The following is a 57,671-nucleotide window of genomic DNA, read 5'->3' as shown; positions in this document are numbered from 1 at the left end:
AGCAGGCAACGTATGCCCGTACAAGCCAGCAATTATTGGCAAAAAACGCTGACATTGACGGACTTTTTGTACTTGTCGCAAGCCTTGTTAGTGCCGTTGGGGCAATTTGCCGTTGGTATTTCAGCGTCATCCAATGACTTGGATTTTGGCAAGCTGCAGCCACCACCAACATTAAAACAAATTAGCCAGTTACAACAGGTTATCGATCAAATCTGGCAAGATAGACAACAACATATCCAAGATAAGTTATGCTATGATAAAATTTTTAGCACCATGCTGGATTGCTAATCTATTCAATTATCTATATTACCCAATTATCTATATTAACTATCATTCACCATGCGTTGGTAACCCCATGCGTTAGTAAAAGGAACAATGATTATGGCAATGCCATCTCGTGGCGGTATCACCACCATTAACTATGATACGATCGAAAAATTGTATGCTAGCTATCTGCCTTTTATTGAAAACGGTGCATTATTTATTCCTACTAACCAGCAGCAACAACTAGGCAGTCAAACCTTCGTGGCAATTACTTTGCCAAATTCGAGTGAGAGAATGCCGCTGCATGGTAAAGTAGTGTGGGTCAACCACCGCGCACAAGCACAGCGCCCCGCAGGCTATGCGTTACAGCTTGGCAAAGATGAAGCAGGTTTACGCATCAAAAACGAAGTCGACCGCCTGTTAGCGGGTCATATCAGCTCCGATAAACCCACCTTTACGCTATAAATTATTGAAACTCCGGAAACTCTGGCAGTTTTAGCACGTGATTGTTAAAAGCCAGCGATTGTTAAAGGTGAGCTTATGCTTAATCCGGTAAGTCGCTAGCTTTTTTTCTTCTATCTCGCAATGGTTAATCATCCCTCTGCGTATCGGTGTATTTCTCATTTTTTGCGCCTTTTTTATGCATTTTTCTATTGGTAAAAAATGAGACGCAATTTAGTCAATCCTTGTGTCAAATTACTTGTATAAAATAGCTTTCAGGCGTAAAATATACGACTATTTTTGCTTTGTTCATAAGAATGGCATGTCACAAACGTTAACGCAACCGTCTTTTGATATAACCGCAAGCCTGCCCGTCATCACCATTGATGGCTCAAGTGGTGCAGGTAAAGGTACATTGACGGCAAGACTGGCAAAGCTGCTGGATTATCAAATTTTAGATTCAGGGGCGCTGTATCGGATTGTGGGGCTTGCAGCCCACCAAGCGGGTTTGTTAACCGATAGCATTGATGAAACTGCGCTAGATGATTTAACCCAATCGTTGAAAATTGATTTTGCAGCCGCAAAAGCGGATTCTGAGCATGTGACAGTGCTCGTGAATGCCAACGATGTGAGCGAAGTGATTCGCACCGAAGAAGTGGGTAACTTTGCGTCAAAAGTCGCGGTATTCCCGAAGGTGCGTCAAGCCCTATTAGAGTTACAAAAAAATATGGCAACGTCGCAAGGCAACCCAAAAAAGGGCTTGATTGCAGACGGGCGTGATATGGGCACAGTGGTTTTTCCCGATGCACCGCTGAAAGTTTATTTGGTCGCATCCTCTGAGGCACGAGCCGCGCGCCGAGTCAGTCAGTTAACCAACGCTGGCAAACAGGCAGATTTTGACGAAATTTTGGCACAAATTATTGCCCGTGATGAGCGTGATAGTACACGCAGTGCCTCACCGGCTAAGCCTGCCGATGATGCGATAGTGATTGATAGCTCAGCCATCGATGCTGAGCAAGTGTTTAACCAAGTTTGGCAACTATGTGTTGAACGTGGTTTGACAATTAACTAACTATTTTTTAACTAACAGTTTTTAAAAATTTTATCGATTTTTTATAGGCACTAAAACCAGCCTTATGTTTATGAAAAATCTTAATTTGAACCGTACTGTGCTGGACAGGCTACGGCTATACAAAGGTAAATTTTATGATGGAATCATTTGCTGAACTGTTTGAAGCAAGCCAAGTACTTGACGTAGAACGCGGTGCAGTTATCTCTGGTCAAGTAGTTGCGATTGATAGCGACTGGATTACCGTAGATACGGGTCTAAAATCAGAAGGTATCGTTGCGCGTTCAGAATTTTTGAATGAACAAGGCGAGCTTGAAGTAGCAGTTGGCGACCAAGTTCAAGTCGTTGTAGATGCGGTTGACAATGGTATGGGTCAAACCCTATTGTCACGTGAAAAAGCAAAACGTGCTGAAACTTGGAACGTACTTGAAAAACTTTATGAGAACAATGAGATCGTAACCGGTCTTATCTCTGGTAAAGTTAAAGGTGGTTTCACGGTTGATATCGGTTCAGTACGTGCGTTCTTACCAGGTTCATTGGTGGATACTCGCCCAGTACGCGACACTGCGCACTTAGAAGGCAAAGAGCTAGAATTTAAAGTCATCAAGCTGGATCAAAAACGCAACAACGTCGTTGTTAGCCGCCGCGCTGTGATGGAATCTGAAAATTCAGCAGAGCGTGAAGCACTACTATCTAACCTTGAAGAAGGTCAAGAAGTGGTCGGCGTGGTGAAAAACTTGACTGATTACGGTGCATTCGTAGACCTAGGTGGTATCGATGGTCTATTACACATCACAGATATGGCATGGCGCCGTATCAAGCACCCATCAGAAGTGGTTGAAGTGGGTCAAGAATTAAAAGTTAAAGTATTAAAATTTGACCGCGAACGTAACCGTGTCAGCTTAGGTCTAAAACAACTAGGCACTGACCCATGGCAAGACGTTCTTAACAACTATCCAAAAGGTACTAACGTTAAAGCACGTGTAACCAACCTGACTGATTATGGTTGTTTTGCTGAAATCGCTGATGGTATCGAAGGCTTGGTACACGTTTCTGAAATGGATCATACCAACAAAAACATCCATCCTTCAAAAGTAGTACAAATCGGTGACGAGATCATGGTTCAAATCCTTGATATCGATGAAGACCGTCGTCGTATCAGCCTAGGTATCAAACAAACCATGCCAAACCCATGGGAAGAGTTTGATAAGAACCACCAAAAAGGCGATAAAGTATCTGGTACTATCAAATCAATCACTGACTTCGGTATCTTTATCGGTCTAGAAGGTGGTATTGATGGTCTAGTTCACTTATCAGACCTTTCTTGGACTGAAAGTGGTGAAGAAGCGATTCGTAACTACAATAAAGGTGATACCGTTGAAGCGGTCATCTTGTCTGTAGATGCAGAAGCTAACCGTATCAGCTTGGGTATCAAACAACTTAACAGTGACCCATTCAACGAATACCTAGTATCAAATGATCGTGGTGCAGTAGTGAAAGGGGTAGTAACTGACGTTGATGCCAAAGGCGCTAAAGTAAAACTAGCTGATGATGTAGAAGGCTACTTACGTGCTTCAGAAATCCAACAAGACAAAGTAGATGATGCGACCACTGTACTGAATGTCGGTGATGAAGTTGAAGCGAAAATTGTTAGCGTGGATCGCAAAACTCGCGGTATCAACCTATCAGTTCGTGCAAAAGACGAAGCAGAGCAACGTGATGCTATCAAAGCATTAAGTTCAAATGCAGCAGCTGATACCCAACCAAAAACCATTGGTGACTTAATCAAAGAGCAACAACAAAACCAATAATCGGTTTTGTGAGTGATAAAAAAAGCGACTAACTTAGTCGCTTTTTTTATTCTTGCCTTTTAGGTAACAAAATGAAAGATTTAGTCTAAAAAAAGCCGCCGAATTTAAGGTGGTTTTGTTATAATATGCGAAGAAAAGTAATGAAATGTAATTTTTCATTATTAGAATTGTTAATAGATTGCTGGATAAACTTGAACTGTAACGAAGTTTTTAAAACCATCATTCTGTAATTTAGACTACGACAGTTACGTTTAGCGTGTTAGGGGTAGTATGGAAAAAGTGTTAAACAAATCTGATTTGATCACTAGATTATCAAGTGAATGTGAGAATATACCAGAAAAAACCATTGAGGATGCCACCAAGCAAATCATTGATTTGATGGTCGATACCTTATCTCAAAACGGACGTGTCGAGGTACGCGGTTTTGGTAGTTTTAGTTTGCATCATCGTGAGCCACGTGTGGCGCGCAACCCTAAAACAGGCGAGAAAGTTACCGTGAAAGCAACGGCGATACCGCATTTTAAACCTGGCAAAGCATTGCGAGAGGCAGTCAATCATCATCGTTAGTTGCGGTTTTTGAGCCATTTAACGTTGTTGAACTTACGCTATGGTTTAATATATGATTGATCAAAAAGAGTGGACAAAAAATCCACTCTTTTTTTTGAATTATCTGTAATAATAGTGGCATTCAAAAATGTAGATTGATTAAAATAACCAAGGAGGAAACTATGCGTTACCTGTTAGCGATTTTGTTGTTCGTGGTCGTTGGTTATTCATTGATGTTGGTATTGGTGAATAACAACCAAGTCGAAGTAAATTTACTGTTTAGCCAAGTGCCACAAATGAGTTTGGGGTTACTGCTGATTATTAGCATTGTTTTAGGGGTCATCGCGGGACTATTGATGGGGTTGATTTTATTTCGTGTGTTACAGATGAAACTGGAAAATCAGCGCTTATCTAAAGAGTTAAAGCAAACCCAAGAAAAATTGATGCAAACGCAGCATAATTATGAACAGCATTTAGCGCAAACCAGCAATGCAACGATTGCACCTACAGTAGCCAACCCTAATTTACCACCCGTACGATAATCAATGCATACTATCGAGTTAAAAAAAGAGTCAGTTTGTTATGAATCAAGTGGCAGCACCGCAAGCAACATCACTCATCAAGTCACCCATTATCGTGGCATTGGATAACATGGATGACCGTCAGGCATTAAGCTTGGCAGATAAGTTAGACCCTACCTTGTGCCGGGTGAAAGTTGGTAAAGAGCTGTTTACCAAATATGGTAATAGCTTAGTGGCATCCTTACATCGGCGTGATTTTGAAGTGTTTTTGGATTTAAAATTTCATGATATCCCCAATACCACCGCGCAGGCGGTATTAGCGGCGGCTGATTTGGGGGTGTGGATGGTGAATGTCCATGCCAGTGCGGGGCGTACCGCCATGCAAACGGTGAAAGCGCGTTTATCAGCGCAAAACTACCAAACCTTAGTGATTGCGGTGACGGTGCTGACCTCTATGTCACAGCAAGATTTGGCTGAGGTGGGCATCACCGACTCAGTAGAAAATCATGTCAAGCGATTAGCATTATTGACGCAGCAGTCAGGGCTTGATGGGGTAGTTTGCTCTGCGCAAGAAGCCAATATGCTTAAACAGCTTTGCGGCAAGGATTTTCTGTTAGTCACGCCAGGTATCAGGCTGCCAGAAGATGCCAGTAATGACCAAACCCGCATTTGCACGCCCAAAGATGCCATAGCAAATGGGTCTGATTATTTGGTCATTGGGCGGTCAATTACGGCAGCAGCGGATCCCACCGCCAAACTGCAATATATCTTGGATACGTTAAAATAACCCATTTCGAGTCATGTATGCCAGTACGTTTTCAAGTGTTAAGTGATTTACATATTGATAGCTATGCAAGAAGGGATTTGCCCATTGGTGAAATCCCTTACACAAACGCCGATGCTATTTTAGTAGCGGGCGACACATCCAATGGGCTTTTGGGCATCGAATGGCTCATCGGCGAATCAAAGCGACTTGAGAAACCAATTTTTGTGATTGTGGGCAATCATGAGTATTTTGGTCATAATATTCTTACTCTCGATGAGCAGATAAAAGCATTGACGCAAAATACGCAAGTGCATTTTTTACAATGCGCGAGCTTTGAATTTATGGGTGTCAGAATTATTGGTACAACGCTTTGGACGGATTATCAATATCAACCACAAGATAATACGTTGGAGATTGCTCAGCAGTTTATGCGCGATTATCGCGAGATTTATTATGATAACCGACTGTTAACGCCCCAAGATACTGTATCTATTCATCAGCGGCAGCGGGCATGGTTGCAAAACGCCTTAAAACAAAGCGAAAAAGATGGTATGCCTACCGTGGTTATGACACATCATAGTATTAGCCCATTATCTATCGCGCCAAAATATGCCAATTTTCCCAGTAATGCGGGATTTGTCGTTGATTTGGGCGAATGGCTACAGAGCGATTTTGCGCCTGATATTTGGCTGCATGGACATACCCATGAAGCGTTTGATTATCAGCAAGGTCATACACGTGTTATTGTCAATCCCAGAGCCTACCCCAATGAAATCAGTAGTACGGGTGTAGTTTTTGACTGGCATAAAGTTGTTGAAGTCATGGTATGATTGGCACGTTTGCCCCAGTAATATCCCATTTAATCGCTTAAATGTTTTGACCTCATCAATTTATAGTATCAATTTATGGTGCAAAGATAAAAAGATATAAGGAATGCGTAGTTAAATGTCTAATTCAATCAACACCATGCCTGCTCATTTACCGCCCAGTATGATTGACTCGGTTAAGCTACTGCCAAAAAATGAGCGATTAATCTTATTTACCCGTCATTCATTGCGCGAAATGTCAGATAAAAATGGCTTTGCCAGTTATGCATTACCACTGACACCAAAAGGCAGAGTGTTGGCGGAGTCTTGGGGGCGTTGGTTGGCTGCCAACTTAGATTACTCGATGGATGTAGATAGCATCAGTAGCCCGATACAACGTTGTATTGATACCGCAGTTTTAATGCAAGCAGGTGCTGGCATCTCTAGAAATGTGTCGCACCAATCGCTGTTGGTAGAGCCGGGTAGTTTGGTCGTGGACCATGAAGAAGTGAGTAAGGTATTCAAACAAATTGGTGCGCTAAACTTTATCAATCGTTTTTTGGCGGGCGACATGGCAGGGATTAAAGCGCCACATAAAGGCGGTTTGGATTTATTAGCGCTTTTATTTCAGCATCAGCCAAAGCACGGGCATTTATTACTGGCGGTTAGTCATGATACGCTATTGTCAGCGTTTTTAGCGGTGATGATGGGCGTGGGTGAAATTAGCTGGGATGATTGGCCAAAAATGATGGAAGGGGTGTTTTTGTGGTTTGATGATAAACCCTTTAGTGATGCAAAAGTACATTTTATTTGGCGTGGACAGTGCTATGAACGCCGATTGATTGAATTGTTAGACCCATTTTCACCCTCTTATCCGTTACAAGACTAATCGGTACCCAACAAAACCATAAAAATAATAAAGGTAGGACTTTATCCTACCTTTTTTGACACAGTCAACCTTTAAACATTTTCATGTTTTAATCAAACATGTTTGCCTTTTAAATGATTAACCAAATTTTCAATTTGTTGAGCATGATTGCGAAGTTTATCCTCGATGCCACTAAACTGGTCTTTTAGCTTATCATCAACTTCATGAATACGCTGGGCGAACTCATTTTTTTTCATCTCAATGGCTTGCGTTTTTAACGCTTGCCATTCTGCAATCGTTTGTTTAAAGGCTTGTTGTTCACTGTTTAAACGATCTTTTATCACTTGAAAGTCGCTGGTTAAATTCCCTGAAAAAGTCGCAACTTTTTTCTCAGCACGTTTGAATGCCATTTCTGTTTGTGCATGCTGAATGGTAACGTCAGGGACACGTTTTAAATCCCAAGTCAAACCGATTTTTGACAAGCCATAAATAATCCATTTGCTAGGATCATATTGCCACCATTTTACCCCATTGCGATAGTCATATTGGAAAAAGTGGTGGTAGTTATGGTAGCCTTCGCCCCAAGTGAAAATCGCCAGAATCGGATTATCACGCGCGGTATTGGTATCGGTATAAGGACGGGTACCAAACATATGGCAAAGCGAGTTGATAAAGAAAGTAAAATGATGGCTTAACACCAAACGCAGTAGTCCTGCGAGTACTAAGGTACCTGCAACATCACCCACCATCCAACCAAACAGCGCTGGCAAGCCAATATTGGCTAATAAAATCCACAGGGCATAATATTTATCTTGCGCCACTAACACAGGATCAGCTTTTAAATCCGGGATATTTTTGTAGTCATAATGGCCGCTTGGGTAGTTTTTGAGCATCCACCCGATATGTGAAAACCAAAATCCACGCTTGGCAGAGTAGGGGTCTTGATAGATATCATCGACGTGGCGGTGGTGCAAACGGTGTCCTGCACACCAGTCAAATACTGAGCCCTGAACAGCTAAGGTGCCGCCAATCAGAAAGAACCATTTGACAATCGGATGCGCTTGGTAAGTACGATGTGACCATAAACGGTGATAACCGACGGTAATACTTAACCCATTCCAAGCCATAAAGAATGCGAAAATTGCCCAAACTTGCCAACTGACGCTATGTGTCCACAAGTAATAAGGTACAATCAATAAAGCCGCCAAAGGCGTGCTAATTAAGACAAACGCAGGGATCCAATTGATGGGCGCGTTTTCAAAAGATTGAGGTTGTGCCATAGAGATAAATGTCCTGAGGATGATCAAAATACGACATGTATTTTTTTAATCATTGACGCTATATTGTACTGAAAAAATGGAAAAAAGTGAACACATATACACTCAAGTTGCCAACAATTTTTGCTAAAGTGATATCGATAAACTTACTGTAATATGAATGCTTTAGCCAAAAAATTCAATTAAAAATTTTAGCTACAAAGATATTTTAGACGGATGGTAAAGTTTTGGTTTGACAAATCATCCGAAAGCAAGTTTGCCCCTCACTTCGTACATATTCTAGATTGGCATAATTTGCCTGGCAGAAGGCCTGCGACAAATAAAGCCCCAGACCCGTGCCCTGACTATCGGTGGTAAAAAACGGATTAAATAAATACTGAATATTTTCTTTGGCAACGCCGTGACCCGTGTCTATCACATCGATATGGATAGATTTGCCAAATTCATATACTTCAAGGGTGACAAAGCCGTGGGGCTCGGTTTTGCTACTAAAACGCAGCCCGTTATTGATGAGGTTGACCAAAATCTGTGCTAGCTGATAGTTATCAAACATAAAGCCTTCATCCGTACGGCAGTGCAGAAAAATATCATGGCCGCTAAAGTTTTCTTGTATAAAATCGTTTAGCCAAGTTTTGGGTTCAATATAAACAAAATTAGGGCGCTGCTGACGAGATAATTTCAGCACATCTTCGATGATTTTATTGACCCGAATGGTTTGGTGATAAATCATCTCATATAGCAAGATATTATCATCGGATAAGCCGCTGTCAGCCTCATTAACTTCCTCCATTAATAATTGACTGGCTTGGCTAATAGTTGCCAGTGGGTTACGAATCTCATGGGCAATACTGGCGGATAATTGCCCTAGTGACGCAAGTTTTAGCTGCTGTGCACGGCTAAACTCATGGCGTAAATCTTCAATAAAAATAATGGCATATTGCTGTCTTAATTGGGTGATACGAAGTCGCAAGTCATTAAAACTTTGGTTATTAGGCTCAATGCCAACGGCTAAAGGTGTACTAGCGGTCGGTACATCGAGCCGCACTATTAAAGTTGCTTCAGGCTCCTCGATGATGGGTGCAAGTCTTGCAGCTAATAGGGGGGAAATATCTGGCAAATTAAAATTATCAAGTGTCTTTGGCAGATGTAGTTGGTCGATTGCGGTATCATTGGCGATAAAAATTTCTAAATCGTGGGATAATACCACCACGCCTTGGTCAATGATTTGCACGATTTTATTATTGATGGCATTTAGCGCATTGACTTCATTGACTTGGCGCTCAGAGAGCCGCTCAATTTGTTTAAGCCGTTTGGATAACGTATAACTTAAATAAGCCACCCCGATAAAGCTAATCGCCATTGAAGCCACGTTATTGACTAGCGCGTAGTTCACATCGCTTTTTAGGGTTTGATAAAACTGCTGATAAATAACCAGCGTGATGGCAAAAATAGTGAGCAAAATAGCTTGGTTGGAGCGCACCAACATAAAGGCCGCCGCGACTTGCACCAAAAACAACAAAATGACTTGTAAGTCATTACCACCGCTAAAATACAACAAAGTAGTGAGTACTAGCGCATCAACAGTTAGTCCGACCATCAACAGCGGATTTTTAGGATAAAAGTAATACAAAGTAAATAAAGCAATACTAAAGAAAAAATAGAAAAAGGTAGGAAAAAGATTAATCAATACCCAATAGTCATGCTGGGCATTTTTTAGTGCCAACATAAAACTAAAGGAAAAAAAGATAGCAATAATAATACGGTAACCATTGTAGACGTTACCGATTTTTTTGGTTTTATCGTGGGTACTTGGCTTGTCAAATAGCGATGAAAACGCAGGATTGGTAATCATGGTTTAGGGTTGAATCAAACCGTGACGCATAGCCAAATGGGTAAGTTTGACATCACTGTCGATATTAAGCTTTTCAAAAATACGATAACGGTAGGTATTGACTGTTTTGACACTCACAAACAACTGATCGGCGATTTGCTGTGGACTTTTGCAATTGACCACCATCATCGCCACCTGCATTTCTCGCTCACTTAGCGCATCAAATGGCGACTCTGAATTGTCAGTGAATAAAATATCAGCAAGCTGCTCGGCAACATCGGCGCTAAAATAACGCCCGCCTTGGTGGACTTTTTTGATGCCTTTAATCATCTCATCAAGCGGTGTCCCTTTGGTGATATAGCCACTCACCCCTGCTTTGATGAGCATGGATGGGTAGGGCTGCTGAACCAAAGAGCTGACCGCCAAAATTTTGGTATTTTTATCGGTTTGCAGCAAGCGCTTGGTGACTTCTAATCCGTCAATGGTAGGCATATTGACATCAAGTAACACCACATCGGGTTTTAATTGTTTGGTTTTAATAATCGCGGTTTCACCATCAGCAGCTTCACCAATTACATCAATATCCGGGCTATCTGACAGCATCCGTACGATACCCATTCGGACTAAATCATGATCGTCAACGACCAATACTCTAATCATCATTTTTTATCTCCACCGTGCTTATCTTTATGCCAACAAAATTTTGTATCAATAACACTTTATATTAACAAGACTTTATATCAACAAAAATTTATATAAAAAAGAGTCAGCTAAAAAAACTCATTTTTCAACAATAACTGTCTATCCCCAAGTTTTTATATTAGCACAGTTAGCGATTTAAGACGTGAGTTACTGTCTTAAATATGACGAGATTTTTTGTTCATGTTACGGGTAAATTTAGGTAGGCAAATTTGGGCACATGACGAAAATTCGCTTAACTTGCCCAATAGCTTTATAATAGTCAGCATTCACCCCCTTATTACTGCTAAAAAAATGCGAATCCCATTATGAGAATTAGAAAGCTGTTTAAATTTGAAAATGCCCATATCGTGCGCAATTGTAGCTCCGATCGCTGTAAGTACTCGATTCATGGGCATAGTTACCAAATCGAGCTGATTTTAGAAGCGCACCGCCTCGATCACGGGCAAATGGTGTATGATTTTGGGCTGTTAAAATCATCGATCAAAGACATCATTGATAGTTTCGATCATGCTATTTGTTTTTGGGATAAAGATGACCCCGACTATATTAACGCCTGTAAAAAATTTAGCGCGCGCTGGATTAGTTTGCCTGTTTCGCCCTCGGCAGAGCAGTTTAGCCGCGTGGTGTTTTTTTGGGCAAGAGAAATCTTAAAACAAACCCAAATGCAAAACGGCGAAACCGATGTCAAAGTGTATTCCGTCATCGCCCACGAAACAGCGACAGGCTATGCCCAATGCTTTGAAGACGATGTCGATAATGCCCAAATGGGCGCGTTGACGCTGGGTGATTTTGAATTTAGTGAACAAGTAAAAGCTGAATGGCATGACCCAAACATGTATGACAAATTAAAAAAAGGCGAAAAATTTGTCAATCCGACAGTGGTTTTACAAGTTGACTAAGCTGTTGGTATCTGACGGGGTTGTTGTAACGATTTTTGATTCAGGACAAACATGGGGCAAGCTGGGAAAATCGACATGAATAAAACTATCCTCTTAAAATCCGAAACCGACACCCAAGCCTTAGCTAAAGAGCTTGCCGAAATGAATTTGACCGGTAGCGTCTGGCTGTCGGGTGATTTGGGTGCGGGCAAGACCACGCTTACCCGCTATTGGCTACAGGCAATGGGTCATACAGGGGCGGTAAAAAGCCCGACTTTTACCCTGGTTGAACCTTATCGTATTACGCAGGACGATGGTACAATTAAGCCGGTTTACCATGCCGATTTATACCGTCTCAATGATCCTGAAGAATTGGAATTTATCGGCTTTTATGAATACCAAGATGAGCCAAATAGTTTGGTGATTATTGAATGGGCGAGTCGTGCAGTAGGCTATTTGACGCCGCCCAATGCCACCCTTGATATCAAACGCCTGGATGACGAACAACGAGAAGTGACGATTAGTTTTGCCTGACAACCGTATTCATAAATTATCCCCACTGCTTATCAACCAAATCGCCGCTGGCGAGGTAGTCACGCGTCCTGCTTCTGTGGTCAAAGAACTGATTGAAAATGCTATCGATGCCAACGCTACTCATATTCGCATCGATATCGAACAAGGCGGGCTTGGGTTGATTCAAATTAGTGACAACGGCATGGGGATTCATCCTGATGACATGACGCTTGCGGTCACTCGCCATGCCACCAGTAAACTTGCTAATGTCAGCGAGTTGGTTGGTATTCATAGTTTAGGCTTTCGCGGTGAGGCACTAGCGAGCATTGCAGCAATATCGCATCTGACATTAACCAGTAGTCACAATGATAGCGGTATAGGGCAACAGCTGAGCGTGAGCGGTAGTGAGGTAAGCCAAGCTACTATTCGTCCTATCGTAAAACATCGCGGCACGTGTGTCAGCGTTCGCGATTTGTACTTCAATGTGCCAGGCAGACGCTCGCACCTAAAAAGTATCGCCACAGAATTTGCCCATATTGAACAAGTCGTGCAGCGATTAGCGATTAGTTTTGCCGATGTGCAGATTGAATTATATCATCAAGACAAATTGCGTTTTAGCTTAACGCAGTCAGCCCAAGCCCCTCACCAAAATTTAGAGGGTGCTGCATTGCCTTTTTTGCCCGCGTTTAGTTTGGCGCGGCTTGAACAAGCGTTAAATTTGCCATTGGCTGACATTGCACAGCCATTTTATTTATCGCTGCAAGGTTTACAAGCACAGGCAGAGGATTTAAGTGCCAAAGTCACCGGCTGGTTTTTTATCGCCCATAAAAATAATCTGCCAAAACTGATTTATATCAATCATCGTTTGGTCAGTGATTTGGCGATTAGTCAGGCCATACAAAAAGTGGGTCGCAAGCTAGGGATTGGCATCGATAATTCGCTACAAATGGGCTATGCGTTGTCTTTTGAGCTGCCTGCCGAGTGGATAAATGTTAATATTCACCCGAGTAAACAACAAGTCAAAATCCAACCATTGACCAATATATTAGCTTGGTTGTCTCAGCATATGCTAGAGCAATTGCCGCCTAAAATGATGGAGCTAAACACCCTGCAACGAAAAGCTTGCATGACAAATACTGATGACAGTAACGTCGATAAATTTCAAAACTTGCCTGCGGGTAAAGCTACGTCCATTCAGTATATAAAGCCTAATGACAAACCCACCAATCACATAACTCACGTTGCCGAAAATCAGTCGCTTTATCAGCTGGGAATCCAGATGGGAAATCAGCTAGCAATAAAGGGTGCTGTCGATAGGGTAACGGATAGCGACTCGATACAGCTAGTAACCTTATTTGAAAACAAGCATGAATTTGAAAACAAGCATGAATTTGAAAGACAGCATCAATGTGAAAACCAGCATCAAACTTTTGCTTTAATTTTTTGGCAAGGATATTTTTATCTGATTGATTTACAATATCATCATATAGACAGTGATGATAAAGCCTATGTTCAATCTTATTTGAATCAAGCTGATTTTACCCACATTGCTGATAATGCCATTCGAGTCAGTGAAACTGACATGCTACAATGGCTGCTGTCGCATTCGCATTTACCTAATCGCTAGCAACCTTAACAATCCCCAGAATAAGCTATGATAACAGCCGATAAACAAGACGTGATTTGCCTTATAGCACCTACTGCCAGTGGTAAAACAGCGTTGGCGTATGAACTTTACGAAACAGGCAAATATCGTCTTATTTCGGTAGATTCTGCCTTGATTTATCGGGATATGAATATCGGTACCGCCAAACCGACACGTGAAGAATTGGTACACTATCCACATGCCCTCGTTGACATCATCAGTCCTGAGCAAAGCTACAGCGTTGCCCAGTTTGTAAGCGATGTGGACTATCATATCAATCTTGCTCATCAGCAAAATAAAACAGCTGTGCTGGTGGGTGGAACCATGATGTACTATATGGCACTGATTCAAGGTATTAATGATATCCCAGCAACCTTGCCTGAGATTCGCCAACAAGTCACCCAATTGATTGCCGAGCAGGGGATTGAACAGCTACACGCTTATTTAACCCAGGTAGATCCTATCCTTGCTAAGCAACTTAAAACCACAGACACCCAAAGAATTGGCAGAGCGGTCGAAATCTATCTGCAAACAGGTAAGCCATTAAGCGCTTGGCAAAACCAGCCAGCTAGGGCATTGGCCGACAATCCACATCAGCATTGGCAGATTTTAGCCGTGATGCCAGATCGTGATTGGTTACACAAGCGCATCGCACTTCGGTTAGATATCATGTGGCAACAAGGCTTTTTGCAGGAAGTGATTGCCCTGCGACAACAATATCACCTCACGGCTGATCTGCCATCCATGCGCTGCGTTGGCTACCGGCAAGCTTGGGATTTTTTAGAAAAAATACAAAATACAACAGTGTTTACATATGATAATAATGAAGAAAATTTTCATGATGATGTGGCGCGTTTTTTACTAAACACGCACAGCTCCCCAATTCAAGATTATAGACAAACTATGCAAAATGAGGCATTATATGCTACAAGACAGTTAGCAAAACGCCAATATACATGGATGCGTAAGCTGGTTAGCACACAACAATTGGTTGAGCGTTTTGATATCAGACCCTTGGCAACTATTGATCAAGCAAGAAATTTGCTAATAAAAACAAGTTAACAGCAGTGACATGCTTGGGTGATACTATTTGAGTGCTTATCTAATATGGTGATTCGACAATCCATATTAAGCTAATAAGGTATAATTAAAAATTCGTTTAAAAATATAATAATTTAACCAACTTTCTGTTTATTTCTGGGAGAAACCTATGTCAAAAGGTCAAACACTACAAGACCCTTTCTTAAACTCTTTACGCAAAGACCGTATTCCAGTGTCTATTTTTTTAGTCAATGGCATCAAACTTCAAGGTCAAATCGAATCTTTCGATCAATATGTGGTATTACTCAAAAACACCGTCAGTCAAATGGTCTACAAACACGCCATTTCAACGGTGGTACCTGCCCGTAATCCCCGTTCAGCTACGCCAATGCCAGGGGCAAGTGGATACGGCCAATCTAGCCAACTGGGCTTTGGTCAAACAGGCGGTTTTGAGCCACAAGGCTATGGCGCAAATCGCACAGGGTTTGCTAATCGTGGTGGTTTTGGTGACCGCGGTTTTGATGGCGGCGGTTATGACAATGACCCACGTGGCTACCCGCAGGAGCGTACAGGATTTGCGCAAGCACCGTATGATCGCAGTGGTTTTGCTGATCGTGGTTTTGATAGCGGCTACGACAATATGAATTTTGAGCCTACCAAAGACGATGCCAATTTTGACGATGATGCAAACGGCAATGGTGAAGACAAGTATTAATTTTTAAATTCCAAACATGATATTACGTGGCGAACCCTATCAGTGTTCGCCATTTTTTATAGCTTTTATAGCTTATCATTTATAGTGTATTTGGAACTGATTTAGCAATGCGTAGATTGTTAATATAAATTCGATGAAATGTTGTCAAAATATGTATTTTCGGACTTATCCCGTGAATATTGGCTGAAATTACGCTATGATAATCAGACTTTAAAAAATTTTAAATTTTTAGCTTTAAAGATTGTTTATGCTAACTATTAAACGCCCGAATAAGCGGATAGCGATAACCGCGTAAAGATAAGTGCCCAAAAAAAGCGCACCAACAGCCATTTTGAAAAATTAGTGAGGAATTATCTTGGATGCATCGGTTGATTATGTAAAGCATGCCAAAGACGCTATCAAAACAGAACAACATGCTTTAGATTTGCTGATTGAACAGCTAGATGAACGATTTGTGACCGCTTGCCATTTGATCGAAAACTGTCAGGGGCGTGTGGTGGTGACAGGCATGGGTAAGTCAGGGCTTATTGGTCGCAAAATTGCAGCGACTTTTGCCTCAACGGGAACGCCGTCTTTTTTTATGCATCCTGGTGAAGCAGGTCATGGCGACTTAGGCATGTTGGTCAAAGGCGATGTGTTAATTGGCATCTCAAACTCAGGTGAGTCAGATGAAATCCGCACGTTACTGCCTGTGGTAAAAAAACTGGGCATTCCGCTCATTAGTATCAGCCGTGACAAACGCGGTATTTTGCCAAGATCTGCCGATGTAGCTTTGACTTTAGGGGCATCTGAAGAAGCATGTCCCCTTGGTTTGGCACCGACATCAAGTACCACAGCTACTTTGGCGCTAGGAGATGCGTTAGCGGTGGCATTGGTGCATAGTAAGCATTTTACCTCAGAAGATTTTGCTCTATCGCACCCTGCGGGGGCATTGGGTCGCAAATTATTGACCCAAGTGAAGGACTTAATGCATGTAAATAACCTGCCAACTATTGATGAGCATTCGACGCTTAACGAAGCCTTATTTAGCATGACGGGTGGTAGACTGGGGATGACGGTGATTACCAATGCGAACAATCAAGTCGTGGGCGTATTTACCGATGGTGACTTGCGCCGTAGCTTAGCGCGCCAATTGGGGCTTGATACGCAGATTAGTGAGGTGATGTCAACCAATCCAAAGTCCGTCAATCCTGATGTTCGTGCGTCTGATGCGCTCACATTAATGAACGAACAAAAGATAAATCAGCTATTAATCATTAATGATGATAAGACTTTGGCGGGTATTTTGACCTTGCACGAGTTACTGCATGCGGGTGTGAATTAATAGGCTTAAAATAACTACTTTTAAAGTAACTAGGCTTACAATAATAAGGATAAAGTCATGCAAAGTCTGCTCACTAAAGCAAAAAACGTTAAACTATTGGTTATGGATGTGGATGGTGTATTGTCCGATGGAAAAATTATCTATGATGCCAACACGGTTGAAACCAAAAGCTTTAATGTTCAAGATGGCTTTGGTATTCAGCGTATTCACCAAGCAGGGATTCAAACTGCCATTATAACCGGTCGTACTAGCGACATTGTCACTCATCGTGCCAAAGAATTAAAAATCACCCATCTCGTGCAAGGGCGGGAAGACAAATTGACGGCGCTCAATGAATTGTTAGCTAATATTGGTATCTCGCTAGTAGAATGTGCTTATATCGGTGATGATTGGCCAGATATCAAAGCCTTACAATCCGTCGGGTTTGCTGTAGCCGTGGCAAATGCCAATGGCGAAGTCATCAAACGGGTCGATATGGTTACCACACGCTCAGGCGGACAAGGGGCAGTTCGTGAGTTATGTGATTTGATATTAAAAGCAACGGGTCATTACGATGATATTTTGGCCAGTTATGTGATTTAGGTTATATAACTTGGTTTAAGGGACTTATGCTAAGGGATTTGTTCTAAGTGATTTTTTTGAAAGTGATTTATTTTAAGTGATTTAGTTTAAGCAATTTGTTTTAAGTGATTTGCGTATGCGGTTTAGTGTGGTAACGTCCGTTTTTATCAAATTTTTTGGCAATGTTAGGTGGCAATCGTGTCAACAAAAACGCTATTTATTTTAGGCTTACTATTTATTATCGTATCGGCCTATTTTTATGCGCAAAACGATGCTCGCTTGACCCAAGTGTCACTCAAACCGACCGATATTGATTACCAAGCAGAGCAAATCAAAGCACTACAAACGACCGAAACAGGTAGTGTTGGCTATCAGTTAACAGCGGCGCAGGTGACCCATTACCAAAATGCTAATACTGCCGTGATGTCCAAGCCGCAGATTGTTATCCGTCCAAAAAATGAGCGTGAAGTAACTTTGGTGGCTGACCAAGCACAATTGGATGAAAATAAGCAGATTGCCAAACTGATAGGTAACGTGACCTTAACCAGCGTTCCGTTGCTTACCCAAAATACCAGTATATCGAATTTACCCGTTAAAATGATAGGTAAAAACTTTGTGGGTGATTTGGTCAATAATACAGTGATGACTAATGAACCGCTGACCTTTATCCATGGGAATAATCGGTTTGATGCCAAACAATTTAGTGGTGACTTGGCAACGGGTGATTACGGTTTTGGCCAAGTGAGCGTGATGATTCAACCTGCACAGTAGCTAACCCTATCTCTATGGAGTAGAGTGGCTACTGTTAAGACAGCAACTCAGTTGCGATGTTGACGGGACTTAAGTGAGTATCAAAAATCTTTAACTTCGGTGCTAATTTAATCTATATTGTTGATTTTAAAATTTTTATATAAAAGGTTTAACATGATTGTGGTGAAGACTCGACAATTAATAATGGCTGGCGGTGTGTTAGTTGCTGGCATGCTTGCGGCATCGAACGTGGCAAACGCCCTGCCATCAGACGCCAATGAGCCGATTCGGTTGTTGGCAGATAAAGCGACGTACAGTGAGCGCTCTGGGGTGACAAGCTATACAGGCAACGTTACCATTACCCAAGGCACGCTCAAAATGGCTGCGGATAATTTAACCGTCAATTTGACGCCAACCCGTGCTATTGAAAGTGCAGTCGCAACCGGGCGTCCTGCCACTATCCAACAAATTGTGACACAAGAGAAGGGTTTGGCGAAAGGTCAGGCAAATCGAATTGATTACAACGTCAAAACAGGGCTCGTCACCCTCACGGGTAATGCGCGCTTGACCCAAAATGGCGGTAGTTTTTCTGGCAATGTTATCCATTACAGTCTAAAAGTGGGTGATATTGAGGCAAAAGCAGGGAATAACCAACGTGTTGAGCTGGTATTTCCGCCACAAGCGAGCAACCGTGTTGGCGTTCGCAATCGCTAGTATTGTTTAACTTGCTTTCGCTTTGTTCATTGCCATTGTTTAGTTCTAGGATTTATTATGTCGCAACCGCAATCCAACCAGTCTCTGATCATGCAGCACCTTGCCAAACGCTATGGCAAGCGTTGGGTGGTTAAAGACGTGTCTTTTTCGGTAGAACAAGGGCAAGTGGTTGGGTTACTCGGTCCAAATGGGGCGGGTAAGACTACCAGCTTTTATATGGTCGTCGGTCTAGTCAATATGGACAAAGGGCAAATACAGCTGGGTAATCAAGATTTGTCGGCATTGTCCATGCACGAGCGCGCCGCATCAGGCATTGGCTACTTACCACAAGAAGCGTCAATTTTTCGCAAATTAACCGTTGAAGAAAATATTTTATCGATTTTGCAGACTCGCACAGATTTGGATAAAGCGGGGCAGCAGCAGCAACTTGAGCAGCTGATTGGGGAATTTAATTTGGGTCATGTGCGCCACTCATTAGGAATGAGCGTGTCTGGTGGTGAGCGCAGACGCTGTGAGATTGCCCGCAGCCTTGCCTCAAATCCCAAGTTTATTTTGCTTGACGAGCCTTTTGCAGGGGTTGACCCGATTTCGGTAGGCGATATCAAAGAGGTGATTATTAAGCTCAAACAGCGCGGCATCGGCGTGCTCATCACCGATCACAACGTGCGTGAGACTTTGGCTATCTGTGAACATGCTTATATTGTCAGTGAAGGACAAATTATTGCGGCAGGCACGCCAGAGCATATTTTAGACAATGAGTTGGTACGTAAGGTCTACTTGGGTGAAAACTTCATGGTCTAGCAAGCAGGGTTTAGTAAGATGGTTACAAGCAAAACGTGATGACCACCAAAGCACGCATCTGGCAAGCGATTTTATTTGAGACAATCGCCATACTGCTATCATTAGGCTGGGTAAAATTACTCAGCTTTTTTGGCTTTACGGATAGTGAATCACAGCCTAACTCAAATATATTGGCGCTGCTGATTGGCATTTCATTTATCGCCATGATTTGGACATTTATTTATAACTTATTGTTTGATAAATTTTTTACCGGTGAAAAACTGGCTCGACCGCTATGGCTACGGGTACTGCATATACTGGGATTTGAAGGTGGCTTGTTGGGCTTTACCTTACCACTGGTCATGTGGGTGATGAATATTGGTCTGTGGCAAGCGTTTTTGCTCGATATTTCGTTGACCCTACTTATTTTGGTGTATGGGTTTATTTTTTACTGGATTTATGACCTAGTCGCCCATAAATATAGTCGCAAATAACGGCAATCCTGCGTGTCAAAACTTGTGTGTCAAACATAGCTCGCTATACCTAATTTCATTGCATAGCATAGTTTATCCCTCTCACCACCACTAATACGCTTTAAGTTTCTTTATTCTTTATTTTTAAATTTTTGGTTGCAAATTGGAATCTATGGCAAAATCAAAATCATCCTACGTATGCCAACAGTGTGGCGCAAATTTCGGCAAATGGTCGGGACAGTGTGCCGAATGTGGCGCATGGAATAGCCTTGTCGAAGCGCCGACGGTCAGCATGCCACATCATAAACCTGTCACCAAAAAAGCCAGCAACTACGCGGGCGAACAATCGAGCGTCATGCCACTTAATGCCGTGCCTATGTCGCTCGATACTAGGCTACCAACGGGTGTTGGTGAGTTTGATCGGGTGTTAGGCGGTGGCTTGGTGGCAGGTTCTGTGGTGCTGATTGGGGGTGATCCGGGTATTGGCAAATCAACTATCTTGCTACAGACGGCGATTCACATGGCAGAAAATCAAAGTCTCGCCGGAAGTGCACTGTATATTACGGGTGAAGAATCGTTGTCACAGGTGGCGATGCGGGCTAGTCGTTTGGGGCTACCCAATAACAACTTAAAAGTATTGGCAGAAACCAATGTTGAAATGATTTGCCAGGCCTTGACCCAAGAGCAACCAGCCGTCGCCATCATTGACTCAATTCAGACTTTGTTTACCGAAGCTATCCAATCCGCACCAGGCGGGGTCAGTCAAATTCGTGAATCAGCGGCGATTCTGACGCGCTATGCCAAGCAAACGGGTACAGCGTTATTTTTGGTCGGGCATGTGACCAAAGAAGGGGCGCTGGCAGGCCCTCGCGTGCTAGAACATATGGTGGATGCGGTACTGTATTTTGAAGGGCAATCGGACAGCCGTTTTCGAATGATTCGTGCGGTAAAAAATCGTTTTGGTGCCGTCAACGAGTTGGGCATTTTTGCCATGACGGACGCAGGACTCAAAGAAGTGGCAAATCCATCGGCGATATTTTTAAGTCGTTATGATAAACCGATTGCAGGCTCAGTGGTCATGGTTAGCCGTGAAGGTACCAGACCGCTACTGGTTGAAGTACAAGCGCTAGTGGATGAATCGCAAGGACAACCTAGGCGCATGGCACTAGGTTTAGATTATCAGCGCTTAGCTATGTTGCTGGCAGTCATGCACCGTCATGGCGGTATCCAAACCAATGGGCAAGATGTGTATGTCAATGTGGTAGGCGGGGTTAAGGTGCTTGAAACAGGTTCAGATTTGGCGGTTTTATTGGCCTGTGCGTCTAGCATCAAGGAAAAGCCTTTACCTTATACCCTAGCGGTATTTGGTGAGGTAGGCCTATCGGGTGAAATCAGACCTGTGCCCAATGGTCAAGAGCGTCTAAAAGAAGCGGTAAAACATGGCTTTACCCATGCGATTGTACCCAAAGCCAATGCCCCCAAAACGCAATTAGAGCAATATCAAGGTCTCAAAATCATCGCGGTTGAGCGATTAGATGATGCGATTGATAGCGCCTTTAATTCTCTATAAATAAAGGAATCATCTATAAATAAAAGACATAAAAAAAGCTGAAAAGTAATGTTTCAGCTTTTTTATAATTGACTTTTTTATTCTGCATCAGCCGCAAAATTAAAGTATTTGGATTGACTGCCAATGATTTTTTCAACCGCTTCAATCACTTCATCCACCACATCATCATATACCCCATAGTGAAGTTCATTGCGAAACGAGGTAAACGGACTTTTACGTAGACCTGAACGCACTTCGGTAATACCACTTTTATGGTAAATAAAATCAACTTTACCATTGGTGTTTAGTACACAGCTTAACCGTCCATCTTTTACCATCATATCGACGCGCTCTGGCATAAAGATGTATTCATTGACATTTAACGTTTTGTCTTCGACAGCTTTCGTAACAAGTGATTTTAAATCAAACATAGTGACCTCAAAGGATATTGTTTTTTATAATTAAAATTGAGAAAAATAGCAGTATTGGCACTGCTTGCTTATCCAGTGTTATTATGAAGAATTAATTTATCACTGTGTGTAAAAAAATGGATAACTTATGTTATCCATCTTCATCATGTTAAGTGCTAGGGTTTATTTAACTTATTCTATTTAACCCATCTTATTTAACCCATCTTATTTGATTGGGCCCAGTTAAGTTAGCTCAAAATTAAGCTGTCATCTTCTACCACTTCGCCGCGGGTGCGTTCAAACATATTGAGTAAATCATGGACAGTCATGCCTTTGCGTTCATCGCCTGATACGTCTAGTACCACTTGCCCTTGGTGTAGCATGACGGTGCGCGTGCCATGATTGAGCGCTTGCTGCATGGAGTGAGTGACCATCATGGTAGTGAGATTGTTTTCTTGCACGATTTTATCGGTTAGTTCCAAGACGAAAGCGGCGGTTTTTGGGTCAAGGGCAGCCGTGTGTTCATCAAGTAGTAAAATTTTTGATGGCTGCAGGGATGCCATTAATAGGCTAACCGCTTGGCGTTGCCCGCCTGATAACAAACCCATACGGTCAGTGAGTCGATTTTCTAACCCTAATTTTAAAATTGCCAGTTTTTCACGGAAAATTTCACGGTTTTTGTGATTCAATGCGCCTTTTAAAAAACGCGATTCGCCACGCTTGTAAGCAAGTGCCATGTTTTCTTCAATGGTTAAGGCTTCACAAGTACCTGCCATTGGGTCTTGAAAAACGCGTGCTACCCAGTGTGCCCGTTGGTGGGCGGATTTTTTGGTCACGTCAATATTGTTTAAGGTAATTTTGCCGCTATCGACCCGAATCGTGCCAGCGACGGCATTTAAAAACGTCGACTTACCTGCGCCGTTGGTACCAATGACCGTGACAAATTCACCCGCCTCAATACGCAGGCTGATACCACGTAAGGCAGGGTTTTCAATGGGCGTACCAGGATTGAAGGTCAATCGTAGGTTGTCTGCGTTCATCATAAGGCATTGTCCTTTTGCTTTATAAGTTGTTAAGTGCCAAAGTTAAAATCAACTATTTGATACCAAGTTAAGCGGCATGCTTATGGCGATTGCTTAAAATTTTTGATTTGATTTTTGGTAGGATTAAAGCAATCACCACCAGCAGTGCGGTGACCAAGTTAACATCTTGAGGACCAAAACCAATCGCACGTAAGGTATCATTTGACAACGCAATTTGGATAAAGAATTTATAAAGAATCGCCCCGACAATAGCAGATAGGGTAATCCACAGCATCTTTTTGGCAGGGATGATGGTTTCACCAATGATAACGGCAGCGAGACCAATCACAATGGTACCAACACCAATGGAAATATCGGCACCGCCTTGGGTTTGCACAAAAATCGCACCAGCAAGCGCAATCAGCCCGTTAGAAATCGCCATACCTAACAAAATGCTACGAGAGGTAGCAATCCCTTGAGCTTGTGACATTCTAAGGTTAGAGCCAGTTGCTCGCATCGCCAAGCCCATCTCAGTGCTAAAGAACCAATCCAAGAAAAACTTGGCAGCAATCACCACACCACCAATCACCACACAGCGCATCCAATAGCCGTTACTATCAGTCACCAGTTCGCCAAATATCGTTGGCTCACCGAGCAACGCCAAGTTTGGCGCTTGCATAATACGTAAATTGACGGCATACAGCGCGACCATCACTAAAATACTGGAGAGCAGCTGTAAAATACCAAGTTTGACATGTAGCCAAGCCGTTACTAAACCTGCAACACCCCCAGCAAGCATACCAAAGATACAAGCCAGCCAAGGGTTGACATCCGCGATGATTGCCACGCCTGCGACAGCACCGCCTAAGGGAAAACTACCATCCGCGGTCAAATCTGGAAAATCTAACACCCGAAATGAAATGTATACGCCCAAAGCCACTAACGCATAGATTAGACCACTTTCTAGGGCACCAAATAAAGCAAGTAACGACATAACTGTTCACACAAAAAAGTAAAGACCGCTTGTTAATTCAACAAGCAGTCAGGTGTTAAGGTAAACCAAGTGGCGTTAAGCGTAATGCGACTAAAGTAAAAATACGCGCTTTGAAACTTTAGTTGCCACTGGGAAATCAAATTTGCAATCACATTAAAACAGCTAAAACTAACGAATGATTTATTGTTTAGCTTTTGGCGCAGGTTCTACTTGGGCTGCCTGACTAATTAACTCTTGTGGCAGCGTAATACCGACTTCTTGCGCGTGTTTTGGACTAAGGTATAAGTCAAGCTTATTCATAGTGATAGGCTTGATGGTACCTGGTTTCTCGCCTTTTAGGACGCGTCCAACGATTTTACCTGTTTCGATGCCTAAGTCTTTGTAGTTTATACCCATTGCTGCGACTGCACCACGTGCAACGGAGTCAGTATCGGACGCCACTAGGGGTACTTTGATTTCTTTAGCCGCTTGGTAAAGCGACTCATAAGCGGATACCACGTTGTTGTCAAGTGAGGTATAGATGAGCTGAACTTTACCTTGTAGACCGCGAGTGGCTTGGGGAATATCGGTAGTGCGCTGTGCAGGTGCCGCAACGATGTTGATACCCATCGGTTTAAATTTTGTTTCAAGCTCTTTGAGTACTACCGTTGAGTTGACTTCCCCTGGGCTGTATACATAGCCGACTGATTTGAGATTTGGTACGACTTTTTTCATCAGCTCAATCTGTGGCTCAAGTGGCAACATGTCTGATGCGCCTGTCACGTTGGTGCCAGATGCTTCCCAAGATTTTATCAGTTTCGCTTCGACAGGGTCGGTAACCGCAGAGAAAATAACAGGAATTGAGTTGGTCGCTGCAATGACGGATTGCGCCGATGGGGTAGCAATAGCAACGATGGCATCGGGTTTATCCGCAGCAAATTGTTTGGCAATTTGACCGGCAGTCGCCGTATTGCCTTGGGCTGATTGGAAATTTACTTTTAGGTTTTGACCTTCTTTAAAGCCTTCGTTGCCCAGCTCTTCAATCACACCTTGACGGACGGCATCTAATGCTGGGTGCTCAACGATTGCCGTGATAGCGACAGACTTGGTATCGCCTGACGCAGCTGTCGTTGCGCTTGCTGTGCTTGCGCTACTGGCATCAGCTGTTTTATTGTTAGATTGGCTACAGCCCATCAGGCTTGCCATACAAATTCCACCTAGCATCATTGCTTTGGTCAAACGAGAAACACCAAATGTAGCGTTCAACATATATCACTCCAAAAATCCATCCATAGGGTAACAATTAAAAAGGTAAATCTTAAAAAAGGAAAATCTTACACTTCAATAACAATATCATACAGCATTGTTAAACATTATTTACATTTTATCAGCTAATTTTGCAGTCGCATAGCGTTATATATGTATCAGGCAAGTTTGCCAACCACGTTTAAAGCTTTGGGTCACGGGTTAAAAAGGCATTATCTGATAAATTCCTATAACATAACAATCCGCCTAATTTCGCTAATGTATCATTTTTCAATAATAATTCGCTAAGTCATAAACTAAGTAATAAGCGGTGGCGCATTGTTTTTTAGTAGAAAGAAAATTACCACACCATTGTCATATTAAGTTACATTTTAATTTCATGCTATAGTTTCATACAAAATTACTTATCCAGCGAACATATTATAAAGGTATAGATAAAGGTGTATAACAATGAAAAAATCGACGTTATTAACTAGCTTATTTTTAGCGGGCTCATTCATGGCTTCACCCGCTGTTTTTGCAGATCCTGGTCATGGTAAAGGTCAAGATAAACAAGCTAGAACTTGGACACAGCATCAGAAACAGCAACAAAAACACTATAAAGATGAGCGCAAAGAAAACCAACGCTATAACCCAAACCATGATAGAGAGCACGACAGAGGCGATAATCGATACTACGATAGTCGCAGTGGTCGCTACCTAACCCACGAGCAGTATCGCCAATTGCCCCCAGGTCTGCAAAAAAATGTTGCACATGGTAAAGCGGTACCACCAGGCTGGGCAAAAAAACTAGACAGTCGTTATTACAGCGTCAAGCGATATAATGACCGTAATGTCTATGTGTTAAATAACAATGCTTATCGCCAGGCAAAGATTATCAGTCGCCCGCGCCCAGGTGAAGTTCGCCTACGTGTTGACAACCGCGTACTTGATGTCATTGAAGCGACACGTGTTATTTTAAATGTGCTTTAAATAACGCATCATTTCACTGCCCAGTTTGAAGAACCCGTCTATTTAGTTAGGCGGGTTTTTTCTTATTTACCCATAGCAATTATTTGTCAATTTTTTGCTCGGGTGTGGTATCAACGTTAATCGCACCTTTTAATAGTTCAGGATTTAGTGTTACGCCTTGTGCTTGGGCGTGTTTTGGGCTCACGTATAAAGTTAATTGGTTCATCACTTCGGGTTTAACTTGAGTGACAGGTGTACCATCCAAAATTTTGCCTACCATTTTGCCTGTGGTACGTCCAAAGTCATAATCATTGACACCGAGTGCTGCCGTAGCACCGCGGCGGACGCTAAACTCATCGGAGGCGATGATGGGAAGTTTTAACGCATTGGCTGATTGCACCATCGATTCAAATGCCGACGCCACATTATTGTCCATTGAGGTATAAATCAACTGGGCTTTGCCGCCAAGGCTATTAGTTGCCATGGCAATGTCAGTCGGACGGTTGGCTGGGATATCCACTAAGTTCATGCCACGCTTTGGTAGCGCAATGTTGAGTTTATCTCGCAGCGCTACCGAATTCATCTCACCTGCACTAAACACATAGCCAATGGATTTGGCTGACGGCATGATTTTTTGTATAAAGTCAAGCTGCGGTGCTAACGGTAATTGGCTGGATAAACCTGTGATGTTGGGCTGAGTCGGGGTGTTTTGTTGAGTAATGAGCTTGGCAGCCACAGGATCTGACACTGCTGTATAAACAATCGGTATCTCTTTGCTAGCGGCAGCCAACGACTGGGCAGTAGGGGTGGAGATTGCCACAATGGCATCAGGTTTGTCAGCAACAAATTGTTTGGATATTTGTCCTGCCGTTGCTGTATTGCCTTGTGCTGACTGAAAATTTACGGTTAGATTTTGCCCTTTGATATACCCTTCAGCAGCCAATTCATCAAGGATACCTTGGCGAATGGCATCAAGCGATGGGTGTGCCACAATCGCAGAAATGGCGATAGTTTTATTGGGTTTTTGGTTGGCAGTGGCTGAGGGTTTGCTAGCCGTGTCTGCAGCTTGCGCGGATGGTTTCTGAGGTGAGCAGGCGGCTAAAGATAATCCAACAATGGCGCAAAGAGCGGATAATTTACCGTGTGTGGTTGACAACATAGTATTCCCCAATCATCAAACTTGTTTTGTGAATCGAGTATAGTATTTCAATGTACTAGTTTGCTATAACATAAATGAAAGTTTGCTATCCTCTATACATATTATACATAAGTTTTTTTATTGTTTAGCGGTTTTTATGAACATTAGTCTTTTAAAAAAATGTTGTAAATATTGCTGTCTGAGTAGGTTTAATTACATAAAGCGCTTAATGGAAACAAAAAGACCTTAATTGAAACATAAAGAATCAAAATAATTGGATATTTCATGAAATTGTCATAATAAAATGGTATGAAAATCTTTTGATATCTTTTAGAATACAACTTCTACTCGCAGCATTATTTATCTTTTTTAAACGATTCGTTGCAGCGTTGATTAAGTTAAACATGTCTGTGCTTAGTAAAGGTAAATGATTCACAGATGGAATCATCGTACACTAACTCAACAAGGAGGCTATATGAACTCATCAAACTTGATGGCAGGCGTATTAGTAGTTGGTGCTATTCTACCTTCGGCTGAAGCACCCCATTATTGCCAATATAATAAGGCAGCTAATCCAGTTAGAGCCAATCGAAAATCTATCCCCGTTCGCATCAGCGTAAGCAAAGGCGAACGTTAATCGTACGACAATATAGATTATTTGATATTTAGGATAGCTTAATAAAAAACCGCTGAAGATTATTAGCGGTTTTTTGTTGTGACCAAAAAAATGATTAAGAATGTTTCAAAATGTTTCAATTCATAGCAGTCAATCCCAGTTAAGCGCATTAAGCAAGGGTCGCACCCGCAGGGATATGGTCATCTAGCGTAACCACGGTCAATTGACCCGCTTTTTCAGCCGATAAAATCATACCTTCAGAAATACCAAACTTCATTTTTCGTGGCGCAAGGTTGGTGACGCAGACCACGGTTTTGCCCACCAATTGTTCAGGGTTATAAAATTTAGCGATACCGCTAAACACATTGCGCGTTTTCACATTGCCCTGCGCATCTGTCTCACCCACATCTAGGGTAAATTGCAGCAATTTATCTGCACCTTCCACGTTGTTGCAAGCTAGTACTTTTGCTACGGTCATGGTGACTTTGGCGAAGTCATCGATACCAATCAATGCTGTATCGCCAGTGGGTTGTTCGCTAGCGGCGGCTTTGGCTTTGCTCGTGCCCGCTTGCCCATTTGCTGGTTGATTGGCGATAGCAGGCTGTTTGTTTAAATCTTCTTTTGAGGCGTCCACCATCGCAGCCACTTTATCTTTGTCAACACGCTGCATCAATGGGGTAAAGGCGTTGATGGTATGCCCGACCAATAACGCATGACGGCTATCAAAGTCTAAGCTGTCAACATTGAGAAAAATTCGTGCTTTTTCACACATCAATGGCAATACCGGGGCAAGATAAACCACTAATTGACGGAAGATATTAAGCGCGACGGTACACACCGCTTGTACTTCGGCTTGTTGACCTTCAACTTTGTTGAGTGCCCACGGTTTTTTGTCATCAATGTACTCATTGGCTTTGTCTGCGCACGCCATAATCAGACGCATGGCTTTGCTAAATTCCCGCGATTCATAAGCGGCAGCGATGTCTTCGCCCGCATCAATGATTTGTTGCACCAAAGCAGGCTCGCTGATTGTCAGTGCCAGTTTACTACCATGATTTTTATGGATAAATCCTGCACAGCGGCTGGCGATATTGACGACTTTACCCACCAAGTCTGAATTGACTTTTTGCATGAAGTCTTCAAGATCCAGATTGATATCTTCGACACTGGCTGATAATTTGCTAGCAAAGTAATAACGCAAGTATTCAGGATCAAGGTTTTGTAAGTAGGTATCGGCTTTGATAAAGGTGCCGCGAGATTTACTCATTTTCTCGCCATTGACGGTCAAAAAGCCATGCGCGTTGATAGCAGTGGGTGTTCTAAATCCTGCGCCTTCAAGCATGGCCGGCCAAAACAGGGCATGGAAATACACAATATCTTTACCGATAAAGTGATAAACTTCGGTGTTGTTATGATTTTCTTTTGACCAATAGTCATCAAAATTTAAGCCTAACTGCGCACCTTGTTGATCACACAAGTTTTTGAAACTTGCCATATAACCCACAGGCGCATCGAGCCACACATAAAAATACTTGTCTGGTTCACTGGCTGGGGTGTTTGGGATTTTAAAGCCAAAATACGGCGCATCGCGGCTGATATCCCAGCTGGCAAGCCCTGCATCAAACCATTCTTGTAATTTGTTGGCGATAGAGGTTTGCAGGCGACCTTCTTTACGCGTCCAGTTTTGCAAAAATTCGCTAAAGTTTGGCAGGTTAAAGAAATAATGGATGGATGATTTTAAAACAGGCGTTGCACCTGAAAGCGTTGAGTAAGGGTTCTTGAGTTCGGTGGCATTGTAGGTCGTGCCGCAGACTTCGCAGTTATCGCCGTATTGGTCTTTTGCGCCACATTTTGGGCATTCGCCTTTGACAAAACGGTCTGCCAAAAACAAGCCTTTTTCTGGGTCATACAGCTGTTCAACTGCTTTGTGCGAGATATGACCGTTTTCATACAAGCGATTATAAATCAGCTGAGAGTAATGCTCATTTTCTGGGCTATGGGTTGAGTAGTAGTTGTCAAAATCAACCAAAAATCCCGCAAAATCTTTTTCATGGGAGGCTTTGACATCGGCAATTTGCTCTTCAGGGGTGACACCGTTGGCTTCTGCTTTGAGCATAATCGCTGTGCCATGGGCATCATCGGCACACACATAGGTCGCTTGATGACCCAGTGATTTCATGGCGCGTACCCAAATATCGGTCTGGATGTACTCAACCAAATGCCCCAAATGAATCGGACCATTGGCATAGGGTAGGGCGCTAGTAACTAAAATTTTTCTCACAATACACCTGTTATTGATTTGTTTAAAAAAATGTCATTATTGCTGTATGATAGCTTAAATCGCATCATTTCCCAACCAATGGGCATCAATCAAACAAGAAAAATTACTTTTCACACAGATATGTTCAATCTGTCTCTGTGAAAATTGGCAATAAACCCCACTTAACAGGGGTTAAAATCGTTAAAATTACAACATTGGGGTAAGCAACTATCATGTTTAACTTTATCAAACCAAAAACCGTGGCGACAGTGGATGAATCCACGCTTAATCAGTTATTTGATGACTATCGCGTCAATAACCAGCCAATTCGCCAGTATGTCAAAGGGGTTAAACAGCAAGGTAATAGTCTGACATTGGATTTGCGCTTGCCCGATGACTGCAATCCTGAACAAATCCATCATGATTTGAGCCAAAAGCTACATATTCATGGGGTCAGTGAAGTGAATATGAATATTACCTTGTTTGACAGCACTACTGCGCCAAAACCTACGACCAAAGGTAGTGGCTCAACCCTACCCAAAACCACCAATGCCATGCCACCCGTCACTCAGGCCGCGCCACAAAGTGACAAATTAGTCACAGAAACCCCTGAACCTGCGATTGCCAAAAAAGCCACCACCCAAGCTGAATTAACACCGCATCCACGTATCGAGCATATTATTGTGGTGGCTTCGGGCAAAGGCGGCGTTGGTAAATCGACGACGACAGTGAATATCGCCTTGGCGCTGCAAAAATTGGGCAAACGCGTGGGCGTGCTGGATGCCGATATCTACGGCCCCAGTATTCCAAGTATGCTTGGCGTGGCAGGTCAGCAGCCGCAGCTCGAGCATGAGCAATTCGTACCGATTGCCGCGCAAGGCATACCGATGCTATCTATCGGTAGCTTGTTGAGTGATGACACCACCCCGATTGCTTGGCGCGGTGCCAAAGCCACAGGCGCACTGATGCAACTTTACAACCAAACCAACTGGCCAAATCTTGATTATTTGGTGATTGATATGCCACCTGGGACGGGGGATATTCAGTTGACGCTCGCCCAGCGTATTCCTGTGACCGGTGCGGTGATTGTGACCACCCCGCAGCATATTGCCTTGCTAGATGCGCAAAAAGGCATTGAGATGTTCCGCAAAACCCATATCCCTGTGCTGGGCGTGGTAGAAAATATGGCACTGCATACTTGTAGCAGCTGTGGGCATACCGAAGCGATTTTTGGCGAAGGCGGCGGAGATAAAATGGCAGCACAGTATCAAGTGCCGCTGCTGGGTCAATTACCACTGGCAAAAGGCATCCGCGAGCAAGCCGATAAGGGCGAGCCATCCGTCATTGCCAATCAAGGCGCAGGCGATGAATTTGCCGACTATTATCTCAATATCGCTAAAAATATCGAAGCCAATATCGCCAAATTTGCCAAAACGCATGACAATAACCGGATTTTCTAAATTGAAATCTGATAGTCAATGCGAGCGTATTTGAAAAATTACAAGCCTGTTTGCATGTTAAAATTCAAACAGGTTTTAAAATAATATAAGCCCCAATTAACCATGTCTTCAATTAGATGAGTTATGCAAAAAACGCTATTTAAAATTGCTAAAATGGATTGCCCATCTGAAGAGCAAATGATTCGGATGGCATTAGCGCCCAATACCCGAATTCACTCGCTAGCCTTTGATATTGCCAATCGTCAGATGACAGTAATTCACGAAGGCGATGCTGCCGTGATATTGCAGCAACTACAGCCGCTAAATATTGACAGTTCTATCATTGGCTCGGAACTCACCCAAGTGACTGATGCAGCCAATAGCAAAACTAGCAACGATCACCAACAAAGCAAATTGTTATGGCAAGTGCTTGCTATTAACTTGCTGTTCTTTATCATAGAATCCGTGAGTGGTTGGCTAAGCGGCTCGATGGGATTGGTCGCTGATAGTCTAGATATGCTTGCCGATAGCTTCGTGTATGGGTTAGCGTTGTTTGCCGTGGGTCATTCGCTGCAAACCAAACAGCTGACTGCTAAGGTCGCAGGTGTGTTGCAGTTACTGCTTGCTGTAGCGGGATTGATGGAAGTGGTGCGTCGATTTTTAGGTGCAGAGACGATACCAAATTTTGCGATGATGATAGGTATCTCGATGTTGGCGTTACTCGGTAATGCTTTATGTCTATATCTACTTCAGAAAAGTAGAAGTAAAGACGTACATATGCAAGCCAGTATGATATTCACGTCCAATGATGTGATTGTCAACTTAGGTGTCATCTTGACTGGGGTGTTAACGTGGTTTACCCAGTCGCGCTATCCCGATCTGTTGATTGGGCTCTTGGTCTTTGCCTTGGTCGCCAGTGGCGCGGTTAAAATTTTACGTTTGTCTAACAATTAATCTTGCAAGTAAAAAGGCAAGCAATCTGCCGAAAATACGTTAGACGAATAATTTAGTTAAGTCCAAATTGCCAAAGTTTGCATCGGTTTTAAGATGATAAAACTGGTTGAATGTCGCTTGATAGCCACTACCGACATTGTCAAGTGTGACAGGCACACCGAGCGGAAAATTAATGCGTCTTGCCACATGCCCAAAGGGGAAATCGGTGTAGATGGGTCGCCCTGTGGTTTGTTGGATGGTACGGATGACGGTATCAAAAGTGTAATCACCATTGTAAGCATCACTGATGCCGCTAAAATTAAATTTGCCCAACACAATTGCCTGCTGTTTTGCCACAATACCTGATAACACCAAGGTTTGTAGCATACGCTCGATACGGTAAGGCTGCTCACCGGTATCTTCCAAAAATAAAATCCCATTGTCAACAGTTGGCATATACGGCGTGCCCACCATTGCAGATAACACGCTAAGATTACCGCCCCATAAGGTGCCTTTTATCGGCTTAGCCAAAGGACGCGCAGTGTCACGATAAAGCTGAGCTTCTGGCACTTGGATACGTAGCTGGTTTTGGGTACAAAGATTGATAAAACTTTGGATGGTATCGGTATTCACCTCTGTTTTGCCAAAGTCACTACTGAGCATTGCCCCTGCCACATAGGGGAGATGACCTTTGGCGTACATGGCAAGCTGCAAGGCAGTAAAATCACTAAAACCCATCAGTAGTGTGCCACGCTCTTTGAGTTTTTGCGTCAGCATTCGCCACTGCTGATCACTTAGTTTGTTGAGCAAACGCATCGCGCCATAGCCGCCACGCACGCCGAGTAATATCTTAGGCAGCTCATGTACAGGTCGATTAAGTAAGGCGGTAATATCGTCCAAGCGCTCACTGTCTGAACCTGCAAAGCGCAAATAACGTCGGCTAATCACTTCTGGATTGTCGATATAAAATCCCGCTTGGGTGAGTCGGTGAATCGCCAGTAAGTTACGCTGTTCATCACTACCAAATCCCGATGGCGCTACCAAATGGAGGTGGACACCGCGACCTTTGAGGGCTTCACAATTGGCTTTGATGGTCGCAAAGTCCCATTGGGGCCATTGGGGATTGATGGGCAATGTTTCCATGGGCGTATTGCCATTGGGCATAGCGCTTGGCTCGCCAAAAGCCATGTTATTAGGGTCATTGTTTGACCCATACCGCTGTGAAGGTTGGCTAATCACTTGCCCGCTAATGGTCAAATCCGCTTTTGCACCCGTTACCGTCGCTGCCGATAGCGCTATCCCTGTTTTTAGCAGTCGGCGCCGCGTCAAGCCAGCCAAGTGGGTGGTAGTCATGGGGGCGTGAGTATTCGCCGTTTTTTGAGACATTTTATTATCCAAACAAATTCATCGACTTACAAAAAATCATGGTTCAACTAATCGGGTATGTTTAATCCGGTAGATTCATCTTATTGTTGGTATCTGCCGAAATACCATAGTAAAAGACCCCTGTCGCCACCAAACTCGATACCAACACAAACATCATATCAAGCGCAGCTTTGTGCATAACATATAAATTCAATAGCGCAAAGACCACGAGCGCGACCACAAAAAAAATCGCCGTGTATTGCCATTTTTTATCAGTTGGGATGGCGGCGTCTTTGTAGTGAAAATGACGGATACTAAAGCCACTAGTGTATGCCACTAAGCCTAGCACTAACCATGCAAAAAAATTCATCGCTTATTCTCTATTAATCGTTTGGGTTAAAATTTGGATGAGATATATTAATTCAAGCATAAAATCAAGCATCAAATCAAGCTCATCAAATCAAGCAGCGACTCAGGTGATTAAAGTTTGGTGGTTTGCTCGCATGCCACTTTATAGACCGTATTACTACCTTTGTAGATATAACCCAGATACGGGCTGTCAAATTGCGGGTTTAGGCTTGCAAAACTATCGGTGATTTTGGCGAGCACAAACACGCGGTCGGGACGGGCGATGACTTTTTCTAAGTATTGATGTTCATCGGCTTTGATGTCAAAGTATTTTTGTATATCTGGGCTGTCTGTTGCGATGACTTGCATGGCTTCAGGCTTGTCCCAATTTTTGCTGGGGTCGTTAAACTCGCGCATTTGCATGGCATAGTTGTCACCATTTTTAATGATTTTGATTTGGGCAGGTTCTGTATGGCTGACTGTGTAACAACCCACAAACACATCATCGCTAGCGGCAGGTTGTGATAACGCTGGCGACGGTTTTGCGTCATCGCTGCTAGTCGTTGCAGGGGATTGGGGCTTGTTACAAGCTGCCAAATTTAGGCTTATCGCACAGACCATAGCCATACCCACCTTGGTCAACACAGCTGACACGAGCGCACGAGATTTTTTTTGCATAGACGTCCTTTACAACCAGCAGATAGCAACTATAAGCGGTTATTATAGACGTTTTGGCATGGCTTTTTATGCTTTTTTTTCTTATACTGAGGGCTATTTTTTTTGATTGTTTTGCTGTTTTATATGGGTTGTTATCTATGTCAAATCATGCCTTAACGCCCCTTGTGGGTCGAACCCTTGCTTACACTGATGGCGCCTGCCGTGGCAATCCTGGTAAAGGGGGCTTTGGCGCTGTGGTGATTTTACCGACGGGTGAGCAAATTGATATTTGCGGGGGTGAGGCACATACCACCAACAACCGCATGGAGCTGATGGGGGCGATTGCCGCACTGGAAAATAGCCCAAAAGCGTTACCGATTCAAATCTGGTCAGATTCTAGCTATGTCATCAAAGGTATCAGCGAATGGCTGGCAGGGTGGAAAAAGAAACATTGGAAAAATGTCAAAAATGTGGAATTATGGCAGCGACTTGATGGGCTGTGCCAGCAGCGACAAATTGACTGGCAATGGGTCAAAGGACATGCCGGTCATGATGGCAATGAATATGCCGATAAGCTTGCAAACCAAGGCATAGACCAACTGCCCAAAAGCTTTAACAAAGTGATTAAAAATCCACCCAATCCTACCACTGATTTAGATGTTAAATCGGATTTTAGTGATAAAAACCCTGATTTTGATAGTAAAAAAAAAGACCCGCCCATGAACCCAATGTCAACCGATAACAACCCAGTCCTCACTCACTCAGCGTTAACCCGCGATTTTAGCGATACGTCTTTTGATGACGCGCAAGACATGGCGTTTGCCGACAATGAGATGATGGGTGATATCTTTTTGCAGGCACTTGACGGTGAACCCGCCGCAAGCACTATTCAAACAAGCACTACCCAAACCAGCCATGCTCAAGCTATCCATACTCAAACTAGCATCGATGTATCAACTCAGTCATCGTTAGGGGGAGAGCTGACCCACTCGCCAATAAGTGCTAACCCACATTTTGCGGTGTTCACCAACCCACAAGGGCAATTTGTCGCACAAGATGACAGCTTGATTGCTCAGCGTCCAGCGTTTAATGGTATTACCAGTCAGCCCAACCCGACCTTTATACCTTTATTACCCATCGCCAAACACAAAGGTACTGCCAATCGTCAGCTGATTCTCGATACTGAGACCACAGGGTTTGAAGCACAAAATGGTGACCGTATCATTGAGGTCGGTATCGTTGAGATGATTAATCGACGTTTTACCGGTGAAAAACTGCATGTCTATATCAACCCAAAAATTGAGATGGGTGAGGAAGTCATTCGCGTTCATGGCATTCACAATGTGTTTTTAAATGATATGCCCGTGTTTGAGCAAGTTGGTGAAGCGATTTATGACTTTTTGCAAGGCGCAGAACTCATCGCGCATAATGCAGGGTTTGACATGAGCTTTTTGCAAGCTGAGTTTGCGCGACTTGGCTTGCCAGATATTAACCAAGCCGTCACCGTGACAGACAGCCTTGCCATCGCCAAACGCATGTTCGCAGGGCAGCGCAATACCTTGGATGCGCTAGTTAAACGTCTCAATGTCGGTAAACAAGACCGTACCTTCCACGGGGCGTTACTTGATGCCGAGATTTTAGCGGAAGTGTATCTGGCGATGACAGGTGGACAGGTAGCATTAGCCATCGATGATGATGTCGGCGGCGGTGTCGGCGGCGCAACTGAGCATCAGCGTTTTAGCACGACTATCAAGCGCTTTTTAGCAAGTAGTGACGCTGAGCAGGCGCATCTTGAATGGCTTAACGCCTTAAAAGATAACAACCCACAGCTGGCTGAAAACTGGGCGAGTATTTAACAATAAACAATGCCTCATTAAATTTTGTAAAAGCATTTTTTTGATGGGCAAAATTTCATGATAAAGTGTAATTATTGTGCTGGTATTAACACTTTGACATAGACACTGGCATAGGGACGTCTTACAATAATCAGCAATAAGCGTAGCTGTCATTTTACCTTTATCAACTTAAAGTCATTTTGGATAAAAAAACATGAGTCTGCCAAGTCCTAACTCACAAAAACTAACGGCCACCAATTTTGATTTGCCTTCATTGCATTTATTAAGACCTGAGATTGCCGTGACGCTACACGATGCCGAGATGCATTTAAGTGAGTTTAATGACGACAGTAGTCAAGCGCCTTTGCTACTTGATTCCGTGGATACCTTGGCGCAATTGGCAAAAGTACTGCGGTTGATTCAATTAGAGGAAGGGTATGAACTTGCCAATAGTCTATCGGCAGGACTGCAAAAACTCTATGACGAGCGTGACCAAGCCAACCGTGACAAAGCCAGCAATGATATGATAATGGATGTGTCAGAAGGCATCATGACATTGGCGCGTTATATCGAGTTTGTATTACTTAAAGAGACCATTGAACCTTCGTTGTTGTTGCCGATTATCAATCAACTTCACAGCGATTTGAATCAGCCAGCGCTGCAGCTATCAGCGTTAACTGGCCACAAAAACAGCAGCATCGCGATTGCCAACCCGGAACAAAATTACCAACCGTTAAAATCACTCGGCATTGACCCAAAAAAATTAGTGGAAGCTTATCGCGCAGGTCTGAGCGTGGCGCTCACCGCACAAAGCAATCAATTATCGCCAAAAGAGCGAGGAAAACTCAAAGCCATGCAAGCTGCGTGTGAAATGGTTTCAAAACGTACCGATAGTTTGTTTTGGCATGCCGCTGATGCGGCGGTATCAGATTTGGCAGAGGTATTACCGCTTAGTAACTTGCAAAAGCGCGCGCTGATTTTTGTTGAACAACAATTTAATGACTATCTGCCTGTCAATGATTCTCGTTTTGCTGATTTGGTGCAGTTTGCCAGCTCAAGAGATAGCCAGCTTGCCCTGCAAGTTCAGCGCAAATTCTCGGCCAATACCTTAAACGAAACCCAGTTAACAGCCATGCGTCGCTTCTTATTTGGACCTGACTGTGAAGCGACCAGTACGCTTAACCAGCTCATCCAGCAAGAAATCGATTTGATTAAATCTGCCAGTGACAGTTATGCCCGCCAAGTTAATCTCAATTCAAGTACAGATGAGATTGATAGCATGGCCCAGCGTTTGCATGATTTAAGTAATGTGTTTAAAACCTTAAATTTAAATGAGGTTAGTGCGGCACTGAATCAACAAACTGGCAAAGTAAAAACTTGGACGCAGCCAACGCCTAATGATTTTGATGGCTTGCTTGGCACTTTAATGATGGCGGAAAATGCGGCGATTAACCTGGCAAAATCACATACCCCAGGTGCGGTGACATTGCCCGTGTACAACCAGACTATTTCGCTACATCAAATCGAAACGGCTCACAACACGCTAGTCCAAGAAAGCCGTACCGCGATTGCCACCATTGAAACTGCGCTCAATGATTATCTAAATGACGCCGACAAAGATATTCTACATATCACGCCTGTGCCTGATATGATGCGCGCTATCTCGGGTGCTTGCTTATTTTTAAACTTACCTCGACAAAGCCAACTGCTCAAACACGCTGCTACAGTGCTACAAAACTTAATCGAGCAACACGGTCGCGAGTTGTCAGAGCATGAGCTTGCTAAAATTGCCGATATTGTGATGTCAGCAGATTATTATCTAGAAAGTCTTGAAACGAACAAACCCGCAGGCAACCATGCAATGTATGTCGGCTATCGCAGCTTACAACACATGCTTGTGGCTTAAAGTAATTTGGTAACCAATATGACCGCATTACACCATGATTTACTTATATGTGATAACGATATGTTCGCCTGTATAGGCGGACTTCCTTTTTTTTATCGTTGTGAGGACGTGCCCGCTCAGGCCGTTAAAGTGGACACAGATGAGGCAGGCAACAGTATTTATGCCGTTGCCCATCAAGATATCGACTTGTCACAATTGCCAGAAGAAATTACAGGACAGATTGAGTTTTTGCGCTTTCGACATCTGATTGGCAGCCTTGATGCGCTACAAACCAACCAATTAGCCAAAGCCATGCAGTTGTTACGCTTTCGTCAAGATCATCAGTTTTGTAGCCGCTGTGGTACGCCCACGGAGTTACACCTCATTGAAAATGCCACCGTTTGCCCTAGCTGCCATTATCACCAATATCCCAGAGTGCAGCCTTGTATCATCACCGCCATCATCAAAACTACCGCAAACAAACCGCAGATTTTGTTAGCGCATCATCTACGGGCGACCGATAGCAAAATGTATACCGTGCTGGCAGGTTTTGTGGAAGTGGGTGAGAGCTTAGAGCAATGCGTGCATCGTGAAGTGATGGAAGAGGTAGGATTATCTGTCAGCAATTTGCGCTATTTTGGCAGCCAACCGTGGCCTTTTCCTAGCAATTTAATGGTAGGCTTTATTGCAGAATACCAAAGTGGCGATATCACCATAGATAACAATGAGCTGATGGATGCCCAATTTTTTGATGTAGATAGTTTAGATGAAAACGGCCCTGTCATTCCGCCAAAAGGCACGATTGCTTACCAACTGATCGAATGGGTCAAACAGCATTACCAATCTAAAACAGATTGATTAAGTGATTTGTCTTGATGATTTGTCTTGATGATTTGTATTGATAGGTTATAGGCGAAATAGGCATGAGCTATGGTAAAATACACATTAATGATTATAGTGAATAAAAATTGAGCCATGTCTGATTGCCAACCTGTTTTCAAGGTACCCAATCTATTTAATAATTTAAACCTAAATAGCCTAAGTATCGAGCATCAACGATTAATACAACAAATCGACCAAGTCCTGCCGCAAACCCAATGCGGGCTATGCGGTCATCCTGAAGGCTGTCTGCCGTATGCCACCGCCATTGTCACACTGGGCGAATCGCATAACCAATGCGTGCCCGGTGGACAATCAGTTACTGACCAAATCGGCAAGTTGCTTGGGCGTATCCCACTGACAGCTGAAGCCTCAAAGTGGCAAACCGATCCCGCTACCAATCGTCCGATGGAAATGCGAGCCATCATTCGAGAAGAAGATTGCATTGGCTGTACCAAATGTATTCCTGCGTGTCCTGTCGATGCCATTATTGGCTCGGGCAAACGTATGCACACCATTTTTACCGACCTATGCACAGGCTGTGAGCTGTGTTTGCCACCCTGTCCAGTGGACTGCATCGAGCTGGTGCCCTTCACACGGTTGATGGATGACGCGACAAGGCAAACCGAACAAGACGGATTACGCGCGCGCTATTACGCGCACCTTGACCGTATCGAACGCCAAGTCAATGACAATACCAATGCCAAACCTGTGGTCAGTATGGTACAAGCCAAACTCAATGATATCAAAGTCGATATCGATGCAGCAGCGGCTAAAAACGCCATTGAAGCGGCAAAACTACGCACCCAAATCAAAAAATTAGAAAAACAACTTGCCGTACGCGCAGATGACAATAAACAAGCCTTGGTGCAAGCCTTGCAGCAGCAACTTGCGACACTGCAATAACTTAAAGAGTGCATAATGGTTGCCAACATCAAACCAAAAATCCAAGTGCCCAAAACCGCAGAGACGCCGCCCTCACGGCGTATGCCCAATAAAAACGTGTTGCCGTTTTTCCAAAAACTAGCCGCAGCCATTGAAAAACCAGAGACGGAACTGGAATATCAGAGCAACTTTGAATTGTTGATCGCGGTCATACTGTCGGCACAAGCCACCGATGTCAGTGTCAATCTGGCTACCCGTAAACTATATGCCGTTGCCAATACCCCGCAAGCAATTTTGGATTTGGGTGAAGCCGGGCTAAAAAGCTATATCAAAACCATTGGGCTATATAATAGCAAAGCCAAAAATGTGATGAAATGCTGCCAAGATTTGGTGGATAAATTTGCTAGCGAAGTACCGCAAACCCGCCACGAGCTTGAAAGCCTAGCGGGGGTAGGGCGAAAAACTGCCAATGTGGTGCTCAACACCGCCTTTGGGCAGCCCACCATGGCAGTGGATACCCATATTTTTCGTGTCGGCAATCGAACAGGCTTGGCAACGGGTAAAAATGTGCGAGAAGTGGAAGATAAACTCATCGCACGCATACCACAGGATTATATATTGGACGCGCACCATTATTTGATTTTGCATGGGCGTTATACTTGTAAAGCTAGAAGTCCCGAATGTGGCAAATGCCCGGTGTTTGACGAATGTATGTTTAAAGACAAAGCCAAGTTTATTGAAAAGTAAGTGGATTTTAATTAACACAGGATGTTAAACGACCAATTTTTTTAATTCCAAACTTGCCTATGGATATTCATAATTTCCTAGAAGTTGCGGCGGGAAAAAATAGAGAAAGCCAACAGACTTTGCTATAATCAACCCACTTTTAGGCTACTTTTTTACAAGCAGTTTTATAAACAACTTTATTAACAAAAAGGAAAAACTCATGGCAGATTTTAACCAAATTCTTGATGCGGGCGATGTTGATGGCGGCGTGATTAACGTAGTTATCGAAATTCCAGCGGGTTCAAACAACAAAATCGAATGGAACCGTAAACTTGGCGTGATGCAACTTGACCGCGTAGAGCCACAATTATTTGCCAAACCAACCAACTATGGTTTTATCCCACAAACCCTTGATGAAGATGGCGACGAATTAGACGCACTGATTATCACTGACACCCCGCTACCAACAGGTATTTTTATCGAAGCCAAAGTCATTGGCGTGATGAAATTCGTGGATGATGGTGAAGTGGATGACAAAGTGGTTGTGGTACCTGCCGACGACCGCAACAACGGTAACGCGATCAATACCCTAGCAGATTTACCACAGCAATTGATTAAACAAATCGAGTTCCATTTCAATCACTATAAAGATTTGAAAAAAGCGGGCACAACCAAAGTTGAAAGTTGGGGTGACATCGAGGAAGCCAAAGCGGTGATTAAAGAATCACAAAAACGCTGGACAGAACAAGCCTAATTGTTCGCCTTGAATTTCGCGAACCTCTAAGTTCAAAAACCCTACTTACAAAGTAGGGTTTTTATTGCTATTTAAGCCCTCGTTTTTTACAATAACGGCATTTTTTTATTAAGTTGTTTCAAGAGTCGTTATGCAAGCCACACCGTTATACTATCGTCTCGCCATGTCGCTGTTAAAGCCACTATACCAACTAAAACTTGCGAGCAAAACCACCTTGCCTAATGAAAAGCAGCAACGCTTTGGTCAAGTGTTTCCAAAGATTCATACCCGCCAGCCGATAATTTGGTGTCATGCGGTGTCCCTCGGTGAAACCAATACCGCCGAACCGATTTTAAGAGATTTGCTCGCGCAAGGCTATGCGTTGTGGGTGACCAATACCACCCATACAGGCTTTAACCGCGTCGAGCAGCTGTTTGCGCCTGAGATAGCAGCAGGTAAGGCGTACCATAGTTTTGTACCGGTCGATAGCAAAGCAGTGATTGATAAATTTTTGACCCATGTCCAACCCGTCGCCGCGTTATTTATCGAGACTGAATTGTGGGGCACCACGCTTGCTGAATTGAACAATCGTCAAATTGCCACGATTTTGGTCAATGGTCGCTTGTCTGAAAAATCTTTTAAGGGATATCAAAAAGCTGCCAAGCTTAGCCAAAGTATGATGGAGAATTTAAGCCTTATCATCGCCCAAGACAGCGATTCTGCCAAACGCTTTCGCCAATTGGGCGCTACCAGTGACAAAATCCGCATTGCCAGCTCGCTTAAATGGTCTAGTAAAACCAACCCGTTGATGCTAAGCCGTGCCGAAAAGTTACGAGAAAGTTGGAACTTGCCAGATCGCGCCGTGATTTTGGCAGCCAGCACCCATGAAGGCGAAGAATTGGCAATTTTAGACAGTTTTTTAACCGTGAAAGCCCAGTATGCCAACCGTCATCCGCTACTCATTATCGTACCACGTCATCCCGAGCGTTTTGATGATGTCGCCAAATTGATTGATTCCAAAAATTTGCCGGTGATTCGTCGTAGCCAAGATGGCGAACCTGCCAAAAACGAGAGCGTCTATCTGGCAGATAGTATGGGTGAACTTGGCGTGTGGTATGCTCTTTCAGACATTGCCATTGTCGGTGGGTCTTTGGTCAATATCGGGGGGCATAATCCGATTGAAGCAGCCATTGTCGGCAAGCCAATTATTATGGGGCAGTATACCCAATCTTGCCAACTGATTGTAGATCAGTTAAAACAAGCCGGTGCATTGGTGCAAGTCAATGGTAGTGATGAATTAACGCAGCAACTGGCTCGCTGGCTTGCCAACCCAAAAGCCGCCCAAACTGCCGGTCACGTCGGGCAAATCTTAGCAGAAAAATATCAAGATGCGACCAAGCAACAACTTGCCATGATCATGCAATGTATCGCTGATAATAAGGAACAGCTTATAAAATCAGAGATTCAAAAAATTGACCATGAACCTGTGGCGAGTGATGGTCGAAAGCTCATTGACGATCTGTAACTTATGAATTAACCATTTATATAGATTGCAAATGCAAAAATAAAAAGGACTAGCTTAGCTAGTCCTTTTTTATCAGTCAGTTTTGTAATTTATTTTTGTACTTCAGATTTTCTTGTACTTTGGTTTTATAGGACAGCATTCAGCTATTTCATAAACCAGCCGTGACTTGCAATAAATGATTGACCCGTCATCGCATTGGTTGGGAAAGCCGTTAAAAATAAGGTTAATTGAGCGATATCATCGGTTGTGGTAAATTCACCGTCAACGGTTTGACCTAGCATCACGTTTTTCACCACTTCTTCTTCAGAAATGCCTTTTTCTTTGGCTTGTTCTGGGATTTGTTTTTCAACCAGTGGGGTTTTGACAAAGCCTGGACATACCACATATGAGCGCACGTTGTGGGCTGCGCCTTCTTTAGCCAATACGCGGGCTAGACCTAATAGCGCGTGTTTGGCAGAGACGTACGGCGCTTTTAGGGCTGAGGCTTCATGCGAGTGTACTGAGCCCATATAAATAACTGTACCTACTTTATCATTTTGATACATGTATTTAAGTGCCGCTTTGGTAGTCAAAAAAGCACCGTCTAGATGGATGCCAATCATTTTTTTCCAATCAGCGTAGCTAAATTGGTCGATGGGGTTGATGATTTGGATACCGGCATTGGACACTAAAATATCAATATCCCCAAATTCTTGTACCAGTTTATCCACGCCAGCATTTACCGCATCTTCATTGGTCACATCCATTACAATGGCAACCGCTTTGCCGCCTGCGGATTTAATTGCATCCACGGTTGCTTGCGCCGCATCTGGGTTGATATCTGCAATACCTACCGCAGCGCCTGCTTTGGCATAGGTTTCTGCGATATCGCGACCGATACCACTTGCAGAGCCAGTGACGAGTGCGACTTTACCGGTTAAATCAGTAGTGAGTTGAGTAGCCATGATTTTCTCCTTAATTTTTTATGACAAAGTGGTTTTATTATGACGGTTTTACTTATTGAAAATTAATTATTGAAAGTTACTATCGGGACGGGCTTGCGCATCGGCAATGTAGTCTACCGCTACTTCTCCCAACGCCAGGGTGAGATTAGCAATAATATGAGAGGTTTTGACGATTTCTAGCACAGGTAATTTTGACACGGGTGCCATCACATGGTCAAATAACTGTAAGGTAGCAGGTCCTGTATAGGCTGCTTTAACTTCTACATCGGTCAAATAATAACGCACTAACTCGCAAATACGCGGCGTGCCATCGACATGGGGAATAAGTTTTAACAAATAATTGGGGGTTTTTTCCATATTGGCTTTGACGGTGGCTTTGTCCAGTTCATCATATTTATACGCCATAGTGCCTGTGGCCACACGCACACTACCATAGTCGAGGGTGCCAAGTAGGGTGTCGGTGTTGTCGACGGTTAATACAGGTGACGCCATTTTTTTTGGAAAACCCCACAGCTCACGCCCGCCCGCGGTAGGTCCAAAGTCATCTAAAAACATACAATGGGTATAATTGGCATGACGGCCTTCGGCATCAATCACTTCAATCACTTGTCCCGATTCGGTATAGTTGCCAAAACCTGTGCTGTTAGGCATGCGGATAAACTCGTAACTCACTAGCGCGTCATCAGTGATTTGGAGTGGCTCAGGTACAATAGCGCGCAGTTTTTCGGGATCAGTGCGGTAGGTGATAATAAAGTATTCGCGGTCAAAAAATTCGTAAGGACCATTCGAACAAGGTGGGGCAGTAAAAGGCATAAACGTCGCGTTATCTAAGATATCACTCGCTTTCATGAGCTTTCCTTTTTATCTCGTTATATTATCTAGTCATGTTGTTTAGTTATGCAATATTATTTAATTTTATCGTTATGACATGAAGCAGGAAATATCATACACCCTTATGCAAAATCAATCCCAAGACAAAATTGTTATGATGTTGTAATGATTTTTCAGACTTGAGTCCGCTTAACTTTGGCGATAGCAGGTTATCTGACGGCAATATAGGGCTGTTTTTATTGGCTAGTTAACAGTGCATGACCGCAGAGCACACTCACGGCATTCTCAGTGCGTAAGATGCGATTGCCAATATGCGCCACTTGGCAGCCAGCGGTTTTGAATAATTCGACTTCATAATCGATCCAGCCGCCTTCAGCCCCAATCACTAGCACATGTGGCAGGGCATTGTCCCACACTTGGGTAAACTGCTCATTGGCATAAGGATGTGCCAAAATCGCCTGTTTACCTGCGATTAAAGCAGGTAGTTCATCTTCAACAAAGGGTTTTAAGCGTTTTTTGAGGCTCACGGTCGGGCTTACGGTATCACAGGCTTGTTGTAAGCCTTCATGGATATAGTTATCGAGCTGAGTTAAAAATGGGGTTTGCCAGTAGCTTTTTTCACTACGGTAACTATTGACCAAGATAATATGCTGGGCGCCCATCGCCGTCATGTCCAAAAATAGACGACGCAATACCTTGGGGCGGGGAATTGCCAAAATAACAGTCAGTGGCAGTTTGGCAGGTGGCGCAATAGTACAGTGGATTTGCGATAATTCGATACTTGAATCGTAGATATTGCTCACAACCGCTGTGCCTAAATGACCATTTTTGATACCGACTTTCACCGTATCGCCCAATGTCACTTTAAGCACCTGTTTTAAATGCATCACACTCGTTTTATCATCAATAATAGCGGTCGATGAGGTATTTTGCGGTAAAAGAATGATATTCATAGGGATAAATCTTAGGCAATAAAAAACCCCAAAACTTAATTAAGTCAGGGGTTTTTTTAATATGGCGGAAGCTGAGAGATTCGAACTCTCGAAGGGCTCGCACCCTTGCCGGTTTTCAAGACCGGTGCATTCAACCGCTCTGCCAAGCTTCCAAATTGTGGTGGCTATTATATACAAGTGAAATAACAATGCAAGCACTTTTTTACGTTAATGCAAAAAATATTAGCGAAAGAAAGCTAAATAGAAAGTTAGATAACTATACTGAATACCTTGGCCTCATACCATGCGCTGATTTTAAGCAAAGTATTGAAGCGAAAAACGCTCAAAAACCCACCAATCCTGCCTCTAAAAATATTGATACAACGGATTGTTTTAGTGCCTCCATGTGACCTATTGCAACTTAACAATAATGTTGAAAATTACCTTGCTGATACGTTATCACATTGTTAATATACGCAGCACTGCAATCCATTAGATTTTCTAATGATTGCTGATAAAATTCTAAAGGTTGTGCGACTATTTGGCTAAATTTGTTCCACAATTTTTATCGCAAATGTAACCTTATCTCAGTTTTAGGGTTCGTCAGATAAAGGAGTGTATCTGTCATGATACCTATCGATACCACGACACTCGTGGAACTACCCAAACCCCGTAAATGGTACCAAATTCTGTATGTACAAGTGATTATTGCCATTGTACTGGGTATCTTGCTTGGTGTATTTGCCCCAGAAGTGGGTGAGGCAATGAAACCACTGGGTGATGCATTTATTAAATTGGTTAAAATGATTATCGCCCCCGTTATTTTCTTGACAGTGGTGACGGGTATTGCTGGTATGAGCAATATGAAGCGAGTCGGTCGTGTTGCTGGTAAAGCGATGATCTACTTTATTACCTTTTCAACTTTGGCATTGATCATCGGTCTTGTGGTTGCCAATGTGTTGCAACCTGGTGCGGGCCTCAATATCGATCCAGCCACACTGGCAACAGGGAAAGATGCGGCTAAAGTGTCTGAGTATGTTAGCAAAGCGCACGATAGTACCATTACCGGTTTTTTGATGAATATCATTCCGGAAACCATGGTAAGTCCACTGACGGAAGGGAATATCCTGCAAGTGTTATTTGTTTCAGTACTGTTTGGTATTTCGTTAGCATCCGTGGGTGATCGTGCTCGTCCCGTGTTAAACTTCTTTCAAGAGTTATCTGCGCCTGTGTTTAAAGCGGTTGAAATCTTGATGAAAGCTGCGCCAATTGGGGCGTTTGGTGCGATGGCATTTACCATTGGTAAGTATGGCGTGCACTCACTGGGTAACTTAGCCTTTTTGATAGCCTGTTTTTATATCACTTCATTGCTATTTGTGCTGGTGGTGCTCGGTGCTGTGGCACGTTACAACGGCTTTTCAATCATCAAGATGATTAAATACATCAAAGATGAATTGCTATTGGTGTTAGGGACTAGTTCATCAGAAGCGGCACTACCAACCTTGATGCAAAAACTTGAACGCGCAGGCTGCGAAAAATCAGTGGTCGGTTTGGTGATTCCAACAGGGTATTCATTTAACCTAGATGGTACCAACATTTATATGACCATGGCAGCGTTATTCATCGCGCAAGCCTGTAATATTGATTTGACATTGACCCAAGAGATTACGTTATTATTGGTCGCAATGTTAAGCTCAAAAGGCGCGGCAGGTATCACGGGCGCTGGTTTTATCACCTTGGCAGCGACTTTGGCGGTGGTGCCAACTGTGCCCATCGAAGGTATGGCGCTTATCTTAGGGATTGACCGCTTTATGTCAGAGTGCCGTGCATTGACCAACCTAACGGGTAATGCCTGTGCGACGATTGTCGTGTCACGTTGGGAAAATGCGCTAGACAAACAGCGCTTGGACGCAGCGCTCAATGGTCAGCCATTACCGCCTATTGAGCATCATCCCACTGTATAAGCGTATAAAAGCGTTGATGAATCGTAAAAAACCCAAAACATATGCGTTTTGGGTTTTTTTATGGGGCTAAAAATGCCTAAGGTTTTGCCGTATCGTTTGCTTTGGCTTCTGGCTCATTGGCTGTCTCTTCAATCGCTTCAAAAATCACCTCATCGGACACCCCTTGACGCTTCAGCTTTTCGATAAAACGGCTGTCTTTGGCAAGTGAGTAGCCGACATTCTCGGCATCGAGTCCCCGGCGAATATATAAGCGGATCAAGCCTTGAATACGTGGAAACCCATGGCTTTTGGCGACTTGGGTCAACAAATCCCGCATTTCTTCAGTAATTTTGATATGGATAGGAACCATGACTTGTTGATTTTTTTTGATTTTAGTAATCATTTGCATGCCTCGCGTGTGATCAATTTTTAGCAATCAAGCTAGATATAACCAAATTATCAATTAGACGGAAAATTTAGCGCAATTAGATATCTTTAACCTAGTGTAATTATTTCATTGGCGAGAAACAAGCAAGGCAAACGTAAAATTCCTACAAAAATCTTAGCCAAATGTTGGATTAGCTTAACGCTCGATGCGACCATCAAGCCAATTTTCTTTACAAAATTTGTTGTTCCCAATAGGTCTGTACCGATTTATCACATTGATAAACCTTCTCAACGATGCGATCGGCAGGGGCATTATTCACTTTTTTTACCAATTCAACCCACAGCTCAGGCGTACCGAATTCAATAATCACATTGAACAGGGGCGTCATATCGCGCTGCAACAGCGATTGGTCAATCATATATGCCGCAAACACACACGCTTTCGGGTTTTTATCAGCCACGGCGCGATAAGCCATGCCATCAAGCAAGGCTGGCACGGTGATTTTGAATTCTGGTAAAAGCTGCATGGCCAAATGCGCGCTATCAGGCAGCTTGATTAGCTCGATAAATTGGGTGATTAAGCTTTCATAGTAAGATTTATCATCTGATGACAGTTTACCTTGCTGCTGATCGCTCACTAGCTGGGTGATGCGGTCTTTATTAATCGCTTGTTGTAGGGTCAAAAATTGAGATTGGGTAGGGGAAAACGACAGCGTCATAAGTAGTATCTTATCAATAGTATCTTATAGTAATACTAGTAGTACTTTAGCAAGTGAGATAATAGGGTATCAAACAAAGGCGTAGTAAACAGCAAATTGTTAAACTTTGCTCATAAAAAAACCCATTCACAAGGGAACGGGTTCAAAATATACAACAGAATTTGGCTTGATTGGCTCTCCAACCTGGGCTCGAACCAGGGACACATGGATTAACAGTCCATTGCTCTACCGACTGAGCTATTGGAGAACAGATAATCAAGTGGTGCGTATATTACTGAGATTTAAAAAATGAGTCAAGCATTTTTTAGCAAAAAATATTAATAAAGTTCATGATGCAAAATGATTTATAGCAATAATGCTAGATAAAAAAAGACCTTTAACAAGCAATGTTAAAGGTCTTCTTAATATGGCTCTCCAACCTGGGCTCGAACCAGGGACACATGGATTAACAGTCCATTGCTCTACCGACTGAGCTATTGGAGAATAAGCGGTAGAATTTTTTGTTAAACTTGCAAAAACCATCGCAGTGTTTAAGTGGTGCGTATTGTAGCAAATTAACCGTGACTGTCAAGCCCTATATCAAAAATATTCGGATTTTTTATTTTTGACCAGATTGCGGCTAGTAGTCAGTCAGTTACTGATTGGCTATTGTGATGATAAGGCGAATTTGCTACTTTAGCGATTAAGGCATCACTCTATGGGTCAAGTTGGCTCACAGCATTGATTTACAGCTATGTTAGTTCACATCTGAGATGCCGAGGTTGATAATTTTTTATGATAGTTGTTATATAAATTAAGAAGGATCGTCATTGTGCCCAACGCCATTGAATCAAATCAAAATTTGCAAGTTGCCCCTTTACAAAACGAACTTACCATGTCTGTACTGATGACGCCTGATTTGGCAAACTTCACTGGCAATGTGCATGGCGGCGATTTATTAAAGATGCTTGACCAAGTGGCTTATGCTTGTGCCAGTCGCTATAGTGGTGGTTACGTGGTGACGCTATCGGTGGATCAAGTGATTTTTCGTGAGCCGATTCATGTAGGGGAGTTAGTCACCTTTTTGGCAAGCGTCAATTATGTGGGCAAAACTTCGATGGAAGTAGGCATTCGAGTGCAGGCAGAAAATATCCAAAACCGTACGATACGCCATACCAATAGTTGTTATTTCACCATGGTAGCGGTGGATAAATATGGCAAGCCCACCCGTGTACCACCCCTTGAAATCAAAGATAGCCCGCAAGAATGCCGCCAAAAAGCCGCACAGATGCGTAAAGCATTACGTTTTCAAAGTAATAACATTCCCCAATGTGATATCGAGTAGGCAGAAAAATGCGTCATAAATATCCCTCTATAAAATCCAACAAACCGTTACGCCTATTATGGTCATTAACCGCTAAAAAGTTAGCAGGGCTAGCCTTATTGGTATCATCTAGCATGACTATGCTGGTTCATCCTGCTTACGCCGAATTAATCATTCAGAACAACCCAGTTAGTGCTCAACCACCAGTTACGACTATCAACGAATTGCAAACCCAGCCCACGGATGCATCGCTTGACAAGCTTATCAAGGTGCTACATATCGATAAAATGATTGATGAAATGATTGCCCAACGTCAGCAAGCGGCCAGTATGATGAAAGGGCTACCTCAAGAATTGCCTACAGATGAAAATGCGGGTATTTTTAGCCGTCATGCGCAAAAACAGCTTAAAAATATCTTTGTTAAATATAGCACCGTCTTAGGACAGCAATTAGACCAACCCATCTCTAAACAGCAACTGCAACAAACTTATCAAGCGATTGCCAAAAGAACCTATACCCAAGCTGAGGTCGATGCCCTCAACCAATTTTATGAGACCCCAATGGGACAACGCATTTTAAGTAAACAATCGCAAGTTTCCAGTGAGTTTGTGCAGGTGATGATGCCGACCTTGATAGGTGACACAAGCCAATTTGAAAAAGCGATGCCAAGCTTGCAAAAAGATATCGAAAAAATCTTTAAATAACTAGTTGACAATCCATCACAAGTCTATATAATACGCGTCACTTCGATGATATTGAAGCAACTTGATTGGCTTATAAATTGCCTATCAGGGTCGTTAGCTCAGTTGGTAGAGCGTCTGCCTTACACGCAGAATGTCGGCGGTTCGAATCCGTCACGACCCACCAATTTGACAAGTTTGGGTCGTCGTCATCAGCTACCGTGCAGTGGTAGTTCAGTTGGTTAGAATACCGGCCTGTCACGCCGGGGGTCGCGGGTTCGAGTCCCGTCCGCTGCGCCACTTATTTTAGTGGAACTAAAAACGAAATTTTTAAAGTTTTATCCCTCAAATCTCCCCTGATTTGAGGTTTTTTTTGGCTTAAATTTTATACTAAGTTATTGATTTTAAGAAATATATTATTTTATACATTTTTATATTGATGTGATTAGGAAAATTGATTTTGATTGTTAAGTTAAAAAGATATCTATTTCTAATATTTAAGTAAAACTAATGTGATCAAACGCTTGTGACTAAAACGTGACCATTTTATGACCGAAAATTTTGGCTTACGGCTTACAAGGTCACAAGCCGTGGTTAAAACACAAGAAGCCTAGCGACAATCAAAAAATTAGCCACAACGACTAGATGCTTTGATGAGCTATTGTTATGAATTCTGGGATGCGTGCATATACTTGAACAGCCGTCTTAAGTCATTGGTTTCCCCAAATAATACTAAAACCGTATCAGGCTCAATGACAAAATCTGGATGCACAATGCCATCGATTTTGGATTTAGTTTGATTTCGACCAAAACCAAATTGGTTTTGGTGAAATGAAATGGTGGTTAATAGCATCACATTAAATTGATTGATTAAATCAAGGGCGTGAACTGTTTTACCGTAAAATGTAGGCGGTGTCTGTATTTGAACGATACTATAATCGTTATCGAGTTCAAATGAATCAATTAAGCCAGTTAGCGACAGTTTCTTTGCCCAGTGGGTTGCCGCCTCGTTTTCGGGCTGGATGATGTCATCAACCCCCAATGCTTGTAGCACTTTTTCGTGCAGTGGGTTAATGGCTCGGCTAATGATATATTTGGCATTGAGATTTTTGAATAGCGCAGTGACCATCACGTTTTGCCCTTGGTCTTCGCCAATGGTAATGAGTACCACATCTGTCTGGGCAATGGGTAACCCCGAGACGGCATTTTCACTGGTAGAATCGATACAAATCGTGTGCGAAATGGATTCTTTGTAGCGCTCAACTTTATCCATGTCGATATCAATACCAATGACCTCATGTCCTTGACTGGTGAGTTTGGTGGCAAGTGATGAGCCAAAATTGCCTAGACCGACGATGATGTATTTCATATCTATACCTTATCAATTTATCTTTAGGTGATAATAATCTCTTCGCTAGGATAGCGATAGCTTTGATGCCTTGGGCGATTTAATAAGGCAATTAAGATGGTCAATGCCCCAACCCGTCCACAAAACATCAGCCCAATCAGTACGGATTTACTAAATGCACTTAAATGCGGGGTGATACCTAAGCTTAATCCTGTGGTGGTGTAAGCAGAAACACTTTCAAATAACACTTCTGTCATACTCATGTCGGGCTCTGCCCAGCGTATTAACGTACAACCAAACGCAATGATAATCACTGACAAACAGATAATCGCAAATGCCCGCTTCACTGAGATATCCGCAATTTCACGACGAAATACTTCGATACGAGAATAGCCGCGTGCCAGTGACACAATATTGAGCACAGCGACCGCAAAAGTCGTGGTTTTGATACCACCGCCTGTAGAGTTTGGGGCTGCCCCGACCCACATCAATGCAATGGTAAGCATCACAGTCGGTGGCGCTAGCTGTGCCATGTCTACCACGTTGATTCCTGATGAGCGCGGTGCAGCTGCCACAAAAAACCCTGTCACAAGTTTGCCTATGACACTGGTATGCTCAGTTAAGGTACCTTGCCACTCAAATACAAGCACACTGACAAAGGCAAGCACTAGCAAGGACAAGGTCGTTACTAAACTAATGCGACTATTGATACTCAGTAGCCACGGCTTGGCACCATATCGTGAGCGGTTAGGAAACAACAGGCGCATCACCTGATGGCGCAAATATTCCACGACATTGGCAACTATCGCAAACCCCAACCCCCCAAATAAAAATGTCACCGCCACAACCATTTGTAACGGATAATTAAAGCGCAGTTGTAACTCATATAAGCTATCACTCATCGTTGAAAAACCTGCATTACAAAATGCAGAGATGGCATGAAAAACCGAAAAAAAGATGCGGCGATGGATACTCATAGGGACATCAAGCATACTGAGATAAATCGCCATGGCTGCCACGGACTCCACCGCAAACGTGACCGCAAAAATTACTTTGAGCGTCTTTAGCACATCACTCATACGATTGGCTGAGGTCACATGCCCAATCTGTAGCTGTGTCTGATAACTGATGCGCCCTCGAAAAAAATAGCTAAAATAAGTGGCAAAAGTCAAAATCCCTAAGCCGCCCAATTGAAACAAACACATGATAATGATTTGACCCAATGGGGTAAAAAAAGCGCCGGTATCTTTTACCGCCAGACCTGTGATACACACCGCACTCGTGGCAGTAAATAGAGCATCAACAAACGCAATATGACCATAAGTGGCATTTGGCATCATCAGCAAAAACGTGCCGAGCAAAATAAGCAATAGAAAACTTAAAATAAACAACTGGGCAGGATGGGCAACGACTATCTTAAAGCTGAACTCCATCACCAATAACTTACGAATAAAAGAAACCAACAACGCAATTTTTATCAGCGATTTTTCAAACAGGAATTTGTATAAAAAAGAACTATTATCGGCAAAAAAATGTGTCACCAATAGCGCAATGACTAATAAAGCAATGGACAAATCAAACGTTAGCACAAGCTTTGAGCGTATACCTTTTTGCACATATTGACTCAATAACTCAATAAAATTAAGCCCAAGCACGATTAAATAAAACGTCGAAGCCACGCCATGCAACCAAACTTTAAAATCAAACCCTGTCTCAATAATCGCAAGCAATACAGCGAATAAACTGCTATAAAATACCAGTTTATTAAACACACCCGATGGCTTGTCATGCATTGAGTCTAGCGCATTTTTTTTATTTTTTTTCAATATAAAATCAAACATCGTAAAGTTGACTTCCGTTTTACCCAAGCATAGTTGTTGTACTTTATACCGCAATTATACGTTTGAGAAAACTAGATTGAGCAATGATTTAAAAAAAGCAGCGATGATTTGATAAAATTACGTTGTTTTTGAGGCAGGCTGAAACACCAAGGTTACCGTTAAGCCTTGGGTGGTGGCAGTGGTTTGGGCGTTATTCTCAACCACTTGCGTAGGACTCAAATAAATATCGATATGGGCTTGTTGACAAATTTGATAAACAATCGATAAACCTAAGCCTGTACCGCCAATTACCGTGAAACCTGAATGGGTACTTGTGTCTTTGGAGGAAAAAGATTTTTTGGCAGTATCACTATGGGTTTGTGTACTGCTTGTTTGTCCTTGTCCGTGTGCTAGGGATGCGCTCGACGCATTTTGATTGACGCGGTAAAAAGGTTGAAAGACGTCTTGATAATGGGCTGCATCAATGCCAATGCCCGTATCGGCAACTTGGACGATGAGTCGTTTTGCGCGGTGATTGGGTGTGTTGCTAGCGTTGTTCACCAACACAGGGGTCGGGGTCAATGCGTTGGCGAAGTTGGCACGGGTATCTTGCGTGGCATGGGTCGAATCGGTGCTGCTTGACGACTGCGTTAAATCTTCGATAGTCATGTGGTCAATGACAACAGCGATATTGCCTGTGGTTGGGGTATATAAAATGGCATTTTGCAGTAAATTTTTGAGGAGGATAAACAAGGCAGTTTCATCTAGACTGACCTGCGTCGCTGACGTACCCAGCGCGGCGAGATGGTTGTCAACCGACAGGGTTTGGTCTTTGCTATCGGCAATCGGAAATAGCAGTTTGATGGCTTCTCGTAGCACTGCGATTAAATCGGTGGGCGTGTTGGTGCGCTCGGTCAGCTGTGATTGCTGGGCGTCCATACGGGCAAGGGTAAGTAGCTGTTCCACCAGATGTTGATTGTGTTCCACTCTGACAGCGAGCTTATGAATGTTTTGTTTGAATTTGGCTTGCCTTGCAGGGTCGCTATACATCGCCGCGTCTTGACTGTATTTTTGCAGTTGTTGCACTTGCAGCGAGATGGCGGTCAATGGCGAGCGTAGCTCATGCGCGGCATCCGCGATAAAGCGATTTTGGTTTTGGATATGCGCGTCAACCCTTTGTAACAAGGCATTGATTTCAATGACCAAGGGCATGAGCTCGCTGGGCAGAATCGAGCGATGTTGGCTGTCAGTGGGTAGCTCGATCAAGCTGAGATCTTGACCATGACGTTTTGCCATTTGCCTAGCTAATATCTGAATCGGACGCAATACGCGCTTTAATACCCAAGGCAATAGGGCAAGCAGCAATAGGGTCGTTAGTAAAATTGGAATAATAGATTGCCAAGCCGATTTTAACGCAATTTTTTTCTGCCATTCGACAGGTTGACGCACAAAAATCACCCGCCTTGGGGTGTCTTTACGAAAGACTTTCCAGATTTCACCATCGAGGGTTAATTCACTAAAACCAATAGGGGTGTTAATCAATTGCGGGTGAGCCATTGGCTCAATAAAATTGGTGTCAATTTTGCCAAAACGGGCCGGGAAGATATCAACTTGCACACCGTCTTTAACGCCTTGATACTGTAGTACGTTGCTTTCATCATTGGATGAGAAAACCGTGGTCGGCGTGCTACTGCTAGGGGCAGAAGCTATCTTAGCTGGTAGAGGTGGTCTAGGCGGTGGTAAGTCATGCGGTGCAAAATCGTTATCTGGGTTTGATAGACGCCTATTAGGCTTCAGGTTACGGGGAGGGGGTCGCAGGGCCGCGCGCGAGCTAACCAGCTCAGCAAGATAGCTAAGATTGGTTTCTTGTGAGGTGTTAAACTCTTGATAGGTATAGCAAAATACCGCAATCTGTACCAAAATGCCAATCGATAGTAACGTGCCAAGGATCCAGACCAGCAACTGTTTTTGCAGTGATTTTTGCAACGATTTTTGCAAGGGAAGGGCGGTTTTTGTAGGGGTAGTCATGGTCATTTTCGCCGCTATTTGGCGGTCATTGTCTGGATGTTTTTTTGAGGCCTTTTTTTATCACTTTTTGTTAGTCTTGGGCTTCGGCGCTGATATACCAGCCTAAACCACGGATGTTTTTAATCCGTTTTTGACCAATTTTTTTGCGCAGTCCATAGATTAAAAATTCAATGGCATTGCTCTCTATCCCGGCTTCCCAATTGTAGATAGAATTTTCCAATTCACTTTTAGAAAACACTTTATCGGGCGCGGTCATAAAAGTGGTGAGCAGCATGTATTCTTTGGCGGTAATATCGATTTCTATGCCGTCACGTTTGAGGCGTTTGGCATTGATATCGAGGGTTAAGTCGCCGACTTGTAGGGTGTTTTGGCTATTGCCTTGTGAGCGGCGCACCAACACACGCATACGAGCAAGCAATTCACTCATCGCAAATGGCTTGGTCATATAGTCATCTGCCCCAGCATCCAGCCCTTTCACGCGGTCTTTGATTTGGTCTCGGGCGGTCAGCACCAGTACAGGCGTATCGATTTTGGCACTGCGAAGCGTCTCTAACACGCTCATGCCGTCAATTTCTGGTAAGCCCAAATCCAGCAAAATCACGTCATACGATTCGACTTTGAGGGTCAAAATCGCTTCTCGCCCATCTTTTGCCCAGTCTACCGCATACGCTTCTTCTTCTAGACTATCAATCAGACTGTCGGCAATGAATACGTCATCTTCGACGAGTAATACTCTCATTGGGTTACCTTTATACACGAATACTGTTCAATAAATAAACTATAACACAAAAAACCGCCATTCTAAGAATGACGGTGTTGCTCATAGGCAAAGTTGCCATTTGGCACTCAATTATGGCTGAGTAGGCGCACGACGGTTGAGGTCGTTAAGTGATTTGACATCGCTCACGGCACCTGTTTGGGCATCAACTTTGACATGATAGACTTCTTTACCTTTTACCACTTCAATCTGATAGCTTGGGGTTCTTGGTGATTGATTCTGGGCAGGGTTTGGTGCAGGCGGCATGCCTGTATTGCCCATTTGTGG

General features: G+C 43.2%; 58 protein-coding genes and 5 tRNA genes (2 of these 63 cut by a window edge). 38 read left to right on the top strand and 25 right to left on the bottom strand.

Translation table 11 applies throughout. From position 1 onward, the window contains the following. From RT084_RS00895 to RT084_RS00855, 9 genes are all read left to right on the top strand, one after another. Nucleotides 1-288, top strand: partial view of a DNA polymerase III subunit gene (locus RT084_RS00895; protein WP_313097216.1) — the 3' end only. The gene continues 876 nt to the left of window position 1, outside the view; only the last 288 of its 1,164 coding nucleotides appear in the window; its start codon lies beyond the left edge, outside the window; its stop codon occupies nt 286-288. Nucleotides 289-381: 93 nt separating this feature from the next. Continuing rightward, nucleotides 382-729: a PilZ domain-containing protein gene (locus RT084_RS00890; protein ID WP_007116499.1), complete on the top strand. Its 348-nt coding sequence runs from the start codon at nt 382-384 to the stop codon at nt 727-729. Between the two features lie 298 nt (nt 730-1,027). Next, nucleotides 1,028-1,777 (top strand): (d)CMP kinase, encoded by a 750-nt coding sequence (gene cmk, locus RT084_RS00885; protein WP_313097213.1) that lies wholly within the window; start codon nt 1,028-1,030, stop codon nt 1,775-1,777. A gap of 137 nt (nt 1,778-1,914) precedes the next feature. Continuing rightward, nucleotides 1,915-3,585, top strand: a complete 1,671-nt coding sequence (gene rpsA / locus RT084_RS00880) for a 30S ribosomal protein S1 (RefSeq protein ID WP_167512159.1) — start codon at nt 1,915-1,917, stop codon at nt 3,583-3,585. Nucleotides 3,586-3,855: 270 nt separating this feature from the next. Continuing rightward, entirely contained in the window at nt 3,856-4,152 is a 297-nt protein-coding gene (locus RT084_RS00875; protein ID WP_036603685.1) for an integration host factor subunit beta, read from the top strand. A 161-nt stretch (nt 4,153-4,313) separates the two neighbouring features. Further along, on the top strand, nt 4,314-4,673 hold the full coding sequence (locus RT084_RS00870) for a lipopolysaccharide assembly protein LapA domain-containing protein (RefSeq protein ID WP_219330980.1): 360 nt from the start codon (nt 4,314-4,316) through the stop codon (nt 4,671-4,673). A gap of 40 nt (nt 4,674-4,713) precedes the next feature. Further along, a complete protein-coding gene (gene pyrF, locus RT084_RS00865; RefSeq protein WP_312384404.1) occupies nt 4,714-5,439 on the top strand; it encodes an orotidine-5'-phosphate decarboxylase in 726 nt (241 codons plus the stop codon). 17 nt (nt 5,440-5,456) lie between these two features. Continuing rightward, complete coding sequence (locus RT084_RS00860) at nt 5,457-6,248, top strand: metallophosphoesterase (RefSeq protein ID WP_312384406.1); 792 nt, start codon at nt 5,457-5,459, stop codon at nt 6,246-6,248. A 115-nt stretch (nt 6,249-6,363) separates the two neighbouring features. Further along, nucleotides 6,364-7,113, top strand: coding sequence for a histidine phosphatase family protein (locus RT084_RS00855; protein ID WP_099807786.1), 750 nt, complete (start codon nt 6,364-6,366; stop codon nt 7,111-7,113). A gap of 92 nt (nt 7,114-7,205) precedes the next feature. Here the strand turns inward: RT084_RS00855 and RT084_RS00850 are convergent, their stop codons facing one another. The 3 genes from RT084_RS00850 to RT084_RS00840 form a co-directional block, all read right to left on the bottom strand. Beyond that, nucleotides 7,206-8,372, bottom strand: a complete 1,167-nt coding sequence (locus tag RT084_RS00850) for an acyl-CoA desaturase (protein WP_050324109.1) — start codon at nt 8,370-8,372, stop codon at nt 7,206-7,208. Nucleotides 8,373-8,577: 205 nt separating this feature from the next. Then, nucleotides 8,578-10,221 (bottom strand): sensor histidine kinase, encoded by a 1,644-nt coding sequence (locus RT084_RS00845; protein ID WP_312384409.1) that lies wholly within the window; start codon nt 10,219-10,221, stop codon nt 8,578-8,580. Between the two features lie 3 nt (nt 10,222-10,224). Next, complete coding sequence (locus RT084_RS00840; protein WP_050324504.1) at nt 10,225-10,860, bottom strand: response regulator; 636 nt, start codon at nt 10,858-10,860, stop codon at nt 10,225-10,227. A gap of 347 nt (nt 10,861-11,207) precedes the next feature. On the opposite strand from RT084_RS00840, the gene RT084_RS00835 reads away from it, so the two are divergent. The 12 genes from RT084_RS00835 to radA all read left to right on the top strand — a co-directional run bounded on the left by RT084_RS00835 (nt 11,208) and on the right by radA (nt 21,866). Then, nucleotides 11,208-11,801: a 6-pyruvoyl trahydropterin synthase family protein gene (locus RT084_RS00835; RefSeq protein ID WP_050324111.1), complete on the top strand. Its 594-nt coding sequence runs from the start codon at nt 11,208-11,210 to the stop codon at nt 11,799-11,801. A gap of 75 nt (nt 11,802-11,876) precedes the next feature. Continuing rightward, on the top strand, nt 11,877-12,314 hold the full coding sequence (gene tsaE, locus RT084_RS00830) for a tRNA (adenosine(37)-N6)-threonylcarbamoyltransferase complex ATPase subunit type 1 TsaE (RefSeq protein ID WP_313097198.1): 438 nt from the start codon (nt 11,877-11,879) through the stop codon (nt 12,312-12,314). Beyond that, on the top strand, nt 12,307-13,920 hold the full coding sequence (gene mutL, locus RT084_RS00825; RefSeq protein ID WP_313097194.1) for a DNA mismatch repair endonuclease MutL: 1,614 nt from the start codon (nt 12,307-12,309) through the stop codon (nt 13,918-13,920). The genes tsaE and mutL overlap by 8 nt, the downstream gene beginning before the upstream one ends. Nucleotides 13,921-13,947: 27 nt before the next feature. Then, nucleotides 13,948-15,000 (top strand): tRNA (adenosine(37)-N6)-dimethylallyltransferase MiaA, encoded by a 1,053-nt coding sequence (gene miaA / locus RT084_RS00820; RefSeq protein WP_313097192.1) that lies wholly within the window; start codon nt 13,948-13,950, stop codon nt 14,998-15,000. 148 nt (nt 15,001-15,148) lie between these two features. Beyond that, nucleotides 15,149-15,694 carry an RNA chaperone Hfq gene (gene hfq / locus RT084_RS00815; RefSeq protein ID WP_312384418.1) on the top strand — a complete coding sequence of 182 codons (546 nt, stop codon included), beginning with the start codon at nt 15,149-15,151 and terminating at the stop codon, nt 15,692-15,694. Nucleotides 15,695-16,049: 355 nt separating this feature from the next. Continuing rightward, on the top strand, nt 16,050-17,018 hold the full coding sequence (locus RT084_RS00810; protein ID WP_312384421.1) for a KpsF/GutQ family sugar-phosphate isomerase: 969 nt from the start codon (nt 16,050-16,052) through the stop codon (nt 17,016-17,018). A 57-nt stretch (nt 17,019-17,075) separates the two neighbouring features. Continuing rightward, the gene (locus RT084_RS00805; protein WP_312113932.1) at nt 17,076-17,600 is read left to right on the top strand and encodes a KdsC family phosphatase; all 525 of its coding nucleotides are present in this window, start codon (nt 17,076-17,078) and stop codon (nt 17,598-17,600) included. Nucleotides 17,601-17,777: 177 nt separating this feature from the next. After that, nucleotides 17,778-18,350: an LPS export ABC transporter periplasmic protein LptC gene (gene lptC, locus RT084_RS00800; protein ID WP_313078116.1), complete on the top strand. Its 573-nt coding sequence runs from the start codon at nt 17,778-17,780 to the stop codon at nt 18,348-18,350. A 183-nt stretch (nt 18,351-18,533) separates the two neighbouring features. Continuing rightward, nucleotides 18,534-19,043, top strand: coding sequence for a lipopolysaccharide transport periplasmic protein LptA (gene lptA, locus RT084_RS00795; protein ID WP_115304596.1), 510 nt, complete (start codon nt 18,534-18,536; stop codon nt 19,041-19,043). A gap of 57 nt (nt 19,044-19,100) precedes the next feature. Beyond that, complete coding sequence (gene lptB, locus RT084_RS00790; RefSeq protein WP_312384424.1) at nt 19,101-19,844, top strand: LPS export ABC transporter ATP-binding protein; 744 nt, start codon at nt 19,101-19,103, stop codon at nt 19,842-19,844. Nucleotides 19,845-19,882: 38 nt separating this feature from the next. Continuing rightward, the gene (locus RT084_RS00785) at nt 19,883-20,317 is read left to right on the top strand and encodes a PACE efflux transporter (RefSeq protein ID WP_313097179.1); all 435 of its coding nucleotides are present in this window, start codon (nt 19,883-19,885) and stop codon (nt 20,315-20,317) included. Nucleotides 20,318-20,468: 151 nt separating this feature from the next. After that, the gene (radA, locus tag RT084_RS00780) at nt 20,469-21,866 is read left to right on the top strand and encodes a DNA repair protein RadA (RefSeq protein WP_138019017.1); all 1,398 of its coding nucleotides are present in this window, start codon (nt 20,469-20,471) and stop codon (nt 21,864-21,866) included. Nucleotides 21,867-21,943: 77 nt separating this feature from the next. Here radA and RT084_RS00775 read toward each other — a convergent pair whose 3' ends face one another. The 4 genes from RT084_RS00775 to RT084_RS00760 form a co-directional block, all read right to left on the bottom strand. Then, the gene (locus RT084_RS00775; RefSeq protein ID WP_007116343.1) at nt 21,944-22,276 is read right to left on the bottom strand and encodes a hypothetical protein; all 333 of its coding nucleotides are present in this window, start codon (nt 22,274-22,276) and stop codon (nt 21,944-21,946) included. A gap of 227 nt (nt 22,277-22,503) precedes the next feature. Further along, nucleotides 22,504-23,298 carry an ABC transporter ATP-binding protein gene (locus RT084_RS00770; RefSeq protein WP_036593505.1) on the bottom strand — a complete coding sequence of 265 codons (795 nt, stop codon included), beginning with the start codon at nt 23,296-23,298 and terminating at the stop codon, nt 22,504-22,506. Nucleotides 23,299-23,365: 67 nt separating this feature from the next. Next, nucleotides 23,366-24,271: an ABC transporter permease gene (locus RT084_RS00765; protein WP_050324121.1), complete on the bottom strand. Its 906-nt coding sequence runs from the start codon at nt 24,269-24,271 to the stop codon at nt 23,366-23,368. Between the two features lie 180 nt (nt 24,272-24,451). After that, nucleotides 24,452-25,444, bottom strand: a complete 993-nt coding sequence (locus RT084_RS00760; RefSeq protein ID WP_409418414.1) for an ABC transporter substrate-binding protein — start codon at nt 25,442-25,444, stop codon at nt 24,452-24,454. A 522-nt stretch (nt 25,445-25,966) separates the two neighbouring features. Between RT084_RS00760 and RT084_RS00755 the strand changes: the two genes are divergently transcribed. Next, nucleotides 25,967-26,488: a hypothetical protein gene (locus RT084_RS00755; RefSeq protein ID WP_313097171.1), complete on the top strand. Its 522-nt coding sequence runs from the start codon at nt 25,967-25,969 to the stop codon at nt 26,486-26,488. 79 nt (nt 26,489-26,567) lie between these two features. Here the strand turns inward: RT084_RS00755 and RT084_RS00750 are convergent, their stop codons facing one another. Next, a complete protein-coding gene (locus RT084_RS00750; protein ID WP_312384434.1) occupies nt 26,568-27,626 on the bottom strand; it encodes an ABC transporter substrate-binding protein in 1,059 nt (352 codons plus the stop codon). A 454-nt stretch (nt 27,627-28,080) separates the two neighbouring features. Here RT084_RS00750 and RT084_RS00745 point away from each other — a divergent pair, with 454 nt between their 5' ends. Beyond that, the gene (locus RT084_RS00745; protein WP_156652031.1) at nt 28,081-28,242 is read left to right on the top strand and encodes a hypothetical protein; all 162 of its coding nucleotides are present in this window, start codon (nt 28,081-28,083) and stop codon (nt 28,240-28,242) included. Nucleotides 28,243-28,390: 148 nt separating this feature from the next. Here RT084_RS00745 and metG read toward each other — a convergent pair whose 3' ends face one another. Continuing rightward, on the bottom strand, nt 28,391-30,502 hold the full coding sequence (gene metG / locus RT084_RS00740; protein ID WP_060994795.1) for a methionine--tRNA ligase: 2,112 nt from the start codon (nt 30,500-30,502) through the stop codon (nt 28,391-28,393). Between the two features lie 212 nt (nt 30,503-30,714). On the opposite strand from metG, the gene apbC reads away from it, so the two are divergent. Together apbC and RT084_RS00730 are read left to right on the top strand one after the other, a co-directional pair. After that, entirely contained in the window at nt 30,715-31,941 is a 1,227-nt protein-coding gene (apbC, locus tag RT084_RS00735) for an iron-sulfur cluster carrier protein ApbC (protein WP_203171658.1), read from the top strand. A gap of 123 nt (nt 31,942-32,064) precedes the next feature. Further along, nucleotides 32,065-32,874 carry a cation efflux transmembrane domain-containing protein gene (locus tag RT084_RS00730; protein ID WP_219331000.1) on the top strand — a complete coding sequence of 270 codons (810 nt, stop codon included), beginning with the start codon at nt 32,065-32,067 and terminating at the stop codon, nt 32,872-32,874. 39 nt (nt 32,875-32,913) lie between these two features. On the opposite strand, the gene RT084_RS00725 is transcribed toward RT084_RS00730, so the two are convergent. The 3 genes from RT084_RS00725 to RT084_RS00715 all read right to left on the bottom strand — a co-directional run bounded on the left by RT084_RS00725 (nt 32,914) and on the right by RT084_RS00715 (nt 35,244). Next, complete coding sequence (locus RT084_RS00725; RefSeq protein WP_312384442.1) at nt 32,914-34,239, bottom strand: LD-carboxypeptidase; 1,326 nt, start codon at nt 34,237-34,239, stop codon at nt 32,914-32,916. A gap of 61 nt (nt 34,240-34,300) precedes the next feature. After that, on the bottom strand, nt 34,301-34,588 hold the full coding sequence (locus RT084_RS00720) for a hypothetical protein (protein ID WP_060994799.1): 288 nt from the start codon (nt 34,586-34,588) through the stop codon (nt 34,301-34,303). 110 nt (nt 34,589-34,698) lie between these two features. Beyond that, nucleotides 34,699-35,244, bottom strand: a complete 546-nt coding sequence (locus tag RT084_RS00715; RefSeq protein ID WP_065252415.1) for a hypothetical protein — start codon at nt 35,242-35,244, stop codon at nt 34,699-34,701. 137 nt (nt 35,245-35,381) lie between these two features. On the opposite strand from RT084_RS00715, the gene dnaQ reads away from it, so the two are divergent. The 7 genes from dnaQ to RT084_RS00680 all read left to right on the top strand — a co-directional run bounded on the left by dnaQ (nt 35,382) and on the right by RT084_RS00680 (nt 43,691). After that, entirely contained in the window at nt 35,382-37,079 is a 1,698-nt protein-coding gene (gene dnaQ / locus RT084_RS00710; RefSeq protein ID WP_312384447.1) for a DNA polymerase III subunit epsilon, read from the top strand. A gap of 193 nt (nt 37,080-37,272) precedes the next feature. Beyond that, on the top strand, nt 37,273-38,964 hold the full coding sequence (locus RT084_RS00705; protein ID WP_312384450.1) for a hypothetical protein: 1,692 nt from the start codon (nt 37,273-37,275) through the stop codon (nt 38,962-38,964). 18 nt (nt 38,965-38,982) lie between these two features. Beyond that, complete coding sequence (gene nudC, locus RT084_RS00700) at nt 38,983-39,801, top strand: NAD(+) diphosphatase (protein ID WP_312384453.1); 819 nt, start codon at nt 38,983-38,985, stop codon at nt 39,799-39,801. A 117-nt stretch (nt 39,802-39,918) separates the two neighbouring features. After that, nucleotides 39,919-40,728 carry an RnfABCDGE type electron transport complex subunit B gene (locus tag RT084_RS00695; protein ID WP_312384455.1) on the top strand — a complete coding sequence of 270 codons (810 nt, stop codon included), beginning with the start codon at nt 39,919-39,921 and terminating at the stop codon, nt 40,726-40,728. An 81-nt stretch (nt 40,729-40,809) separates the two neighbouring features. Beyond that, nucleotides 40,810-41,454 carry an endonuclease III gene (gene nth, locus RT084_RS00690; RefSeq protein WP_076774650.1) on the top strand — a complete coding sequence of 215 codons (645 nt, stop codon included), beginning with the start codon at nt 40,810-40,812 and terminating at the stop codon, nt 41,452-41,454. Between the two features lie 199 nt (nt 41,455-41,653). Next, nucleotides 41,654-42,187 (top strand): inorganic diphosphatase, encoded by a 534-nt coding sequence (locus RT084_RS00685; protein ID WP_060994803.1) that lies wholly within the window; start codon nt 41,654-41,656, stop codon nt 42,185-42,187. A gap of 130 nt (nt 42,188-42,317) precedes the next feature. Then, on the top strand, nt 42,318-43,691 hold the full coding sequence (locus tag RT084_RS00680) for a 3-deoxy-D-manno-octulosonic acid transferase (RefSeq protein WP_312384458.1): 1,374 nt from the start codon (nt 42,318-42,320) through the stop codon (nt 43,689-43,691). 143 nt (nt 43,692-43,834) lie between these two features. Here RT084_RS00680 and RT084_RS00675 read toward each other — a convergent pair whose 3' ends face one another. The 4 genes from RT084_RS00675 to RT084_RS00660 all read right to left on the bottom strand — a co-directional run bounded on the left by RT084_RS00675 (nt 43,835) and on the right by RT084_RS00660 (nt 46,571). After that, nucleotides 43,835-44,635 (bottom strand): 3-hydroxybutyrate dehydrogenase, encoded by an 801-nt coding sequence (locus RT084_RS00675; RefSeq protein WP_007116321.1) that lies wholly within the window; start codon nt 44,633-44,635, stop codon nt 43,835-43,837. Between the two features lie 66 nt (nt 44,636-44,701). After that, nucleotides 44,702-45,484: an acetoacetate decarboxylase gene (locus RT084_RS00670; RefSeq protein ID WP_060994805.1), complete on the bottom strand. Its 783-nt coding sequence runs from the start codon at nt 45,482-45,484 to the stop codon at nt 44,702-44,704. Nucleotides 45,485-45,702: 218 nt separating this feature from the next. After that, on the bottom strand, nt 45,703-46,419 hold the full coding sequence (locus RT084_RS00665; RefSeq protein WP_312384461.1) for a 16S rRNA (uracil(1498)-N(3))-methyltransferase: 717 nt from the start codon (nt 46,417-46,419) through the stop codon (nt 45,703-45,705). A 62-nt stretch (nt 46,420-46,481) separates the two neighbouring features. Continuing rightward, nucleotides 46,482-46,571 (bottom strand) — tRNA-Ser (locus RT084_RS00660). Between the two features lie 36 nt (nt 46,572-46,607). Here RT084_RS00660 and RT084_RS00655 point away from each other — a divergent pair. After that, a complete protein-coding gene (locus tag RT084_RS00655) occupies nt 46,608-46,808 on the top strand; it encodes a hypothetical protein (protein WP_312384463.1) in 201 nt (66 codons plus the stop codon). 216 nt (nt 46,809-47,024) lie between these two features. Next, nucleotides 47,025-48,362: a dicarboxylate/amino acid:cation symporter gene (locus RT084_RS00650; protein WP_313097140.1), complete on the top strand. Its 1,338-nt coding sequence runs from the start codon at nt 47,025-47,027 to the stop codon at nt 48,360-48,362. A gap of 76 nt (nt 48,363-48,438) precedes the next feature. Here the strand turns inward: RT084_RS00650 and RT084_RS00645 are convergent, their stop codons facing one another. From RT084_RS00645 to RT084_RS00630, 4 genes are all read right to left on the bottom strand, one after another. Then, nucleotides 48,439-48,744, bottom strand: a complete 306-nt coding sequence (locus RT084_RS00645; RefSeq protein WP_138019031.1) for a CopG family transcriptional regulator — start codon at nt 48,742-48,744, stop codon at nt 48,439-48,441. 214 nt (nt 48,745-48,958) lie between these two features. Further along, nucleotides 48,959-49,447 carry a hypothetical protein gene (locus RT084_RS00640; RefSeq protein ID WP_312384468.1) on the bottom strand — a complete coding sequence of 163 codons (489 nt, stop codon included), beginning with the start codon at nt 49,445-49,447 and terminating at the stop codon, nt 48,959-48,961. Nucleotides 49,448-49,618: 171 nt separating this feature from the next. Further along, a tRNA-Asn gene (locus RT084_RS00635) sits at nt 49,619-49,694 on the bottom strand. Between the two features lie 160 nt (nt 49,695-49,854). Beyond that, nucleotides 49,855-49,930 (bottom strand) — tRNA-Asn (locus RT084_RS00630). 391 nt (nt 49,931-50,321) lie between these two features. On the opposite strand from RT084_RS00630, the gene RT084_RS00625 reads away from it, so the two are divergent. From RT084_RS00625 to RT084_RS00610, 4 genes are all read left to right on the top strand, one after another. Continuing rightward, nucleotides 50,322-50,771, top strand: a complete 450-nt coding sequence (locus RT084_RS00625; RefSeq protein WP_188875133.1) for an acyl-CoA thioesterase — start codon at nt 50,322-50,324, stop codon at nt 50,769-50,771. A gap of 8 nt (nt 50,772-50,779) precedes the next feature. Next, on the top strand, nt 50,780-51,454 hold the full coding sequence (locus RT084_RS00620; RefSeq protein ID WP_312384471.1) for a DUF2059 domain-containing protein: 675 nt from the start codon (nt 50,780-50,782) through the stop codon (nt 51,452-51,454). 87 nt (nt 51,455-51,541) lie between these two features. After that, nucleotides 51,542-51,617, top strand: a tRNA-Val gene (locus tag RT084_RS00615). A gap of 36 nt (nt 51,618-51,653) precedes the next feature. Then, nucleotides 51,654-51,730: transfer RNA gene (locus RT084_RS00610), tRNA-Asp, on the top strand. Nucleotides 51,731-52,094: 364 nt separating this feature from the next. On the opposite strand, the gene RT084_RS00605 is transcribed toward RT084_RS00610, so the two are convergent. The 5 genes from RT084_RS00605 to RT084_RS00585 all read right to left on the bottom strand — a co-directional run. Next, nucleotides 52,095-52,799 (bottom strand): potassium channel family protein, encoded by a 705-nt coding sequence (locus RT084_RS00605; protein WP_135889249.1) that lies wholly within the window; start codon nt 52,797-52,799, stop codon nt 52,095-52,097. A 23-nt stretch (nt 52,800-52,822) separates the two neighbouring features. Further along, complete coding sequence (locus RT084_RS00600; RefSeq protein ID WP_313097133.1) at nt 52,823-54,604, bottom strand: TrkH family potassium uptake protein; 1,782 nt, start codon at nt 54,602-54,604, stop codon at nt 52,823-52,825. Between the two features lie 132 nt (nt 54,605-54,736). Then, on the bottom strand, nt 54,737-56,626 hold the full coding sequence (locus RT084_RS00595) for a sensor histidine kinase (protein ID WP_313097128.1): 1,890 nt from the start codon (nt 56,624-56,626) through the stop codon (nt 54,737-54,739). Between the two features lie 70 nt (nt 56,627-56,696). After that, nucleotides 56,697-57,365, bottom strand: a complete 669-nt coding sequence (locus RT084_RS00590) for a response regulator (protein WP_036603962.1) — start codon at nt 57,363-57,365, stop codon at nt 56,697-56,699. Between the two features lie 111 nt (nt 57,366-57,476). Beyond that, nucleotides 57,477-57,671, bottom strand: partial view of a PepSY domain-containing protein gene (locus RT084_RS00585; protein WP_313097123.1) — the 3' portion only. 675 nt of this gene lie beyond the right edge of the window; only the last 195 of its 870 coding nucleotides appear in the window; its start codon lies beyond the right edge, outside the window — the gene reads right to left on this strand; its stop codon occupies nt 57,477-57,479.

The sequence above is a fragment of the Moraxella sp. CTOTU48717 genome, from assembly GCF_032057165.1.
GTDB classification, from domain to species: Bacteria; Pseudomonadota; Gammaproteobacteria; order Pseudomonadales; family Moraxellaceae; genus Faucicola; species Faucicola tetraodonis.
This window is presented reverse-complemented; position numbering and strand designations above follow the sequence as displayed.

What these genes read in the sequence shown, in the direction of transcription:
- RT084_RS00890 (WP_007116499.1), top strand. Translation starts at nt 382, where the DNA reads ATGGCAATGCCATCTCGTGGCGGTATCACCACCATTAACTATGATACG.
- cmk (WP_313097213.1), top strand. Translation starts at nt 1,028, where the DNA reads ATGTCACAAACGTTAACGCAACCGTCTTTTGATATAACCGCAAGCCTG.
- rpsA (WP_167512159.1), top strand. Translation starts at nt 1,915, where the DNA reads ATGGAATCATTTGCTGAACTGTTTGAAGCAAGCCAAGTACTTGACGTA.
- RT084_RS00875 (WP_036603685.1), top strand. Translation starts at nt 3,856, where the DNA reads ATGGAAAAAGTGTTAAACAAATCTGATTTGATCACTAGATTATCAAGT.
- RT084_RS00870 (WP_219330980.1), top strand. Translation starts at nt 4,314, where the DNA reads ATGCGTTACCTGTTAGCGATTTTGTTGTTCGTGGTCGTTGGTTATTCA.
- pyrF (WP_312384404.1), top strand. Translation starts at nt 4,714, where the DNA reads ATGAATCAAGTGGCAGCACCGCAAGCAACATCACTCATCAAGTCACCC.
- RT084_RS00860 (WP_312384406.1), top strand. Translation starts at nt 5,457, where the DNA reads ATGCCAGTACGTTTTCAAGTGTTAAGTGATTTACATATTGATAGCTAT.
- RT084_RS00855 (WP_099807786.1), top strand. Translation starts at nt 6,364, where the DNA reads ATGTCTAATTCAATCAACACCATGCCTGCTCATTTACCGCCCAGTATG.
- RT084_RS00850 (WP_050324109.1), bottom strand. Translation starts at nt 8,372, where the DNA reads ATGGCACAACCTCAATCTTTTGAAAACGCGCCCATCAATTGGATCCCT.
- RT084_RS00845 (WP_312384409.1), bottom strand. Translation starts at nt 10,221, where the DNA reads ATGATTACCAATCCTGCGTTTTCATCGCTATTTGACAAGCCAAGTACC.
- RT084_RS00840 (WP_050324504.1), bottom strand. Translation starts at nt 10,860, where the DNA reads ATGATTAGAGTATTGGTCGTTGACGATCATGATTTAGTCCGAATGGGT.
- RT084_RS00835 (WP_050324111.1), top strand. Translation starts at nt 11,208, where the DNA reads ATGAGAATTAGAAAGCTGTTTAAATTTGAAAATGCCCATATCGTGCGC.
- tsaE (WP_313097198.1), top strand. Translation starts at nt 11,877, where the DNA reads ATGAATAAAACTATCCTCTTAAAATCCGAAACCGACACCCAAGCCTTA.
- miaA (WP_313097192.1), top strand. Translation starts at nt 13,948, where the DNA reads ATGATAACAGCCGATAAACAAGACGTGATTTGCCTTATAGCACCTACT.
- hfq (WP_312384418.1), top strand. Translation starts at nt 15,149, where the DNA reads ATGTCAAAAGGTCAAACACTACAAGACCCTTTCTTAAACTCTTTACGC.
- RT084_RS00805 (WP_312113932.1), top strand. Translation starts at nt 17,076, where the DNA reads ATGCAAAGTCTGCTCACTAAAGCAAAAAACGTTAAACTATTGGTTATG.
- lptA (WP_115304596.1), top strand. Translation starts at nt 18,534, where the DNA reads ATGGCTGGCGGTGTGTTAGTTGCTGGCATGCTTGCGGCATCGAACGTG.
- lptB (WP_312384424.1), top strand. Translation starts at nt 19,101, where the DNA reads ATGTCGCAACCGCAATCCAACCAGTCTCTGATCATGCAGCACCTTGCC.
- RT084_RS00785 (WP_313097179.1), top strand. Translation starts at nt 19,883, where the DNA reads ATGACCACCAAAGCACGCATCTGGCAAGCGATTTTATTTGAGACAATC.
- radA (WP_138019017.1), top strand. Translation starts at nt 20,469, where the DNA reads ATGGCAAAATCAAAATCATCCTACGTATGCCAACAGTGTGGCGCAAAT.
- RT084_RS00775 (WP_007116343.1), bottom strand. Translation starts at nt 22,276, where the DNA reads ATGTTTGATTTAAAATCACTTGTTACGAAAGCTGTCGAAGACAAAACG.
- RT084_RS00770 (WP_036593505.1), bottom strand. Translation starts at nt 23,298, where the DNA reads ATGATGAACGCAGACAACCTACGATTGACCTTCAATCCTGGTACGCCC.
- RT084_RS00765 (WP_050324121.1), bottom strand. Translation starts at nt 24,271, where the DNA reads ATGTCGTTACTTGCTTTATTTGGTGCCCTAGAAAGTGGTCTAATCTAT.
- RT084_RS00760 (WP_409418414.1), bottom strand. Translation starts at nt 25,444, where the DNA reads ATGGGCTGTAGCCAATCTAACAATAAAACAGCTGATGCCAGTAGCGCA.
- RT084_RS00755 (WP_313097171.1), top strand. Translation starts at nt 25,967, where the DNA reads ATGAAAAAATCGACGTTATTAACTAGCTTATTTTTAGCGGGCTCATTC.
- RT084_RS00750 (WP_312384434.1), bottom strand. Translation starts at nt 27,626, where the DNA reads ATGTTGTCAACCACACACGGTAAATTATCCGCTCTTTGCGCCATTGTT.
- RT084_RS00745 (WP_156652031.1), top strand. Translation starts at nt 28,081, where the DNA reads ATGAACTCATCAAACTTGATGGCAGGCGTATTAGTAGTTGGTGCTATT.
- apbC (WP_203171658.1), top strand. Translation starts at nt 30,715, where the DNA reads ATGTTTAACTTTATCAAACCAAAAACCGTGGCGACAGTGGATGAATCC.
- RT084_RS00730 (WP_219331000.1), top strand. Translation starts at nt 32,065, where the DNA reads ATGCAAAAAACGCTATTTAAAATTGCTAAAATGGATTGCCCATCTGAA.
- RT084_RS00725 (WP_312384442.1), bottom strand. Translation starts at nt 34,239, where the DNA reads ATGTCTCAAAAAACGGCGAATACTCACGCCCCCATGACTACCACCCAC.
- RT084_RS00720 (WP_060994799.1), bottom strand. Translation starts at nt 34,588, where the DNA reads ATGAATTTTTTTGCATGGTTAGTGCTAGGCTTAGTGGCATACACTAGT.
- RT084_RS00715 (WP_065252415.1), bottom strand. Translation starts at nt 35,244, where the DNA reads ATGCAAAAAAAATCTCGTGCGCTCGTGTCAGCTGTGTTGACCAAGGTG.
- dnaQ (WP_312384447.1), top strand. Translation starts at nt 35,382, where the DNA reads ATGTCAAATCATGCCTTAACGCCCCTTGTGGGTCGAACCCTTGCTTAC.
- RT084_RS00705 (WP_312384450.1), top strand. Translation starts at nt 37,273, where the DNA reads ATGAGTCTGCCAAGTCCTAACTCACAAAAACTAACGGCCACCAATTTT.
- nudC (WP_312384453.1), top strand. Translation starts at nt 38,983, where the DNA reads ATGACCGCATTACACCATGATTTACTTATATGTGATAACGATATGTTC.
- RT084_RS00695 (WP_312384455.1), top strand. Translation starts at nt 39,919, where the DNA reads ATGTCTGATTGCCAACCTGTTTTCAAGGTACCCAATCTATTTAATAAT.
- nth (WP_076774650.1), top strand. Translation starts at nt 40,810, where the DNA reads ATGCCCAATAAAAACGTGTTGCCGTTTTTCCAAAAACTAGCCGCAGCC.
- RT084_RS00685 (WP_060994803.1), top strand. Translation starts at nt 41,654, where the DNA reads ATGGCAGATTTTAACCAAATTCTTGATGCGGGCGATGTTGATGGCGGC.
- RT084_RS00680 (WP_312384458.1), top strand. Translation starts at nt 42,318, where the DNA reads ATGCAAGCCACACCGTTATACTATCGTCTCGCCATGTCGCTGTTAAAG.
- RT084_RS00675 (WP_007116321.1), bottom strand. Translation starts at nt 44,635, where the DNA reads ATGGCTACTCAACTCACTACTGATTTAACCGGTAAAGTCGCACTCGTC.
- RT084_RS00670 (WP_060994805.1), bottom strand. Translation starts at nt 45,484, where the DNA reads ATGAAAGCGAGTGATATCTTAGATAACGCGACGTTTATGCCTTTTACT.
- RT084_RS00665 (WP_312384461.1), bottom strand. Translation starts at nt 46,419, where the DNA reads ATGAATATCATTCTTTTACCGCAAAATACCTCATCGACCGCTATTATT.
- RT084_RS00655 (WP_312384463.1), top strand. Translation starts at nt 46,608, where the DNA reads ATGCAAGCACTTTTTTACGTTAATGCAAAAAATATTAGCGAAAGAAAG.
- RT084_RS00650 (WP_313097140.1), top strand. Translation starts at nt 47,025, where the DNA reads ATGATACCTATCGATACCACGACACTCGTGGAACTACCCAAACCCCGT.
- RT084_RS00645 (WP_138019031.1), bottom strand. Translation starts at nt 48,744, where the DNA reads ATGATTACTAAAATCAAAAAAAATCAACAAGTCATGGTTCCTATCCAT.
- RT084_RS00640 (WP_312384468.1), bottom strand. Translation starts at nt 49,447, where the DNA reads ATGACGCTGTCGTTTTCCCCTACCCAATCTCAATTTTTGACCCTACAA.
- RT084_RS00625 (WP_188875133.1), top strand. Translation starts at nt 50,322, where the DNA reads ATGTCTGTACTGATGACGCCTGATTTGGCAAACTTCACTGGCAATGTG.
- RT084_RS00620 (WP_312384471.1), top strand. Translation starts at nt 50,780, where the DNA reads ATGCGTCATAAATATCCCTCTATAAAATCCAACAAACCGTTACGCCTA.
- RT084_RS00605 (WP_135889249.1), bottom strand. Translation starts at nt 52,799, where the DNA reads ATGAAATACATCATCGTCGGTCTAGGCAATTTTGGCTCATCACTTGCC.
- RT084_RS00595 (WP_313097128.1), bottom strand. Translation starts at nt 56,626, where the DNA reads ATGACTACCCCTACAAAAACCGCCCTTCCCTTGCAAAAATCGTTGCAA.
- RT084_RS00590 (WP_036603962.1), bottom strand. Translation starts at nt 57,365, where the DNA reads ATGAGAGTATTACTCGTCGAAGATGACGTATTCATTGCCGACAGTCTG.